Annotated in this window: 52 protein-coding genes (1 of these 52 only partly in view); 21 read left to right on the top strand and 31 right to left on the bottom strand. The window is 68.4% G+C overall.

Features of this window, described 5'->3' with window-relative positions; genetic code table 11:
• The 10 genes from flgJ to ACO6VK_RS13725 form a co-directional block, all read right to left on the bottom strand.
• A protein-coding gene (flgJ, locus tag ACO6VK_RS13770; protein WP_422508021.1) for a flagellar assembly peptidoglycan hydrolase FlgJ crosses the window boundary here: on the bottom strand, positions 1 to 467 show its 5' portion. The gene continues 757 nt to the left of window position 1, outside the view; 467 of the gene's 1,224 nt are visible here — the first part of the coding sequence; the start codon lies at positions 465 to 467; its stop codon lies off the left edge, out of view.
• 1 nt (position 468) lies between these two features.
• Positions 469 to 1,602, bottom strand: coding sequence for a flagellar basal body P-ring protein FlgI (locus ACO6VK_RS13765; RefSeq protein ID WP_422508019.1), 1,134 nt, complete (start codon positions 1,600 to 1,602; stop codon positions 469 to 471).
• A gap of 7 nt (positions 1,603 to 1,609) precedes the next feature.
• Positions 1,610 to 2,302, bottom strand: a complete 693-nt coding sequence (flgH, locus tag ACO6VK_RS13760) for a flagellar basal body L-ring protein FlgH (protein ID WP_422508017.1) — start codon at positions 2,300 to 2,302, stop codon at positions 1,610 to 1,612.
• 23 nt (positions 2,303 to 2,325) lie between these two features.
• Complete coding sequence (gene flgG, locus ACO6VK_RS13755; RefSeq protein WP_422508015.1) at positions 2,326 to 3,111, bottom strand: flagellar basal-body rod protein FlgG; 786 nt, start codon at positions 3,109 to 3,111, stop codon at positions 2,326 to 2,328.
• 105 nt (positions 3,112 to 3,216) lie between these two features.
• On the bottom strand, positions 3,217 to 3,969 hold the full coding sequence (locus tag ACO6VK_RS13750; protein WP_422508013.1) for a flagellar basal body rod protein FlgF: 753 nt from the start codon (positions 3,967 to 3,969) through the stop codon (positions 3,217 to 3,219).
• Positions 3,970 to 4,001: 32 nt separating this feature from the next.
• Complete coding sequence (gene flgE / locus ACO6VK_RS13745; protein WP_422508011.1) at positions 4,002 to 5,225, bottom strand: flagellar hook protein FlgE; 1,224 nt, start codon at positions 5,223 to 5,225, stop codon at positions 4,002 to 4,004.
• A 31-nt stretch (positions 5,226 to 5,256) separates the two neighbouring features.
• Positions 5,257 to 5,940 carry a flagellar hook capping FlgD N-terminal domain-containing protein gene (locus tag ACO6VK_RS13740; protein ID WP_422508009.1) on the bottom strand — a complete coding sequence of 228 codons (684 nt, stop codon included), beginning with the start codon at positions 5,938 to 5,940 and terminating at the stop codon, positions 5,257 to 5,259.
• 26 nt (positions 5,941 to 5,966) lie between these two features.
• Positions 5,967 to 6,374 carry a flagellar basal body rod protein FlgC gene (gene flgC / locus ACO6VK_RS13735; protein ID WP_411850948.1) on the bottom strand — a complete coding sequence of 136 codons (408 nt, stop codon included), beginning with the start codon at positions 6,372 to 6,374 and terminating at the stop codon, positions 5,967 to 5,969.
• Positions 6,375 to 6,377: 3 nt separating this feature from the next.
• Entirely contained in the window at positions 6,378 to 6,773 is a 396-nt protein-coding gene (gene flgB, locus ACO6VK_RS13730; protein WP_422508007.1) for a flagellar basal body rod protein FlgB, read from the bottom strand.
• A 225-nt stretch (positions 6,774 to 6,998) separates the two neighbouring features.
• Entirely contained in the window at positions 6,999 to 7,943 is a 945-nt protein-coding gene (locus ACO6VK_RS13725; protein ID WP_411850950.1) for a chemotaxis protein, read from the bottom strand.
• A 105-nt stretch (positions 7,944 to 8,048) separates the two neighbouring features.
• Between ACO6VK_RS13725 and flgA the strand changes: the two genes are divergently transcribed.
• The 4 genes from flgA (at position 8,049) to ACO6VK_RS13705 (ending at position 10,751) form a co-directional block, all read left to right on the top strand.
• Entirely contained in the window at positions 8,049 to 8,699 is a 651-nt protein-coding gene (gene flgA, locus ACO6VK_RS13720) for a flagellar basal body P-ring formation chaperone FlgA (protein ID WP_422508004.1), read from the top strand.
• 109 nt (positions 8,700 to 8,808) lie between these two features.
• Positions 8,809 to 9,111 carry a flagellar biosynthesis anti-sigma factor FlgM gene (gene flgM, locus ACO6VK_RS13715; RefSeq protein ID WP_422508002.1) on the top strand — a complete coding sequence of 101 codons (303 nt, stop codon included), beginning with the start codon at positions 8,809 to 8,811 and terminating at the stop codon, positions 9,109 to 9,111.
• Positions 9,108 to 9,446 carry a flagellar protein FlgN gene (locus ACO6VK_RS13710; RefSeq protein ID WP_422508000.1) on the top strand — a complete coding sequence of 113 codons (339 nt, stop codon included), beginning with the start codon at positions 9,108 to 9,110 and terminating at the stop codon, positions 9,444 to 9,446. The genes flgM and ACO6VK_RS13710 overlap by 4 nt, the downstream gene beginning before the upstream one ends.
• Before the next feature lie 81 nt (positions 9,447 to 9,527).
• Positions 9,528 to 10,751, top strand: coding sequence for an ATP-binding protein (locus tag ACO6VK_RS13705; RefSeq protein ID WP_422507998.1), 1,224 nt, complete (start codon positions 9,528 to 9,530; stop codon positions 10,749 to 10,751).
• 475 nt (positions 10,752 to 11,226) lie between these two features.
• Here ACO6VK_RS13705 and ACO6VK_RS13700 read toward each other — a convergent pair whose 3' ends face one another.
• Both ACO6VK_RS13700 and ACO6VK_RS13695 read right to left on the bottom strand, forming a co-directional pair.
• The gene (locus ACO6VK_RS13700; RefSeq protein WP_017354429.1) at positions 11,227 to 12,984 is read right to left on the bottom strand and encodes an EAL domain-containing protein; all 1,758 of its coding nucleotides are present in this window, start codon (positions 12,982 to 12,984) and stop codon (positions 11,227 to 11,229) included.
• 4 nt (positions 12,985 to 12,988) lie between these two features.
• A complete protein-coding gene (locus ACO6VK_RS13695) occupies positions 12,989 to 15,097 on the bottom strand; it encodes a PAS domain S-box protein (RefSeq protein ID WP_422507995.1) in 2,109 nt (702 codons plus the stop codon).
• Positions 15,098 to 15,278: 181 nt separating this feature from the next.
• Here ACO6VK_RS13695 and ACO6VK_RS13690 point away from each other — a divergent pair, with 181 nt between their 5' ends.
• Positions 15,279 to 18,071, top strand: a complete 2,793-nt coding sequence (locus ACO6VK_RS13690) for a bifunctional diguanylate cyclase/phosphodiesterase (protein ID WP_422507993.1) — start codon at positions 15,279 to 15,281, stop codon at positions 18,069 to 18,071.
• A gap of 327 nt (positions 18,072 to 18,398) precedes the next feature.
• Here the strand turns inward: ACO6VK_RS13690 and ACO6VK_RS13685 are convergent, their stop codons facing one another.
• The 7 genes from ACO6VK_RS13685 to ACO6VK_RS13655 form a co-directional block, all read right to left on the bottom strand.
• Complete coding sequence (locus tag ACO6VK_RS13685) at positions 18,399 to 19,541, bottom strand: winged helix-turn-helix domain-containing protein (RefSeq protein WP_422507991.1); 1,143 nt, start codon at positions 19,539 to 19,541, stop codon at positions 18,399 to 18,401.
• Positions 19,542 to 19,621: 80 nt separating this feature from the next.
• Entirely contained in the window at positions 19,622 to 19,915 is a 294-nt protein-coding gene (locus ACO6VK_RS13680) for a hypothetical protein (protein WP_422507989.1), read from the bottom strand.
• A 104-nt stretch (positions 19,916 to 20,019) separates the two neighbouring features.
• Positions 20,020 to 21,210 carry a methyl-accepting chemotaxis protein gene (locus ACO6VK_RS13675; RefSeq protein ID WP_422507987.1) on the bottom strand — a complete coding sequence of 397 codons (1,191 nt, stop codon included), beginning with the start codon at positions 21,208 to 21,210 and terminating at the stop codon, positions 20,020 to 20,022.
• 124 nt (positions 21,211 to 21,334) lie between these two features.
• The gene (gene hflD / locus ACO6VK_RS13670; protein WP_422507985.1) at positions 21,335 to 21,949 is read right to left on the bottom strand and encodes a high frequency lysogenization protein HflD; all 615 of its coding nucleotides are present in this window, start codon (positions 21,947 to 21,949) and stop codon (positions 21,335 to 21,337) included.
• Positions 21,946 to 23,085, bottom strand: coding sequence for a tRNA 2-thiouridine(34) synthase MnmA (gene mnmA / locus ACO6VK_RS13665; RefSeq protein WP_422507983.1), 1,140 nt, complete (start codon positions 23,083 to 23,085; stop codon positions 21,946 to 21,948). Before mnmA ends, hflD begins: the two co-directional genes overlap by 4 nt.
• Positions 23,082 to 23,543, bottom strand: a complete 462-nt coding sequence (locus ACO6VK_RS13660; RefSeq protein ID WP_422507981.1) for an NUDIX hydrolase — start codon at positions 23,541 to 23,543, stop codon at positions 23,082 to 23,084. Before ACO6VK_RS13660 ends, mnmA begins: the two co-directional genes overlap by 4 nt.
• Before the next feature lies 1 nt (position 23,544).
• Entirely contained in the window at positions 23,545 to 24,009 is a 465-nt protein-coding gene (locus tag ACO6VK_RS13655) for a hypothetical protein (protein ID WP_422507979.1), read from the bottom strand.
• Between the two features lie 95 nt (positions 24,010 to 24,104).
• On the opposite strand from ACO6VK_RS13655, the gene clpS reads away from it, so the two are divergent.
• Positions 24,105 to 24,437, top strand: coding sequence for an ATP-dependent Clp protease adapter ClpS (clpS, locus tag ACO6VK_RS13650; RefSeq protein WP_422507977.1), 333 nt, complete (start codon positions 24,105 to 24,107; stop codon positions 24,435 to 24,437).
• Between the two features lie 15 nt (positions 24,438 to 24,452).
• Here the strand turns inward: clpS and ACO6VK_RS13645 are convergent, their stop codons facing one another.
• A complete protein-coding gene (locus tag ACO6VK_RS13645; protein WP_422508102.1) occupies positions 24,453 to 25,268 on the bottom strand; it encodes an aminoglycoside phosphotransferase family protein in 816 nt (271 codons plus the stop codon).
• Positions 25,269 to 25,397: 129 nt separating this feature from the next.
• Here ACO6VK_RS13645 and clpA point away from each other — a divergent pair, with 129 nt between their 5' ends.
• Positions 25,398 to 27,680: an ATP-dependent Clp protease ATP-binding subunit ClpA gene (gene clpA / locus ACO6VK_RS13640; protein WP_422507975.1), complete on the top strand. Its 2,283-nt coding sequence runs from the start codon at positions 25,398 to 25,400 to the stop codon at positions 27,678 to 27,680.
• Between the two features lie 85 nt (positions 27,681 to 27,765).
• On the opposite strand, the gene ACO6VK_RS13635 is transcribed toward clpA, so the two are convergent.
• From ACO6VK_RS13635 to trxB, 5 genes are all read right to left on the bottom strand, one after another.
• Positions 27,766 to 28,134 (bottom strand): hypothetical protein, encoded by a 369-nt coding sequence (locus tag ACO6VK_RS13635; protein ID WP_422507973.1) that lies wholly within the window; start codon positions 28,132 to 28,134, stop codon positions 27,766 to 27,768.
• Positions 28,135 to 28,353: 219 nt separating this feature from the next.
• Positions 28,354 to 28,572 (bottom strand): translation initiation factor IF-1, encoded by a 219-nt coding sequence (gene infA, locus ACO6VK_RS13630; RefSeq protein ID WP_005409596.1) that lies wholly within the window; start codon positions 28,570 to 28,572, stop codon positions 28,354 to 28,356.
• Positions 28,573 to 28,690: 118 nt separating this feature from the next.
• The gene (aat, locus tag ACO6VK_RS13625; RefSeq protein WP_422507961.1) at positions 28,691 to 29,425 is read right to left on the bottom strand and encodes a leucyl/phenylalanyl-tRNA--protein transferase; all 735 of its coding nucleotides are present in this window, start codon (positions 29,423 to 29,425) and stop codon (positions 28,691 to 28,693) included.
• A complete protein-coding gene (locus ACO6VK_RS13620; RefSeq protein WP_422507959.1) occupies positions 29,422 to 30,549 on the bottom strand; it encodes a GNAT family N-acetyltransferase in 1,128 nt (375 codons plus the stop codon). Before ACO6VK_RS13620 ends, aat begins: the two co-directional genes overlap by 4 nt.
• A gap of 79 nt (positions 30,550 to 30,628) precedes the next feature.
• Positions 30,629 to 31,600, bottom strand: coding sequence for a thioredoxin-disulfide reductase (gene trxB, locus ACO6VK_RS13615; protein WP_422507957.1), 972 nt, complete (start codon positions 31,598 to 31,600; stop codon positions 30,629 to 30,631).
• 268 nt (positions 31,601 to 31,868) lie between these two features.
• On the opposite strand from trxB, the gene ACO6VK_RS13610 reads away from it, so the two are divergent.
• Both ACO6VK_RS13610 and ACO6VK_RS13605 read left to right on the top strand, forming a co-directional pair.
• Positions 31,869 to 34,229: a DNA translocase FtsK gene (locus ACO6VK_RS13610; RefSeq protein ID WP_422507955.1), complete on the top strand. Its 2,361-nt coding sequence runs from the start codon at positions 31,869 to 31,871 to the stop codon at positions 34,227 to 34,229.
• 42 nt (positions 34,230 to 34,271) lie between these two features.
• Positions 34,272 to 36,203, top strand: a complete 1,932-nt coding sequence (locus tag ACO6VK_RS13605) for a DUF3857 domain-containing protein (RefSeq protein WP_422507953.1) — start codon at positions 34,272 to 34,274, stop codon at positions 36,201 to 36,203.
• 9 nt (positions 36,204 to 36,212) lie between these two features.
• Here the strand turns inward: ACO6VK_RS13605 and ACO6VK_RS13600 are convergent, their stop codons facing one another.
• The gene (locus ACO6VK_RS13600; protein WP_422507951.1) at positions 36,213 to 36,455 is read right to left on the bottom strand and encodes a hypothetical protein; all 243 of its coding nucleotides are present in this window, start codon (positions 36,453 to 36,455) and stop codon (positions 36,213 to 36,215) included.
• Positions 36,456 to 36,735: 280 nt separating this feature from the next.
• On the opposite strand from ACO6VK_RS13600, the gene lolA reads away from it, so the two are divergent.
• The 4 genes from lolA to ACO6VK_RS13580 all read left to right on the top strand — a co-directional run bounded on the left by lolA (position 36,736) and on the right by ACO6VK_RS13580 (position 39,530).
• Positions 36,736 to 37,374, top strand: a complete 639-nt coding sequence (lolA, locus tag ACO6VK_RS13595) for an outer membrane lipoprotein chaperone LolA (protein WP_422507949.1) — start codon at positions 36,736 to 36,738, stop codon at positions 37,372 to 37,374.
• A 91-nt stretch (positions 37,375 to 37,465) separates the two neighbouring features.
• Entirely contained in the window at positions 37,466 to 38,770 is a 1,305-nt protein-coding gene (locus ACO6VK_RS13590) for a replication-associated recombination protein A (RefSeq protein ID WP_422507947.1), read from the top strand.
• Positions 38,771 to 38,775: 5 nt separating this feature from the next.
• Entirely contained in the window at positions 38,776 to 39,165 is a 390-nt protein-coding gene (gene crcB, locus ACO6VK_RS13585) for a fluoride efflux transporter CrcB (RefSeq protein ID WP_422508100.1), read from the top strand.
• Between the two features lie 92 nt (positions 39,166 to 39,257).
• Positions 39,258 to 39,530 carry a hypothetical protein gene (locus ACO6VK_RS13580; RefSeq protein WP_038688374.1) on the top strand — a complete coding sequence of 91 codons (273 nt, stop codon included), beginning with the start codon at positions 39,258 to 39,260 and terminating at the stop codon, positions 39,528 to 39,530.
• Here the strand turns inward: ACO6VK_RS13580 and ACO6VK_RS13575 are convergent.
• From ACO6VK_RS13575 to ACO6VK_RS13560, 4 genes are all read right to left on the bottom strand, one after another.
• Positions 39,475 to 41,832, bottom strand: coding sequence for an ATP-binding protein (locus tag ACO6VK_RS13575; protein ID WP_422507944.1), 2,358 nt, complete (start codon positions 41,830 to 41,832; stop codon positions 39,475 to 39,477). The genes ACO6VK_RS13580 and ACO6VK_RS13575 overlap by 56 nt on opposite strands.
• Before the next feature lie 8 nt (positions 41,833 to 41,840).
• Positions 41,841 to 42,467: a response regulator gene (locus tag ACO6VK_RS13570; protein WP_422507942.1), complete on the bottom strand. Its 627-nt coding sequence runs from the start codon at positions 42,465 to 42,467 to the stop codon at positions 41,841 to 41,843.
• 210 nt (positions 42,468 to 42,677) lie between these two features.
• Complete coding sequence (locus ACO6VK_RS13565) at positions 42,678 to 43,559, bottom strand: LysR family transcriptional regulator (protein WP_422508098.1); 882 nt, start codon at positions 43,557 to 43,559, stop codon at positions 42,678 to 42,680.
• A gap of 70 nt (positions 43,560 to 43,629) precedes the next feature.
• Entirely contained in the window at positions 43,630 to 44,610 is a 981-nt protein-coding gene (locus ACO6VK_RS13560) for a helix-turn-helix transcriptional regulator (protein ID WP_422507940.1), read from the bottom strand.
• A gap of 118 nt (positions 44,611 to 44,728) precedes the next feature.
• On the opposite strand from ACO6VK_RS13560, the gene ACO6VK_RS13555 reads away from it, so the two are divergent.
• From ACO6VK_RS13555 to ACO6VK_RS13545, 3 genes are all read left to right on the top strand, one after another.
• Positions 44,729 to 45,334 carry a glutathione S-transferase family protein gene (locus ACO6VK_RS13555; RefSeq protein ID WP_411850982.1) on the top strand — a complete coding sequence of 202 codons (606 nt, stop codon included), beginning with the start codon at positions 44,729 to 44,731 and terminating at the stop codon, positions 45,332 to 45,334.
• A 98-nt stretch (positions 45,335 to 45,432) separates the two neighbouring features.
• A complete protein-coding gene (locus ACO6VK_RS13550; protein ID WP_422507938.1) occupies positions 45,433 to 46,881 on the top strand; it encodes an amidohydrolase family protein in 1,449 nt (482 codons plus the stop codon).
• 203 nt (positions 46,882 to 47,084) lie between these two features.
• On the top strand, positions 47,085 to 47,273 hold the full coding sequence (locus tag ACO6VK_RS13545) for a hypothetical protein (protein ID WP_422507936.1): 189 nt from the start codon (positions 47,085 to 47,087) through the stop codon (positions 47,271 to 47,273).
• Positions 47,274 to 47,364: 91 nt separating this feature from the next.
• Here the strand turns inward: ACO6VK_RS13545 and ACO6VK_RS13540 are convergent, their stop codons facing one another.
• Positions 47,365 to 50,217 (bottom strand): autotransporter outer membrane beta-barrel domain-containing protein, encoded by a 2,853-nt coding sequence (locus tag ACO6VK_RS13540; protein ID WP_422507934.1) that lies wholly within the window; start codon positions 50,215 to 50,217, stop codon positions 47,365 to 47,367.
• An 83-nt stretch (positions 50,218 to 50,300) separates the two neighbouring features.
• Here ACO6VK_RS13540 and ACO6VK_RS13535 point away from each other — a divergent pair, with 83 nt between their 5' ends.
• The 5 genes from ACO6VK_RS13535 to ACO6VK_RS13515 all read left to right on the top strand — a co-directional run bounded on the left by ACO6VK_RS13535 (position 50,301) and on the right by ACO6VK_RS13515 (position 55,694).
• Positions 50,301 to 51,296 (top strand): alpha/beta hydrolase, encoded by a 996-nt coding sequence (locus ACO6VK_RS13535; protein ID WP_422507932.1) that lies wholly within the window; start codon positions 50,301 to 50,303, stop codon positions 51,294 to 51,296.
• A gap of 119 nt (positions 51,297 to 51,415) precedes the next feature.
• Entirely contained in the window at positions 51,416 to 52,798 is a 1,383-nt protein-coding gene (locus ACO6VK_RS13530) for an ATP-binding protein (RefSeq protein WP_422507930.1), read from the top strand.
• Positions 52,799 to 52,843: 45 nt separating this feature from the next.
• A complete protein-coding gene (locus tag ACO6VK_RS13525) occupies positions 52,844 to 53,887 on the top strand; it encodes a heme/hemin ABC transporter substrate-binding protein (protein ID WP_422507928.1) in 1,044 nt (347 codons plus the stop codon).
• Entirely contained in the window at positions 53,884 to 54,927 is a 1,044-nt protein-coding gene (locus ACO6VK_RS13520; RefSeq protein WP_422507926.1) for a FecCD family ABC transporter permease, read from the top strand. The genes ACO6VK_RS13525 and ACO6VK_RS13520 overlap by 4 nt, the downstream gene beginning before the upstream one ends.
• Positions 54,924 to 55,694 carry a heme ABC transporter ATP-binding protein gene (locus ACO6VK_RS13515; protein ID WP_422507924.1) on the top strand — a complete coding sequence of 257 codons (771 nt, stop codon included), beginning with the start codon at positions 54,924 to 54,926 and terminating at the stop codon, positions 55,692 to 55,694. Before ACO6VK_RS13520 ends, ACO6VK_RS13515 begins: the two co-directional genes overlap by 4 nt.
• Positions 55,695 to 55,923 lie beyond the last annotated feature (229 nt).

Here is a 55,923-nt window from a genome sequence, read left to right as displayed (position 1 = left end):
TCCAGGGCGCGTTCCATCGGCTGCAGCACGGCCGACGGCGCGGCGCCGCCGAGCTGTTGCAGCAGGTCCGCTTCATCCGGTGCGCCGGCCGGCGCTGCGTCGGCGGGCAGCACCATCGGTGCGGCCGCCGGTGCATTGAGGCGGTAGGCGCGCAGGGCCGCAGCAGGGTTCAACGCCGTATCCACCGGCTTGGCCGACTCACCCTCGGCGCCGCCGAGCTGGCGGGTGATCATCGCCGACAGGCCCAGGCCGCGCCCGCGGGTCATCGCCTCGGCGATTTTCTGGTCGTACATCTCGCGGAACATGGTGTTTTCGGCCGGGAACAGCGAATCGCCGAAGCTGGCATCGCGCATGCTCTTGACCAGCATCTGCGCGAACTGGCCTTCCAGCTGGCGGGCGACCTTGTCGACCTTGGCCGGGCTGTTGGCCTGGGCGGGGTTGAGTTCCAGTGCGGGCGTGATGCGCATGTCAGATCACCTCGAGTTCGGCGCTCAGCGCGCCGGCCTGCTTGAGGGCTTCCAGGATGGCGATCAGATCGCCGGGAGCGGCACCCACCGCGTTCACCGCATGCACGATCTCATCGAGCGTGGTGCCGCCGGTGAACTTGAACATGCGGCTGCCATCGTTGGTGGCGGTGATGGTGGATTGCGGGGTGGCCACGGTCTGCCCACCGGCGAAGGCATTGGGCTGGCTGACGTTGGTGTTCTCGTTGATGGTCACCGTGAGCGAGCCATGCGAAATGGCCGCTGCGCCCACGCGCACCTGGGCGCCGATCACCACGGTGCCGGTGCGCGAGTTGACCACCACCTTGGCCGGCGCGCTGCCCGGGGTGAGTTCCAGATTTTCGATGCGGGCCAGCAGGCCGATGCGCGCGCCCGGGTCGCTGGGCGACTGCACGGCCACGGTGACGCCATCGATGGCGCGCGCGGCGCCATCGCCGAAGGCGTTGTTCAACGCCGCCACCATGCGCGAGACGGTGGTGAAATCGTTCTTGTGCAGGTTCAAGGTGATGTCGCCGCCTGCGCTGAACACGTCCGGCAGCGCCCGCTCAACGGTTGCACCGTTGGGAATGCGGCCGACGCTGGGCACGTTGACCGACACGCGCGAGCCGTCCTTGCCCTGGGCGCCGAAGCCGCCCACCACCAGGTTGCCCTGGGCGATCGCATAGACCTGCCCATCGGCGCCGCGCAGCGGGGCCATCAGCAGCGAGCCGCCGCGCAGCGACACTGCGTTGCCGATCGAGGACACGGTGATGTCGATCGGCTGGCCGGGCTTGGCGAAGGGCGGCAGCTCGGCGTGGATCGCCACGGCGGCCACGTTCTTCAACTGCGGATTGACGTTGGCGGGGACATTGACGCCCAGTTCGCCGAGCAGGTTCTTCAGGCTCTGCACAGTGAAGGGGGCCTGGCTGGTGCGGTCGCCGCTGCCGTCCAGGCCAACCACCAGGCCGTAGCCGACCAGCGCGTTGCCGCGCACGCCGCCGACCTGGGCCAGGTCCTTGATGCGTTCGGCGGCAGCCGGGGCGACCACGGCGAACAGGGCCAGAAGCACCAGCGTGGCGCGGGCGGCGAGAGCGGGCAGGGAGGGGGAGGCAGGCTTCATGTCGGGCTCAGTACGGCGACAACGCCGAGTTGAAGAAACGGCTCAGCCAGCCCATCGCATTGGATTGGGCGACCGGGCCGCGGCCGCCGTAGACGATGCGGGCATCGGCAACGCGGCTGGAGGGAATGGTGTTGTCCGGGAAGATGTCCGCCGCGCGCACGATGCCCTGCACCTGGACCAGTTCATCGCCCTGGTTCAGACGCAGGTTCTTGGCGCCCTGCACGACCAGGTTGCCGTTGGGCAGGCGCTGCATCACCGTGACGGTCACGCTGCCCTGCAGCCGGTTGCTCTGCGCGCTGGTGCCCTTGCCGGTGAAATCACGCGAGCCGCTGGCGCTGGCGCTCAGGATGTCCTTGCCGCCGAGCGTGACCGGTGCGCCGAACAGCGTGGGCGTGCCGATGCTCAGTTCGGATTCCTTGCCGGTGCTGGTGTTGGCGGTGGTCTGCGCGGTGGTGCTTTCGGTCAGGGTGATGGTCAGCAGGTCGCCGACATCCCGCGCGCGCCGGTCCGAGTACAGCTGCAGGCCGGGGCCGGCGGCATAGATCGCCCCGGCGGTGGGATCGGCACTGGGTGCCACGACCGGCACGACCGGCGCCATCGCCGGATAGGGCCGGACATCGCCAGCGATGACGCAGCCGCCGAGCAGGGCAACCACGGAGCTGGCAAGCAACAGGCGAAGGGTAGGGCGCAGGGGCGACATGGCAGGGCTTCCGGTTCGGCCGATCAGACGTTCTGGTTGAGGTAACCGAGCATCGCGTCGGTGGTGGAGATCGCCTTGGCGTTCATTTCGTAGGCGCGCTGGGTTTCGATCATCGACACCAGCTCTTCGACCACGTTGACGTTGCTGCCTTCCAGCGCGCCCTGGACCACGGAGCCCAGGCCGTTCAGGCCGGGATTGCCGTTCTGGGCCGGGCCGGAGGCGGTGGTTTCCAGGAACAGGTTCTCGCCGCGGGCCTGCAGGCCGGCCGGATTGACGAAGTCGGTCAGGGTCAGCGCGCCGATTTCCACCGAGGCGGCGTCGTCGGCCATCTTCACGCTGATGGTGCCGTCGGTGCCGATGGTGAGCGACTGCGCGCCTTCGGGAATCTGGATGCCCGGCTGCACCGGGTAGCCGCTGTTGGTGACCAGTTCGCCATCCTGGTTGCGCTGGAACGAGCCATCGCGGGTGTAGGCCGACGACCCGTCGGGCATCTGCACTTCAAAGAAGCCGCGGCCGTTGACCATCACGTCCAGTGCGCGGCCGGTCTGCTGCTGGCTGCCCTGTTCGAAGTTCTTCGAGGTGGCCACCACGCGCACACCGGTACCGATCTGCAGGCCGGTGGGCAGCTGGGTCTGCGCGGAGGACGAGCCGCCGGGCTGACGCACCTGCTGGTACAACAGGTCCTCGAAGCTGGCGCGGTCCTGCTTGAACCCGGTGGTGTTGGTGTTGGCGAGGTTGTTGGAAACCACCGACATGCGCGTCTGCTGCGCATCCAGTCCGGTCTTGGCGATCCACAATGCCTGGTTCATGGGGGAAGTCCTGTGTCGTTGCGGGCGGCCACGAAGCGTGGCCCTTGCGTAGGCGGATGCATGGCGCGTGCCAGAACCGCGCCGGATTTACGTCACGTCGGGCAATCAGCTGCCCAGGCGCAACAGGCTGTTGGCACTGCGGGCGTTTTCGTCGCCGTGCTTGATCACTTTCACCTGCATTTCGTACTGCCGCTGCAGCTGGATCATCTGCACCAGCGCACCGGCGGCATCGACATTGCTGCCCTCCAGCTGGCCGCTTTCCAGCGACTTGCCCTGGGCCTGCACGAACGGCTGCTGCGGATCGGCGTTGCGCATCAGGCCGTCCAGCCCGCGTTCCAGGCGCGCATCGTCGGCCTGCACCACGCGGATGCGGCCGACGTTGGCCATCGTCTGCGGGCCTTCGCCCAGCGGGATGATCGAGATCGTGCCGTCGTTGCCGATCTCCATCGCCTGGTGCGGGGGAATCGCGATCGGGTTACCGTTCTCGTCCAGCACCGGATGGCCGCCGGCGGTCACCAGCTGGCCATTGGGGGTGATCGAGAGCGCCGCACCACGGGTATAGGCTTCGCCGCCACCGGCCGGGGCCTGCACCGCCAGCCAGTTGCCCGACTGCAGCGACAGGTCCAGCGGGTTGCCGGTGATGTTCTGCGCGCCCATGCGCCGGTTGAAGCCGGCGTCGACATGCAGGGCATCCACGCGCGAGGCGAAGCCGTTGCCCTTGACCGGGAAAGCCTCGGTATTGGCGAGCGCTTCCTTGAAACCGGGGGTATCGGTATTGGCCAGGTTGTGCGACAGCGTGCCTTGCGCCTGCAGGGAGGCGCGTGCACCGGTCATCGCGACGTAGAGAGCCTTGTCCATCGTTGTGTTCCCGTGATGCGGTCAGTGGCTCATCAACGGATGTTGATGATGGTCTGGGTGATCTGGTCCATCGTGGAGACCATCTGCGAGTTGGCCTGGAAGTTGCGCTGCGCGGTGATCATGTTCACCAGCTGCTCGGTCAGGTCGACCGTGGAGGCTTCCAGCGAACCGGCCTGGACCTTGCCGAGGTTGGAGGTGTCCGGAGCGCCGGTACGTGCGGTGCCGGAGTTGAACGTCTCCACCCACAGGTTGTTGCCCTTGGCTTCCAGGCCCTGCGCGTTGTTGAAGGTGGTCAGGGCGACCTGGCCCAGCGCCTTGTCGTCGCCGTTGGAGTAGCGGGCGTAGACCACGCCTTCCTCGGATACGGTGATCTCGTTGAGCTTGCCGGCCGCGTAGCCGTCCTGCTGGGTGTTGCGCAGCGCGAACTTCTCGCCGTACTGGGTGGACCCCATGACGTTGAGGGTCATGGTCAGGGTGCCGGCACCGGTGGTCGGGCTGAAGGCGGTCAGCGGGATCTTGCCGTTGGCCGGAACGGTCAGCGCGCCGGCGTCGGAGAAGGCCATCGGTGCCGGTGCGCCGACGCTCTGGCCGTCCACGTAGTTGTGCACTTCCCACGCGTTGGTGCCGGCGGTCTTGACGAAGTACGAGGTCTGGATGTGGCTCACGCCCAGCGAGTCGTACACGGTGATGCCGCCGGTGGAATGGCTGTAGCTGTTGGAATCGGCCGGGTCGAACGGGGTCACCGTCGGCTGCTTGGCGTTGGCCGGCAGGGTGAAGCTCACGTCCACCGCGCTGGTCTGCTTGGGCGGGCTGTCGGTGGTGAGCAGCTGCAGGTCGGTCAGGCGGCCGCCGTCGAAGCTGGTGCCGTCGGCATTGGGGGCGAACACCTGGAGGCGTGCACCCTGCGGGTTGACCACGTAGCCGGCCTGGTCGGTCTGGAAGTTGCCGGCGCGCGAGTACACGCGGGCACCGTTCATGGTCATGGTGAAGAAGCCCTCACCGGAGATGGCCATGTCCAGGCTGCGCCCGGTCTGTTCGTTGTTGCCCTGCGAGAACTGCTGGGCGACGTTGGTCAGGCGCACGCCCGAGCCGATGGCATTCTTGGACAGGCCATAGCTGGTGGCCGAGAACAGGTCGGCGAACTCGGCACGCGATTCCTTGAAGCCGGTGGTGTTGACGTTGGCGATGTTGTTGGCGGTGACGTTCAGGTCGGCATTGGCGGCGTTGATGCCGGACAACGAGATGTTGAAGCCCATGAGGTTCTCCTTGGATGCGGAAGCAGGTGGCTCAGCTGATGCGGAGCACGTAGTCGATCGGGGCCGTGCCCAGGCCCTTGAGGTTCAGGTACAGCCCGTCCGAGCCCACCGTGACGCTCTCCACCGGGGCTTCGACGTAGGTGTTGATCTTGGTTTTGGCACCCGCGCTGTCGGTATGCGACGCGGCGATGGTGTAGCTGCCGGCCGGCATGCGGTTGCCGTTGGCATCCTTGCCGTCCCAGTCGAAGGTGACTTCGCCGCCGGCCTTGGCTTCCACGCTCAGGGTGTTGACCTTCACGCCGTTGGCATCGGTGATGTCCACGGTGACGTAGCCGGCGCCCGGGGCGGCGACCATGCCACTGGTGCCGCCTTCGGCCTCCAGCTGCCACTTGGGCGAGGGCACCAGGACGTCGTGGCCGACCAGGGCGGCGCCACGCAGCACCTGGTCGCTGGACATGGCTTCCTGGAAGCCCTTGACCGTGGTGTTGAGGTCGTTGATGCCCTGCACCTGCGACAGCTGCGCCATTTGCGCGACCATCTGGGTGTTGTCCATCGGCTTGAGCGGATCCTGGTGCTGCAGCTGCTCGGTCATCAGGCGCAGGAAGTCGGCCTGGTCGAGCGTGTCCTTTTTCTTGGTTTTGTCGCTGTTGGGCGCGTTCAGGCCCAGCGCGGTGTAGATGTCGCTGTTCTGGCCGACGCCGCTGGTGCTGCTCATGACGGTATGTCCTGCAAAAGTGGGGGTCAGCGACCCATGGTCAGGGTGGCCAGTGCCAGTTCCTTGGCGGTGGTCAGCATCTCCACGCCGGCCTGGTAATTGCGCGAGGTGGAGATCAGGTTGACCATCTGCGCCACCGGATCGACGTCGGGCTGGTAGATGTAGCCATCGGCATCGGCCAGCGGATGGCCGGGCTCGTAGCGCTTGATGGGCGCCGCGTCGCTCTGGTTGATTTCCTTGACCTGGACAGTGGTGATGTTCGGGTCGGCCCGGCTGGTGACGGACTGGAAGATCGGCTCGAGCGGCTTGTAGACGGCATCGGCCGAGCCGGCGACGGTATCGGCGTTGGAGAGGTTGGAGGCGATGGTGCTCATGCGCACCGACTGGGCCTGCAGGGCCGAGCCGGCAATGTCGAAGATCGGCAGATTGCTCATGGCTTATTGGCCCGTGATGGCGGTGAGCATGGAGCGCACCTTGGATTCGACGAAGCTCAGCGACGCGCGGTATTCCAGCGCGGCGCGGCCGTAGGCGGCACGCTCGGCGTCCGGGTCGACGGTGTTGCCGTCGATGCTGGGCTGTACGCCCTCCTTGGCAATCTGGAAGGGGTTGAGGCCGCCGCCGATGGCGAAGTGCTGTTCGTTGGTGGTTTTCATGAGTCCGTTGGCATCCAGGCCCTGGGCGTGGCGCAGGGCGGCGTCGAAGTCGAGGTCCTGTGCCTTGTAGCCAGGGGTGTCGGCATTGCTCAGGTTGCTGGCGATCAGCTTCATCCGCTGCTCGCGCAACGGCATGGCCTGGGCATGGACCCCCAGATAGTCGGAAATCAGATTGGGCATGGCGCGCTCCCACGGGACGATGTGGGGGAGGCTGCAAGGGCCGTGCCAGAAGAGGGTGCGGGCGCCCGGACGCGGGCCGGAAACGCGCGAAACGCGTGGCGCTACAGGACGGTCATCGTGTCCAGACCACGACGAAAAGCCGGGCTATGCCCGGCTGCGCCATGAAAAGAGAGAATGCGGGTTGACCCGCCCCGCCGACAGACCGTCAACGGGCAGAAGGCCGCGTTACGCGGCCAGGGCGACCTTGCGCAACCGATCCAGCACGAAATCGGCCAGTTCGTGGGGGGAGTACTTGGCGACGAAGGCATTGGCGCCCACGCGTTCCACCATCGCGTTGTTGAATACGCCCGACAGGGATGTGTGCAGCAGCACGTACAGGCCGGCCAGGCCGGGGTGGCGCCGGATTTCCGTCGTCAGGGTGTAGCCGTCCATCGCCGGCATCTCGATGTCGGAGATCACCATTGCATAGCGCTCGGCGGGGTTCTCGCCGGCGGCATGGATCTGGATCAGATGGTCCAGCGCCTGCTTGCCGTCCGACAGCAGGGTCGCGCTGACCCCGAGCTGGTCCAGCACGCTCCGGATCTGCTGGCGGGCGACGCGCGAGTCGTCCACCACCAGTACCTGCATCGGCGGGGCATCGGCCGGCAGGGCCATCGACGGGTCCAGCACGGCTTCGCCGCGGACCTGGGCGATATCGGCCAGGACGCTTTCCACGTCGATCACCTGGATCAGCTCCCCCTGGAACCGGGTGACCGCGGTCAGGTAGCTGGATTCGGCGCCCAGTTCCGGTGGCGGATGGATGTCCTCCACCGCGATGTTGACGATCCGTTCCACGCCGCTGACCAGGAACCCCTGGATCGACCGGTTGAACTCGGTCACCACCAGGTAGCCCGGCGCGGTGTCGGCATCGGGTTCGCGTTCGGGGTGGCCGATGGCCAGACCCAGGTCCAGGACCGGTACCGACCGGCCGCGCACGTCGGCAACGCCGGCGAACTGGCTGGGCAGGCCGGGGACCTGGAACAGGGACGGGCGCCGCAGCACCTCCTGTACCTTGAACACGTTCACGCCAAAAAGCTGACGTCCGCCGAGCCGGAACAGCAGCAGGGCCAGACGATTGTGGCCGGCCAGTCGCGTACGCTGGTCGATGCGGTTGAGCAGGTCATGGGACATGGGCTTGGTATCGGCGCCAGCCGGCGCGACTTGAGCGCGGCGCGCCCTGCCGTCCGGCACGGGGCTTGCATCACCCTGCGCATGTCCGTTGCCCCTGGAGTCTGCATGCGTTCTGTCCTGGTCGTTCTGTCCCTGCTGCTGGCATTGCCGGCCGGGGCTGCCGCCGGTTGGCAGCCGGTGGAGAGCATCCGCGGTGCGGCGCTGTCGACCCTGCCGGCCGGTACCGAAGGCGAAACCACGCTGGACTCGGCGCTGCGCCTGCCGGCCTGCGGCCAGGCCCTGCGTGCCCAGCCGACCGGCACCAGCACGGTGGAGGTGAGCTGCCCGGACGCCGGCGGCTGGCGGCTGTTCGTGCCGGTCAAGGTGCGCCGCAACCAGCAGGTGCTGGTCCTCAACCGCGGGATCGCCGCTGGAGAAACACTGACGGCGGCCGATATCACGACTGCCCAGCGTGACGTGGCACGTATTGCCGGCGCCGCACTGGCCGACCCCCAGGTGGCGGTCGGGCGGGTAGCCCGCCGGACCCTCAGTGCCGGCAGCCTGCTGTCGGCCAATGACCTGGTCGCCCAGCGCCTGGTGCGCCGGGGCGACAGTGTCGCTCTGGTCTCGCGCCGGGGCGGCGTGGAGGTGCGGGTAGCCGGGCGCGCGATGGCCGATGCGGGCGAGCACGAGCGGGTGTCGGTGGAGAACCTGTCGTCACGCAAGATTGTTCAAGGTACCGTGGACGCCAGTGGCGACGTTTTAGTGACGCGCTGATCACAATGCTGACTACCCTCCGTTTTTGCTGCAAAACCCTGATATTTCCCCTAAAGGTGGCGGTCTCTGTGCCGTTATCCCTTGTGAACCGAACACCCAGGACATCTCCATGAGCCAGAAAATCGACGGCAACCTGCAGGCCACCGCCCATCTGCGCAGTGTCGCCCTCGGCACCAAGCCCAGCGCCGGCACCGATTCCCAGGCGCGCCCGGTGGAAGCCGTGGACAGCCTGCGCCTGACCGGCGAAGCGACCTCGCTGCAGGCCATGCAGCGCGAGCTGAGCACGGCCCCGGCGATCGACGCGGCCCGCGTGCAGGCCGTGCGCGAGTCGCTGCAGAACGGTACCTACACGATCAATCCTGATGCCATCGCCTCGCGGATGCTTGAGCTGGACCAGCAGCTGCAGGGATGAAGCTGGCGATGAGCGAGCCGTTGCAGCGCCTCAGCGATGCCTTGGACGTCGAACGCCTGGCCTTGGTCGAGCATGACGTCCACGCGCTGATCCAGGCGACCGGCGCCAAGCTGGAGGCGCTGCGTGCGCTCGAGGCGGCGCTGCCGGTCGGTCAGGCCGAGCGACTGCAGGAACTGGCCGAGCGCAATCGTGCCAACGGCGTGCTGCTGGCGCGCCGGCGCCGCGAGGTCAACTGGGCGTTGCGCCAGTTGGGCCGCAGCGAGGAGGCGTCGGCCTACGACGCCAAGGGCCAATCCAGCACGGTGCACACGCGGCGTCCGCTGGCCGTCGCCTGACCCGGCCCGGGCGAGCCTCGCCCGGCCAGCGTTTCCGGTTCGCGTATATTGGGCGCCTGTTTTCACCTGCCCGAAGTGACCGTGACCGCTGATATCTCTCTTGTCACCGCGCCGTTGCCCCCGCAGCCGGTCCTGCTCGCGCTGTTCGAGCACACCCGTGAAGGTGTGCTGCTGTTCCGTGAGGATGGCAGCGTGGCGGTGGCCAATGCCGCACTGCGCGACATCCTCGGCCAGGCCGAGCCCGACGCTGGCCTGAGCGCGACGCAGTGGCTGCGGCAGCGCCTGCCGCCGGACGCGCTGGAGCACGCCCGCCAGCATGGCCACTGGAATGGCAGCCTGCCGGTCGGCGAGCGCATGGTCATCGCCCACGTCTACCATCACGAGGCGGCCGGTGAGCGCCACTATCTGGCCCTGTTCCACCGCATCGAAGGCCAGGAAGACTACGAGCGCGAGCTGCAGCAGCGCCACGCCGAGCTGCGCCAGGCCTACCTTCGCTTGAACGGCACGCAGGAAAAGCTGCTGCAGTCGGAGAAGATGGCCTCCATCGGCCAGCTGGCGGCCGGTGTGGCGCACGAGATCAACAATCCGATCGGCTACGTGCACTCCAATCTGGGCAGCCTGCAGGAGTACCTGCGCAGTCTGTTCACGGTGATCGAGGCCTACGAGCGTGCGCTGCGTGCGCCCGACCCGAAGGCGTTGATCCCCGAAATCGACGACATCCGCAACCGGTTCGACATCGATTTCATCAGCCGCGATCTGCCGCAGCTGATGGCCGAGTCGCGCGAGGGCATCGAGCGGGTGACGCGGATCGTGCGCGACCTGAAGGACTTCTCGTATTCCGGCCGTGACGAGTCGTGGAAGCTGGTGGACCTGCACGCGGGCCTGGAATCGACGATCAACATCATCTGGAACGAGCTCAAGTACAAGGTCACGCTGCACCGCGAGTTCGGCCAGCTGCCATTGGTGGAGTGCCTGCCGTCCGAGCTCAACCAGGTGTACATGAACCTGCTGCTCAACGCCGGCCACGCGATCGCCGAACGCGGCACGATCACGGTGCGCACGGGCGTGGACGGCGACACGGTCTGGGTGGAGTTCGAGGACACCGGCGGCGGCATTTCGCCGGAGCTGCGCCAGCGCATCTTCGATCCGTTCTTCACCACCAAGCCGGTGGGCAGCGGCACCGGCCTGGGCCTGTCGATCTCCTACAGCATCATCAACAAGCACCACGGCCGCATCGACCTGGACAGCACCCCCGGCGAAGGCGCGCGCTTCCGCGTGGTGCTGCCGATCAAGCAGCCGCGCTGACCCCTGCGCGAACAGCCGGTGGCTGTCTGCCTGTCGCTGGCTGGGCCGACGGGGGCGGGCTTACGGGACACGCCGTAAATACATCCCTGTAGGCTCGTAGAAAACATCCATGTTTTCTACGGTCCCGTAAGCCCGCCCCCGCCGGCCCGTGACAGTGACCCGGTGGCCACGGGCAATCAAACGCGGGGTTCGTTGACCTTCATCCACACCGGCGCTGATCGTTCATGGCGGCCACGTGCCGACCGCCCGGAATGGGCCGACAGGGCATTTGATTTCCCGTGGCCGCCGACCCGGTGTCTGGGGGCTGACGGGTGTGGGTGTGCGGGACCGTAGAAAACATGGATGTTTTCTACGAGCCCCCAGGGATGGGTTCACGGCGTGTCCCGCACACCCACACCCGTCAGCCCCGCCAGCAACAGGCAGACCACCAGGCGCTGTTCGCGAAGAACCAACACCCAGGCAGCGCCCGGCCCCGCTATTCGTCTTCCGGCGCTGCAATCGCGACCGGCGGAGCGGTGTTGGCGCGGCGCTGCTCTTCGTGCGTGCGGAACGCCTGGTGGATGTGCTTGCGCAGCTCGTCGTCGTTCCACGGCTTGGTCAGGAAGCGGTAGATCGCGCCGCGGTTGATCGCGTCGGTGACGGTGTTGAGGTCGGTGTAGCCGGACAGCACCAGCCGGATCGTGTCCGGGTAGAGCATCTTCACCCGGCCCAGGAACTCGGTGCCGCTCATGTCGCTCATGCGCTGGTCGGACAGGATCACCTGCACGTCGTTGATCGCCAGCAGGTCGAAGGCATCGCGCACGTTGCCGGCCGCCAGAATCCGGTAGCCGTCGCGGCGGAACAGGCGTACCAGCGAGCGCAGCACGTTCTCTTCATCGTCCAGCAGCAGCAGCGTGCGGTCCGGGCGGGTTTCGGCGAAAGCTTCCGGGCGCAGGTAGCGGCGGCGCAGCGTCATCCCGGCCGCATCGGCCGACATCGGCTCGCCGAACAGGTAGCCCTGGAACACATCGCAGTCGTTGCGGCGCAGGAAGCCGAGCTGTGCCTGCGACTCCACGCCGTTGGCGATCACCGTCATGCCCAGCTGGTGGCCCATCGCGATGATCGCGCGGGCAATGGCGGCCTCACGGTTGCCGGCGGGCGCGCTCTTGATGAAGCTGCGGTCGATCTTCAGCTTGTCGACCGGGTAGCGCACCAGCGCGCTCAGACTGGAATCGCCCGTGCCGAAGTTGTCCAGGCTCAGGCTGATGCCTTCATTGCGCAGGTTGACCAGCGTTTCGTGCACGAAATTGACGTTGTTGGTCAGCGCGCTTTCGTTGATCTCCAGCGTCAGCATGTGCGCCGGCACGCCGGCCGTCTGCATCAGCGCCATCACCTCGGCAAAGAAGTTCGGGCGCAGCAGCTGCAGGGTGGACACGTTCACCGCGATGGTGAAATCGTCGAAGCCCTGGTCGCGCCACAGCCGCGCCTGCTTGAGCGCGCCTTCCAGCACCCACGTGCCGATCTGCACGATGATGCCCAGGCGCTCGGCGGTGCGCATGAAGCGTTCCGGCACCAGCATGCCCAGCGTCGGCGACTGCCAGCGCAGCAGCGCTTCCATGCCCACCACATGGCCGTCGCGGGCGCTGACCAGTGGCTGGTAGCGCAGCTTCAGCTCGCCGTTGGGAATGGCATCCACGATCTGCCGGGCGATGATGCTCTCGCTGTGGGCGCTCGACGGCGTGTCCACCGCGTGGATGCGCACCGCATTGCCGCCTTCGCGCGCAGCCTGGTAGAGCGCGTCCTCGGCGTGGTCGAGCAGGCGCGACGCGCCGCTGGCGTGCTCCGGGCACAGGCTCACGCCCAGCTTGCCGGTCATGAACAGCGTATACGGCAGCACCGACAGCGGCAGCTCCAGCTGCTGGCGGATTTCCTCGGCCAGGTCCTCGGGCAGCGGCACATCGGCGGTGCGCTGCACCGCGATCAGGAACTCATCGCTGCCATGCCGCCACAGTTTGCCGCGGCCGCGCAGGTGGTGTTGCAGGCGCTGGGCCACCAGCACCAGCGCCTGGTCGCCGACCTCGGCGCTCATGTTTTCGTTGACCGACGCGAAATGGTCGATGTCCACGTGCATCAGCATCAGCGGGGTGCCGCCGGAGGCGGCCTCGGCCACCATTGCCTGCAGCTCGGGGTTGCCGGCGCCAAGGCGGTCCGGGGCATCCTCGATGCTGACCAGGGGCAGGGAAGGGTTCCACATGGGCTCAGTGTTCCAGGATTTCAGCAGCCCCCACGCCGGTGGCGCGGTAGGGCAGGTACAGGTCGATCAGGGTGCCGGCGCCATGCGCCGACTCGATTTTCAGGGTGCCGCCGACGCTCTGCGCGCGTTCGCGCATCACAATCAGCCCCAGCCCACGCGGGCCGTCGGGGTCGAAGCCTTCGCCGTCGTCGCGGATCTGCAGGTGCAGGCCCTGGTCGTCCACGTCGCGCAGCTGCAGGCTGACCTGGCTGGCGCGTGCGTGGCGCAGCACGTTGGTCAGGCTCTCCTGGGCGATACGGAAGCAGGCCTGCTCGATGTCGCCGGCCGGGCGGCGCGGCAGCGACTGGATGTCCGGCAGCAGGTCGATGGCGGCCGAACGGAACAGCACGCCGGCCTGCCAGCGCAGGGCCGCTTCCAGCCCGAGCGCGTCCAGCTGCGGCGGGCGCAGCAGGGTGGACAGGTCGCGCAGCTTGCCCACCGTGGTGTCGGCCAGCTGGATGATCTGCACCAGGTCTTCGTCACGGCGCAGCGGGTCCGCCTCGTCCTGCGCCGCGTAGGCGGACAGCTTCATCGCGGTGATCGCCTGGCCGATGTCGTCGTGCAGGTCGCGCGAGATCGCGCGGCGTTCGTCTTCCTGCAGCGAGAACAGCCGGCCGGCCATCGCCTGCAGCTCGCGGTTGCTGGTTTCCAGCGCCGCGCGGATGCGTTCGGGTTCGCTCAGGTCGCGCACGATCAGCAGCTTGCAGTTGCGCCCGCCGTAACGCACATCACCCACCGCCAGACCGGCCTGGAAGTGCTGGCCGTCCAGCCGGCGCATGCCGATCACCTCGCCGGCGCCGGTGGACGGGACCGGGATCGGCGCGAACAGCTGCGCGCGCACGCGCGCCAGATCGGCGCTGGCCACCAGCACCGCCAGCGGCTCGCCGAGCAGGGTGTGGTTGGCATAGCCGAACTGCGCCGCGGCGCAGGCGTTGGCATACAGCACATGTTCGTCGGACAGGATCACCACGCCGTCGGGCAGTACCCGCACCAGCTCGCGGAACTGCTCCTCGCGTTCGCGCAGCAGGCGGCGCGACTGCTCGCGCTCGGTCACGTCCTGCAGCGTCCCCAGCACCCGCGGCCGGCCGGCGTCATCCACGCCGCTCTGCGCGCGCAGGTGCACCATCAGGGCGCGGCCGTCCATCGCCAGCAGGGGCAGCAGCACGTCGATCTGCACCGGCTCGCCGGAATTCATCTCGGCCAGCAGCTGCTCGCTCAGCGCCGCCGTTGCCGGGTCGGCCGGGACCAGCAGCTCCTCGAAACGGTGCCAGCGTCGCGCCTCGGGCGGGCGGCGTCCCAGCAGCCGGTACACCTGGTTCGAGTAGCGGCCCTGGCCGCTGGCCGGGTCGAGTTCCCAGGCGCCGATCCGGGCCATCTCGTGGGCCTCCTCGACGCGTGCCAGCGCCTGGTCGCGTCGCTGCAGCGCCTGGTCCTCGCGGGTGCGGTCGATGGCGATCAGCAGCCGGGCCTGGTGGCCGTCGTAGTCGATCGCACTGCTGCGCATCTCCATGCGCCGCAGGCTGCCGTCCTTCAGCTGCAGATCGGCGGTGACCACGCACAACTGCTCGGGCTGGTCGCGGATCTGGGCCAGCTTGTCGGTCAATGCGGCGTCCTGGTCGGGCGGCCACAGCGCATCCACCGGCAGCGCCATGAACTCCTCGCGGGTCCAGCCGAACAGGCTGCAGGCGGCCGGGTTCACGTCCAGGATCGCCAGCGTGGCCAGGTCGTACACCAGGATCGGCCCCGGGTTGCCCTGGAACATCTGGCGGTGACGGGTTTCCGACCCTTCCAGCAGCGCATGGGTGTGCAGCACATGCTGGGCAAGCGGGCGCAGCAGCAGGTAGATCAGCGCGCCACTGGCGATCACGAAGAACGCGCCCTTGAAGGTCTGCCAGCGTGCCGCGGTGTGCATGTCCCCGGCCAGTACCTGTACCGCCGCATCGCTGCACAGGATCCACACCAGCGCCAGCACCAGGTACATCCCCACCACCCGCCAGCGGTCGCGGCGCAGATCGCGCGCAAGCGGGCGTTCGGGCGGGGGCGACGGCGGGTGGCCGGAGGCGTCGACAGGCATGGGCGCGGCGGGAACCGGTGGCGAGGGCAGCGACCATCTTAGAGGGTGCGACAGGCTTTGAGGTGAGGGGGGAACGATGCGTTGTGCGGGTCCGTGTGCGGGTGGGCGCTCAATAATCGGCAAAACCCGCCGCTAACGATTGCGTTCCCGGTTGTCGGGTGCGTTTTCGGAGTCATACCGCGTGGACCAAGGGATCATCGCCAGTCTGCTGCAGCACCCGTTGGCCTCGGCACTGGTCATCCTCGACCGTGCCGGTCGCCCACTGGCGGCCAATCCGGCTGCGCGCGAGCATGGTCTGCCGGCAACCCTGGCCGCCTACGGCGAGCTGCTGGAAGACCTGCGGCTGCTCGCTGCCGACGGTGGCCTGGTGCCGTGTCAACTTCCCGGCGGGCCGCGCGGCCGGTTCGACGGCTGGATGCGTGCCGTCCACGACCCCGACGGACAGCTGCTGGCCTTCACCCTGAGCGTGCCCGAGCCGGTGGCCGCCTACGCGGGCAGCCGCTGGGAGCTGGCCCTGGAACATGCCGGGCATGGACTGTGGGACTGGGACCTGCCCAGCGACACCGTGACCCGTTCGCGGCGCTGGGATGGCGAGCCGATGGACGTCGAGCAGGGCCTCGGCGATACCGCCGGCACGCTGCTCGAGCACGTGCACCCCGATGACCAGCCGCAGGTCCGCGCCGCACTGGACGCGCATCTGCGCGGCGAGGGGGCGGTCTACAGCGCCCAGTTCCGCGTCCGCCACCCCAGCGGCGAGTGGCGCTGGATGCTGGACCGTGGTCGCGTGGTCAGCCGCACGGCCGACGGCCAGCCGCTGCGGATGGTAGGCACCCACACCGACATCCAGGCCCAGAAACAGATGGAGGCCCAGCTGCGCGAGCAGCAGGTGCACCTGCGCGAGGCCCAGCGCATTGCCAGCATGGGCAGCTGGTCATGGGACCCGGAGGCGCGCCAGTTCTGGTGGTCGCCGGAGTTCCGCGCCCTGGTGGGCGAGGGCGACGATCCGATGCCGGCCGGCCGCCACTGGCTGCGCCGGCTCGAACCGCGCTCGCGCGGCCAGCTGCGCAGCGCGTGGCGCCGCATGTGGCGCGATGGGCGTGCCACCACGCTGGAGCTGGAACTGCCGCGCCCGCGCGACGGCGCGCTGCACCTGCGTGTCTGGATGCAGCCCCTGGTCGGCCCGGATGGGCGCGTGCAGCGTCTGCTGGGCCAGGTCCAGAACATCACCGAGCAGCACCAGACCGACGCGCTGATCCGCTGGCGCACCGAACTGCTCAACCGCGTTTCGGCGCTGGGCCGGATCGGTGGCTGCGAGATCGAGGTGGCCACGCGCAGCATGCAGTGGACCGAGGAGTGCTACCGCATCCACGGCCTGCGCAAGGAGCCGATCAGCCTCGACCAGGCCCTGGCGCTGTACACCCAGGATTCGCGCGACGCCTTCGAGGCGGCCCTGGAGCGCATCGCCGGTGGCGGCCTGCCCGAGCAGCTGGACCTGTGCTTCTACCGCCAGTCCGGGCTGCGCATCTGGGTGCAGGTGCTGATCGAACTGGACCACCGCGACGGTCTGCCGACGCGCTTTGTGGTGTTGTTCCGTGACATCACCCGCGAGCGCGAAGCCAACGAGCGCATCGAGCTGCTGGCCCACTACGACCTGCTGACCGGCCTACCCAACCGCATGCTGCTGCGCGAGCAGACCGCCGATGCGATCGAGGAGGCCCGCGACCGCGGCGCACCGCTGGCGATGCTGTTCATCGACCTGGACGGCTTCAAGACCATCAACGACACCTTCGGCCACGCCACCGGCGATGCGCTGCTCAAGGCCGCCGCCGCGCGCCTGCACCAGAACCTGCGCAACAGCGATCTGTTCGGGCGCTTCAGTGGCGACGAGTTCATCGTGGTGCTGCGTGACCTGGCCGACCCGGAAGACGCCGGCCACGTCGCACGCAAACTGATTGCCTCGCTGGCCGAACCGCTGCATCGCGGCGAGACCACGCTCAAGGTGGGCGCCAGCGTCGGCATCGCGATGCTCGACGACGGCCGCAGCGACTTCGATTCACTGCTGCGCGCCGCCGACGCGGCGATGTATGCGGCCAAGGAAGCGGGGCGCAACACGTATCAGTACTACAGCCAGGACGCGCTGCTGCGGATCCAGCGCAAGCTGGAGATCGAGCATGCCCTGCTGGGTGCGATCGAGCGGGAGGAGTTCAGCCTGGCCTACCAGCCGCTGCTGCACGCCGACCACGGCGCACCGCCGGCGATCGAAGCGCTGCTGCGCTGGCATCGGCCCGGCATCGGTTACTGCAGCCCGGCCGAGTTCATCCCCATCGCCGAGAAGTGCGGGGAAATCGTACGGATCGGCGACTGGGTCCTTGCCGAAGCCTGTCGTCAGGCAGCGGCGTGGGACCAGGCCGGGCTGCAATTTGATCGGGTGGCGGTGAACGTTTCGGCCGTACAGCTGCGTGACCGCGGCTTCGCCGAGCGCGTGATCGACATCTGCCATGCGCACGGCTGGCCACCGCAGCGGCTGGAGCTGGAGCTGACCGAGTCGGCGTTGATCCGCGACACCGACGTGCTGCGCCATTGCTTCGACGTGCTCGAACGCCACGGCGTACCGCTGGCGGTGGACGACTTCGGCACCGGCTTCTCCAACCTGCATTACCTCAACCGGTTCCCGGTCGGCCGCCTGAAGATCGACCGCAGCTTCGTCCAGGGCATGCTGCACGACGCCGGCACTGCCGAGGTCACCCAGGCCATCGTGCATCTGGGCCACGCGCTGGGCATGAAGGTCGTTGCCGAAGGTGTGGAAACCGAGCAGGAAGAAGCGATGCTGCGCCGCCAGGGCTGCGACGAGATCCAGGGCTACCTGTACTCCCGCCCGCTCACCCCGCGCGACCTGGCCCAGTGGCTAAAGCAGGGCGGGGCGCAGATCCCCCCACGCGAGCGCCTGCAGGCTGCGCCGCACGCGGTGACCTGACACCCCTGCGCCGCGCCTCGCGCGACAGCCCCGTAGAGCCGGGCTCTGCCCGGCTGCCTTTCGTTCCGACGCTGCAAACCCCGCGCTTTGCGCGATAGTCCTGTAGAGCCGGGCTCTGCCCGGCTGCCGTTCGTTCCGACGCCGCAAACCCCCGCGCTTTGCGCGATAGCCGGGCAGAGCCCGGCTCTACATGGCTGCTTTCCGTTCCGATGCCGCAAACCCCCGCGCTTCGCGCGACAGCCGGGCAGAGCCCGGCTCTACGTGGCTGCTTTTCGTTCCGACGCTGCAAACCCCGCGCTTCGCGCGACAGCCGGGCAGAGCCCGGCTCTACGGGGCGGGGTGTGCGGGGTCATCCACCGTGTGGCAGCCGTTGAACGTGGCAAACCGCTGCAGTGCGTCGGCCAGGCGCGGCAGCACCGGCTCGCGGTCCGCGGTGGCCTCCCAGTGGGTGCTGATCACCTCAAGGCGTCCTTCCTTGCGGTGTGCCTTGCAGTCGATGCGCGCCACCAGGACATCTCCATGCAGAACCGGCAGGCAGAAGTAGCCGAATGCGCGCTTGTTCGCCGGGGTATAGCACTCGATCCGGTAGTCGAAACCGAACAGCGCGCTCAGACGATCGCGATGAATGATCAGGTTGTCGAACGGTGAGAGGATCGTGACCCGCGCGGGCAGGGCCGGGATGCGCGTCGCGGCAGCACTGTCCACGTAGACGTCCAGACCGCCGATCCCCTGCAGCCGCTGGACGACGCCGGCGTCAAGCCGCTCACGGACGACATCACGCACGGCCGCACGAAGCGTCTGGCCCGTACGAAGGTGCAGCACCTGCGCTGACGTCACCGCGCCATGTGCCCGCAGATGCGTGTCGAAGAGATGGGCGGCGTAGGCGTGAGTGCTGGGCACGCTGAGGTCGATGCCTTCCGGGAGGCAGCGCTCCGCCAGGTCGTAGCGCTTCTCGGCACCCCGACGCTCGCACACCATCAGCTCGCCGCGCATGAACAGCGTTTCGACGGCGCGACGGGCCGGGCCACCGCTCCACCAGCTGCCGCTGCGCGCGCCTCCCGTTTCCAGGTCACGCAGCCCGAGCGCGCCCTCCGAGCGGACTTTCGCCACGATCTCCTGCATCAGGCGCGTGTCGCCATTGCAGAAGTAGCGGCTCTCACCGTTGCGTATCGATGTCATCCGCGGCAGCGCGAAACGGTAGTCGCGCATGGGCAGGTAGGCCGCCGCGTGGAACCAGTACTCGAAGATCTTCTTCTCGCCGACCAGGCGGTTCAGGTCGGCCGGATCGTACGCCGGCACCCGGTTCCACAGCACGTGGTGGTGCGCCCGCTGTACCACCGACAGCGTGTCGATCTGGACGTAGCCGAGATGGGCGATGGCCTGGTGCGTGCCGTCGATACCGGTACCGAACCGTGCCTTCGCGCCCAGTCCCTGGGCATGCAGCGCCAACCGCTTCAGGCGGGTATTCATGCGGGATCGGTCCTGGCAGGAGCGCGAGGGGCAATCCCGCGCGTTGTGCACGATAGCCCACCCGCGCCCGGCGGTACGGGTCAGCGGGCGGCGTCGAGCGCGTCGCCGGTCAGGCCCAGGTCCCAGGCCAGGCTGGCATGCGCCGGATCGATGGCGTGCGGCGGGGCCGGCACGGGCATCGGCCGGGTGGCCAGTTCGGCCAGCTCCTGCTGCGCCAGCTGTTCCAGGCAGGCGATCAGGGCGCGGCCCTGCGGCGGTGCGATCGGCGCAGCCGGGGCAGGGGGTGTGGCGCTGGCCACGACCGTCTGAGCCAACGGCTCGGGGTCGAGGGGCGGCAGGGATGCAACGGCAGGCACGGACGTGTTCAACAGCATCGGACGATCATCTGCAACCAGGGCGGGTGATGCAAGCGCAACGGCCCCGGGAATGCCGGGGCCGTTGCAGGTGCCGGTATGGTGGCCGGCACGCGACATGTCGATCAGAACAGTTCGACCGCGCCAGCGGCCATGCTCTGCTGGGCCACCGCCTTGTGCGGCGGGCGTTCCCATTCGCTGCGCATTTCGCGCAGGCGGCTGCCGGTGCGCTGCAGGGCCGTGACGACTTCCTCGTCGATCACGCCGCCATTGCGATGCAGCAGTTCCTGCAGCGCCACGGCTTCGCGGTTGATCGCGGTCAGGCGGTCCAGGTGGGTGTGCACGCCACCCAGCGCCTGGGTTGCGATGTCCTCGAACTGCAGGGCGCGGACGGCTTCGGCCACGCTGCTGTCGATGGCACGGCCGCACTCGGAAATCTCGCGCATGCCGTCGCCGAGCGAGGCATTGATCTGGGCCACGTTGTCCAGCATCTGCGCCGCTTCGTGGCGGGCTTCGCGGGAACGGTCCATGTCACGCGAGGCCATGTGCGAAACGGTCTCGCGCACCTTGGCGATGGCGTCCTTGGAGCTGTGGGCCAGCTTGCGGATCTGCTCGTTGAAGGTGGTGGACCGCTCGGAGAGGTTGCGCACCTCGTCGGCGACCACGGCGAAGCCACGACCGGCTTCACCGGCACGGGCGGCTTCGATGGCGGCGTTCAGTGCCAGCAGGTTGGTCTGGTCGGCAATCGACTTGACGTCTTCCAGCAGGGCGAAGATGCCATCCAGGTGCTGCGCCATCTGGTCGATGTGCTGCACGGTGTTGCTGCTCTGGCCACTGACCTGCTCCAGCGCTTCCACCAGCTGTTCCATGCGGTGGCTGGCGTGCTGGGCGAAGCGGGCCACGTCGACGCCGGCGCCGCCGTCTTCACCGGCGCGGTCGACGATGCGGGCCAATGCCTGGCTCTGCTGGCGGGACTTGCGGTTCATCGCGTCGAAGCTGCCGCCCAGGCCGCTGACGGCGTGGCGGATCAGGTCGCGGGCACGCTCGACTTCGCCGCGCGAGCCCTCAACCTCGTTGACCACGAACGAGCGCAGCTCGGTCAGCAGTTGATCCTGCTCACGCAGGATGCGGGCGTGTTCCGGCGACCGTTGGGTCTGCGCCCGTGTGGTCCACCAGGCAAAGCCAAGCCAGCTGAGCGTCATCGTGGTCAGGATCGCCCAACGCAGGGCGGCCGGCCACTCGAAGCCGATGGCGAAAGGAAGCAGAAGGGTCAGGACCAGGGGGGCGGCCAGACGAATGAAGATGCGTGAGTACATGGACGTTCTCGGGAAGTGCACGGAGGATGTATCGGCCGTACCCCCGTTTGCTTTAGCCGCCACACGCACATTCATCCATGTGAGTGCGCGGCAGGTGACGACCGTTGGTCGTCACTCCCCTCCGTCAGCGCAGCTGACGGTCCACTGCGTCGATCATCGCCTTGCGCGAGAACAGGAAGTCCCAGTACTGGCCGCCGGTCTGGCGCCACAGGACCGCCGAGCGCACCGCCGCCAGCAGCAGCGCGCGGATCTCGGCCACCACGCCGGCCTGGCCGAGGTAGTGCGGGTTGCCCTGGACCATCACCCGCGGCTTCAGGTTGCTGATCGTGTCGGCATAGACCCCGCCCAGCGTGGCCAGCACATCCGGGTGGGCGCTGTCGCCGAGGGTCAGGGCCTGGCCCTGGGCGCGTTCGATGCCGGCGCTGACCTTCTCGACCACGTCGTGCTCACGCACGAACCGGCGCTCCAGCTGCAGCACCGCGAGTGCCAGACGGGGCAGCATTTCGTCCTGGCCCTTGCTGCTCAGATAGTTGTGCAGCAGGCGCAGGCCCGGGGCGACGTTGGCCGCGCTGCCGTAGATTTCCTGCGGGCTGTCGGCGTCGATACGGAACACGCTGTCCACCGCCGTGCGGACCACGGCCGCTTCGGAGTGGCCCGTTTCGGCGATGCGGCGCACCTGCTGCAGGGCCTGGGCAATGCCGGCCAGTGCGAGAACGCGGTCGTCGATGGAAAAACTCATGCAGCAGATACCTCGAAAGGAGAAGGGGTGGTGCGCAGGCGCTGCTCCAGCGGCGCATCGGTGGCGGCGATCACCGCGCCACCCAGGCAGACCTCATCGTCATACAACACCAGCGATTGACCAGGGGTGACGGCGCGCTGCGGGCGCACGAAGTGCACCTCCACGGTGCCATCGTCGCGCACCTGCACCGTGCACGGCTCGTCCGGCTGGCGGTAGCGGGTCTGCGCGGTGCAGTCGAACCGGCGGGCGGGCGGGGCGCCGGCAATCCAGTGCGCCACCTCCGAGTGCAGGCGGGTGGACTGCTGCCACGGGCTGTCGCGGTCCTGGTCGACGTACAGCACGTTGCTGGCCACATCCTTGCCGACCACATACCACGGCGCGGCCGGCCAGCCGCGCACGCCGCCGATGTTCAGGCCTTCGCGCTGGCCCAGGGTGAAATAGAAGACGCCGGGATGCTCGGCGATGACCACCCCGTCCGGGTCGCGGATCTCGCCGGTGCGGGCCGGCAGGTAGCGGCCCAGGAATTCGCGGAAGTCGCGCTCGCCGATGAAGCAGATCCCGGTGGAATCCTTCTTGGCGTGGGTGGGCAGGCGCGCGTCGCGGGCGATCCGGCGCAGGTCGTTCTTCTGCAGGTCGCCGATCGGGAACAGCGTGGCGGCCAGCTGTTCCTGCCCCAACTGGTGCAGGAAGTAGCTCTGGTCCTTGCTGCGGTCGGCGCCGCGCAGCAGCGCCCAGCGACCGCCGTGTCGGGCAATCCGGGCGTAGTGCCCGGTGGCGATGCGTTCGGCGCCCAGTTCGCGCGCCGCGTCCAGGAAGTGCTTGAACTTCACCTCGCGGTTGCACAGCACGTCCGGGTTGGGGGTGCGCCCGGCGGCGTACTCGGCCAGGAAGTGCTCGAACACGCCCTGCCAGTATTCGCCGGAGAAGTCGCGGAAGTGGAACGGGATGCCGAGCAGGCCGCAGACGGCCACCGCGTCGCGGCGGTCGTCCTCGGCGCGGCAGTCGCCGCTGCCGTCGTCGGCCCAGTTCTGCATGAACAGACCGGCCACCGGCTCGCCCTGCTGCACCAGCCGCCACGCGGCCACGGACGAATCCACGCCGCCGGAGACCCCGACCATGATCCGTGGCGCGCTCATGCGGTCACCTTCACGAGCGACAGGGGATGGCGCTGGCCGCCCAGATAGTCGGCCACCACCTCCCACACCAGCGGGCTGCGCAGGCGTGCCGGGTCGGCACGCAGCTCGGCCGGGGACAGCCACAGGGCACGCTCGATGCCGATGTCCAGCGGACGGGCCGGGTCATGCGCGACCGGCTCGGCGGCGTAGGCGAACCGCACGAACGGCGTGCCGTCCGGCGCGGTCCACTGGTAGGCCCCGACGAAGTGGGTCAGGCGCACCTGCCAGCCGGTCTCCTCCAGGGTTTCGCGGACCGCCGCCTCGGCCAGCGACTCGCCGGGCTCCAGGTGGCCGGCGGGCTGGTTGAGTACCGCCCGCCCGTCGATCCGCTCTTCCACCAGCAACAGGCGCCCGTCGCGGACCACGATCGTGGCCACGGTGACGTGGGGCGCCCAGCGCGGGACCGGCACGGCAGTCACCTCAGTAGTCGTCCTTCTTGGTGAGCTCTTTTTCCATCGCATCGGCGGTACGGATCGCCGCGTCGATGGCATCGCTCAGCGCGTCGGGCGAGGCCGTGGCGTCGACCTTGACTACGAACATGGCCAGCTCGCCCTGCTTGACCCAGCCGCCCATCTTGGCGTCCTGGGAGTCTTCGAGCAGGCGGTTGGCGACCGCGGCCGGGAACTGCTTGCCCGGGGAGGTGTAGCCGGGCGACCAGATCTCGCGGATCTTGTGGCTGCCGAACTCTTCCACGGCCGAGCGCACGTAGACCAGCTGGCTGCGGCCGTCTTCCACATCGAAGACCAGCTTGTAGTCGCCGTCCTCGTCCACCTCGTAGGTGTAGTCCAGCTTGTCCAGTGTGGCGCCGACGACCTTGTCGGGGTCGGCTGCGTGGGCACCGAAGGCGGTGACGGTGAGCAACAGCGCGGCTGCAGTCCTTTTCATGACATTCCTGTGAAAGCTGGGGTGGGAAGGTGCAGATTGTGAAGGGCCACGGGGGGCAACGTCCAATCCTGCGGGCGGGGCCCTATAATGGCCCGATGCCACGAGAGCCTTCCCACGAACCCCACCACGACCACGGCGTGCTGCTTGAGCCTGCACGGCCGGAAGTCGCACCGCCGCCGTTCTACCAGGTCATGCTGTTGAACGACGACTACACGCCCATGGATTTCGTGGTGACCGTGCTGCAGCACTTCTTCGCGATGGACCTGGACAAGGCCACGCAGGTGATGCTGCACGTCCATACCCGCGGCCGCGGGGTGTGCGGGGTGTTTACCCGTGAGGTCGCCGAGTCCAAGGTCGCCCAGGTCAATGAATTCTCGCGCATGAACCAGCATCCGCTGCTGTGCACGATGGAAAAGACCGGCGCCTGACCCACGGGCCCGCGCTCAGGCCTGCGCGAGCCGCTGCAGGGCCAGTTCCGCCACGGCCAGATCCACCGCCGCGTCGTCGCCATCGGCCAGGAACCACACTGCCGACAGGCCGGCGCTGGCCGCGATCCAGGCCAGCAGGCGGCGCCGCTCGATCCCGGCCAGGGCGCAGACCTGGGTGAGCCGGGCATCGAACACCGCCGGCCGCGTGGCCACGTGGATGTCCGGCCCGCACAGGTCCGGGTTGCAGAACAGCACCGTGTAGTCGAAGGCACGATCACCCAGCAGCCGCTTGGGGTCGATCGCCAGCCAGCCGCGCGGGCCGCCGTCGAGCACATTGTCGTGGTGCAGGTCGCCATGCAGCGGGCGCTGTTCGATCTGGGTGCCCAGCTGCTGGATCGCGAGTGATCTGCACTGTTCCAGCAATGGCGACAGTGGCAGCGATGGCGCCAGCAGGTCGGCAAACCAGGTCTGCAGCGTCACCAGGTCCGTCGGCGCCGGCCCGTGCCGGCCATGCAGCCGGGCCAGCACGTCGCACAGGATCGCCGTTGCGGCCGCGTCCTGTCCGTCCTGCGCCATTGCCCGCAGCGGGGTGCCCGGCACCGCACGCTCCATCAGCAGCGCGTCGTCCTGCCAGGCCAGTACCCGCACCGCGCCATGGCCATCCCACCAGCGCAGCAGGCGGTGGCCGTTCCGTTCCTCGGCACACGTGCTCATCTTCAACATCGCCGGGGTTCCGTCGGGGAGGCGGACCGGCCAGACACGGGCATGCGGGGTGGTGATGACGTCGCCATCACGAGCAAGCTGCCATTTCGTGAGCTGAAGTTCGGGCATCATGGGTCTCGCAGGCAGAGAAGGGCGTTCGGTGGAGTGCTAACGCCATCTGAACGCACCGATCCGCTAGGGTGATGGAAATCGTGAAGGTTGGCCGCATATTGTTCCCAACTGCCGCCGGAGTTGATCATGTTCAGTAAAGACCTCGAACACACCATCGGACAGTGCTACAAGCGCGCCCGTGAGGCCCGGCATGAGTTCATGACGGTGGAACACCTGCTTTTGGCACTGCTCGACAATCCTTCCGCCCAGGCCGTACTCAAGGCCTGCGGTGCCGATGCCGAGCGCCTGCGCCAGGAGCTTGAGCAGGCCATCGAGGCCTCGGTCTCGCGCCTGGCCGAAGACGATGGGCGCGACACCCAGCCCACCCTGGGCTTCCAGCGCGTGCTGCAACGCGCCGTGTACCACGTGCAGTCCTCGGGCAAGAAGGAGGTCACCGGTGCCAATGTGCTGGTCGCCATCTTCGGCGAGAAGGACTCGCACGCGGTCTATTACCTCAACCAGCAGGACGTCACCCGGCTGGATATCGTCAACTACCTCTCCCACGGCATTGCCAAGCTGGGTGAGGAGGGCGAAGTGCCGCCGTCGGCCGAGGGCGAGGGCCGGGCCGAAGGGGGCGAGGGTGAAGGCAAGGGCGATGCCCTGGCCGAATTTGCCAGCAACCTCAACGAACAGGCGCGCAACGGCAAGATCGATCCGCTGGTGGGTCGTGCCGATGAAATCGAGCGCACCATCCAGGTGCTGTGCCGCCGCCGCAAGAACAACCCGCTCTATGTGGGCGAGGCCGGCGTGGGCAAGACCGCCATCGCCGAAGGGCTGGCCAAGCGCATCGTGGAAGGGTCGGTGCCGGACGTACTGGCCGATGCCGTCATCTACTCGCTCGATCTGGGCGCGCTGGTGGCCGGCACCAAGTACCGCGGCGATTTCGAGAAGCGCCTGAAGGGCGTGCTGACCGCGATGAAGAAGCTGCCCAACGCGGTGCTGTTCATCGACGAGATCCACACCATCATCGGCGCCGGTTCGGCGTCCGGCGGCACGATGGACGCCTCCAACCTGATCAAGCCGGCACTGGCGTCGGGCGAGCTGCGCTGCATCGGCTCGACCACCTTCCAGGAGTACCGCGGCATCTTCGAGAAGGATCGTGCCCTGGCGCGTCGCTTCCAGAAGATCGACATCGTCGAGCCCACCGTCGGCGAAACCTACGAGATCCTGCAGGGGCTCAAGCCGAAGTACGAGGCGCACCACGGGGTGACCTACGCCGACGATGCGCTGCAGGCGGCGGTGGACCTGTCGGTCAAGCACATCGGCGACCGGCTGCTGCCGGACAAGGCGATCGACGTGATCGACGAAGCCGGTGCCCGCCAGCGCCTGATGCCCGAGGGGCAGCGCAAGGAGCTGATCGACATCGAGGAGATCGAGACGATCGTCGCCAAGATGGCGCGCATTCCGGCCAAGCAGGTCAGTGCCACCGACAAGGATGTGCTGCAGCACCTGGAGCGCAACCTCAAGATGGTGATCTTCGGGCAGGACCCGGCCATCGAGTCGCTGGCCTCGGCGATCAAGCTGGCCCGTTCGGGCCTGGGCAATCCGGAAAAGCCGATCGGCAACTTCCTGTTCGCTGGCCCCACCGGTGTGGGCAAGACCGAGGTGACCAAGCAGCTTGCGCTGCAGCTGGGCATCGAGCTGGTGCGCTTCGATATGAGCGAGTACATGGAGCCGCATTCGATCAGTCGCCTGATCGGTGCCCCTCCGGGCTATGTCGGCTTCGACCAGGGCGGCCTGCTCACCGAGAAGATCGTCAAGACCCCGCACTGCGTGCTGCTGCTGGACGAGGTGGAGAAGGCCCACCCGGACATCTTCAACATCCTGCTGCAGGTCATGGACCGCGGCGTGCTCACCGATACCAACGGACGCGAAGCCAACTTCAAGAACGTGGTGCTGGTGATGACCACCAATGCAGGTGCGGCCCAGGCTGCCCGGCGCTCGATCGGCTTCACCCGCCAGGACCACGCCACCGACGCGATGGAGGTCATCCGCAAGAGCTTCACGCCGGAGTTCCGCAACCGCCTGGATGCGATCGTGCAGTTCCAGCCGCTGGGCTTCGAGCACATCCTGCGCGTGGTGGACAAGTTCCTGATCGAGCTGGAAATGCTGCTGCAGGAAAAGCACGTCAGCCTGTCGGCCACGCCGACCGCGCGCGACTGGCTGGCCCACCACGGCTTCGATCCGCTGATGGGTGCCCGCCCGATGGCACGCGTGATCCAGGACAAGATCAAGCGTCCGCTCGCCGACGAACTGCTGTTTGGCAAGTTGATCAACGGCGGCAAGGTGAGCATCGACGTGCGCGACGACGAGCTGTTCATCGAAACCCAGGCCGAACCGGAGCGGCGCCTGCCGGCCACGGTGGAGTAAGGGTGGCATGACGACGGCCGCTGGCCGTCAGTGAGGACACGGAAGCCCCCGCTCTGCGGGGGCTTCTGCTTTTTGCCTGCCCGCCTCAGCGGCGGTTGCGGGCCTTGCGGGCGTAGCTCTCGGCCGAGATCGGCTCCAGCGAGGCGATCTCGCAGCTCTGGGTGCGGGTCTTCAGCACGCTGCCGGCGGCGCTGCACAGCTGGCCTTCCTGCCCGCGGGTCTCGAAGGTCAGCGTGGGGGAGATGGCGGCACTGTCGCAGCTGTTGCGGAAGTGCACGATGAAGTGCTGGTCGGCATTGCGCAGCAGGATGCTGCGGCTGGCGCCGGCGCGCACCAGTTGCTGGTCGGCCGACAGAGTGATGCAGTCCGCGGGGGCGGAGGCGGCGGGTTCGGCGGCCTGCGCCGGGGCGATGGCGGCAAGGGCGAGCAGGCAGGTGGCGATCAGGGTCTTCATGGCAGGGGCAGGGGTGGCGGTCCGGACTGGACCGACTGCCAGCTTCGGCCACTTCCGGCCAGGGCGAATCTGCAGCAAGGCAGGCTGACCGATGTCAGGGTGCGTACGGTCAGGGTGCCGCATGGCAGGGGGTGGCTGCCTGAATTGCGCCCACGCAAAAAGGCCAGCTCCTGGCTGGCCTTCTGGCGGGGCTTCTGTTGGGAAGCCGCCCCGAACCGCTTACTTCATGCGGTACGTGATGCGACCCTTGGTCAGGTCGTAGGGCGTCATTTCGACCTTGACACGGTCGCCCGTCAGGATGCGGATGTAGTTCTTGCGCATGCGGCCGGAGATGTGGGCGATGATTTCATGCCCATTTTCCAGTCGGACGCGGAAAGTGGTGTTCGGCAGCGTCTCGCTGACGGTGCCTTCGAACTCGATGGAGTCGTCTTTCGACATGTAGTCCTGTGCAGTTCTGTAAACGGCCGAGCTGGCCTTAAGAGCGGGCATTTTACGCGCTCTTCCCCTTGGATGCAAAGTTTGTGTTAATCACCCCGCACCAGGCGCCCTGGCGGCACTACACCAGAGAAGACGCCGCCAACACCCCAAACCGTTCGGTCCAGCACCCGGGCGGCTCCGCAACAGTCACCTGGTCGCGCACCACCTCCAGAAACCGCGCGCGCGGCCAATGCTCGGCCCCCATGCGCAGCAGGTGGTCGTTCTCCACCTGCGCGTCGATCAGCGGCCAGCCCCACCGTGCCAGCTGATGGGCAAGCCCGGCCAGGGCCACTTTGGAGCCGCCACTGGCCGCGCTGAACATGCTTTCGCCAAAGAACATCCGGCCGATGGCCACACCGTAAATGCCGCCGACCAGCTGTTCGCCGTCGAACACCTCGACCGAATGCGCGTGGCCCAGCCGATGCAGGGCCACGTAGGCCTCCTGCATGGCGGCGGTGATCCAGGTGCCGTCCTGGCCCGGGCGCGGGCTGGCCGCGCAGGCGGCGATCACCTCGGCGAAGCAGGTGTCGGCACGCACCACCCAACCACTGCCGCGCACGCTGCGGCGGAACCGGCTGGACAGCTGTACGCCCCCGGTGCGGAACACCATGCGCGGGTCCGGCGACCACCACAGCAGGGGCTGGCCGTCGGAGAACCACGGAAACACGCCGCTGGCATAGGCGTTGAGCAGGCGTACCGGATGCAGATCGCCACCGATGGCCAGCAGGCCATCCGGCTCGCGCAGGGCGGTCTCGGCCGGCGGGAACGGGGCGTCCGGGCGCGGGTCCAGCTGCCAGGGCAGGCGCCGGCTCATGCGTCGGGCGCCTTGAACGGGCTGTGTGCGGCCAGCGTGCGCGCATAGCCATCGACCTCGGCGCGCTCGTGCGCGCACCAGTCGGCCAGCGCGGCGGCAAAGGCCGGCTCGGCGATCCAGTGGTGGCTGTAGACGCGCCGGGGCAGAAAGCCGCGCGCGAGTTTGTGCTCGCCCTGCGCGCCGGGCTCGAAACGGGCCACGCCCTCACGCAGGCAGTACTCGATGCCCTGGTAGTAGCAGGTTTCAAAATGCAGGCCGGGCAGGGTGGCCCCGCCCCAGTAGCGGCCATACAGCGTGTCCGCGCCACGCAGGCACAGGGCGCCGGCAATGGGGGTGTCCTCGTGCAGGGCCAGGAAGATCACCAGCCGGCGCGGCATCGTCCGGGCCAGGTGGCGCAGGAATGGCAGCGTCAACGCCGGCGAGTTGCCGTACTCGGCGAAGGTCTGCAGGTAGAAGCCGTGCATGGCCTGCAGGTCGTCTTCGCTGGCCTCGTCGCCGTGCACGATGCGATACGTGACGCCCGTGCGGGCCAGTTTGGCGCGCTCCTGGCGGATGTTCTTGCGGTGCTTGTGGTCCATTGCCGCGAGGAACTCCTCGAAGCGGTGCCAGTGGCCGGGGTTGTGCCACTGGAACTGGACGTCCTCACGGCGCATCCAGTCGGCGCCGAACACGGCGTTCTCCGCGTCGGGATGAAAGTTGAGGTGCGCCGAGGACCAGCCCCTGCGTCCCACCTCGGTAATCAGCGCCTCCAGCAGGGCGGTGCGGCGGGCATCGTCCTGCGCCAACAGGCGCGGCCCGGTCACCGGCGAGTACGGCACCGCGCCCAGCCACTTGGGAAAGTAGTCACGCCCGTGCTGCGCGTACGCATGCGCCCAGGCGTGGTCGAACACGAACTCGCCGTGCGAGTTGTCCTTGAGGTAGCCGGGGATCGCCCCGACCAGGGTATCGCCCTCCCACAGGGTGAAATGGCGCGGACGCCAGCCCCACTCCGGGCGCAGGCAGCCATGCGCCTCCAGCCCGTGCAGAAACGCGTGGGAGACGAACGGGTTGCGCCCATCGTGCAGTGCATCCCAGGCGGCCGGGGAAACATCGGACAGACGGTGCAGGAAGCGGGGGTCGGGCATGGTCAGAGGATAGGGTACAAAAAAGGCCGACGGAGGTTCCGTCGGCCTCGTGGGGTGGCCCGGGATGCGGCGTTGCCGATCAGCCCAGGTCGCCCTTCGCATCCAGGTAGCGCTCGGCGTCCAGTGCGGCCATGCAGCCGAAGCCGGCCGAGGTGATCGCCTGGCGGTAGTGCTGGTCGGCGACGTCGCCGGCGGCGAACACGCCTTCCACCGAGGTCTGCGTGGCATTGCCGCCCAGGCCCGAGCGGATGTCCAGGTAGCCGTTGTTCATGCTCAGCTGGCCGTCGAACAGGCTGGTGTTGGGATGGTGGCCGATCGCCACGAAGAAGCCGTGGGCGTCGATGTCGCGGGTGCTGCCGTCCAGCGTGGACTTCACGCGCACGCCGGTGACGCCGGCATCGTTGCCCAGCACTTCGTCGACCTGGTGGTGCCACACGGTCTCGATCTTGCCGGCGGCCACCTTGGCGAACAGCTTGTCCTGCATGATCTTCTCCGCCTTGAGGGTGTCGCGGCGGTGGACCAGGTAGACCTTGCGGGCGATGTTGGACAGGTACAGCGCCTCTTCCACGGCGGTATTGCCGCCACCGACCACGACCACGTCCTGGTCGCGGTAGAAGAAGCCGTCGCAGGTGGCGCAGGCCGACACGCCGCGGCCCTTGAAGGCCTCTTCGCTGGGAATGCCCAGGTACTTGGCGGTGGCGCCGGTGGCGATGATCAACGCGTCGCAGGTGTACTCGGCGCTGTCGCCGGTCAGCTTGAACGGACGCTGGGACAGGTCGGCGGTATGGATGTGGTCGAAGATCACCTCGGTTTCGAAGCGCTCGGCATGCGCCTGCATGCGCGCCATCAGGTCCGGACCCATCAGGCCATGCGCGTCGCCCGGCCAGTTGTCCACTTCCGTGGTGGTCATCAGCTGGCCGCCCTGCTGCAGCCCGGTGATCACCACCGGCTTGAGGTTGGCGCGGGCGGCGTAGACGGCGGCCGTCCAGCCGGCGGGGCCGGAGCCGAGGATGACGAGCTTCTGGTGGCGGGAGGGCGTGGAATTGCTCATGTAGACTCGCGTTGAGGTGATGGGACGGTACGCGGGCGGTGATTGCCTGGCGTCCGTGGCACGCCATAGAGTGGCGGCAGGGGCGGGGCGATTCAAGGCGGCCGATGGAACGGCGCGGGCCAGTGGAGGTGTCCTCCTTGCCCTGCGCCGGGGTTTTGACGGTCTGGAGGCCGTTCCGAGGTGCCGGCCCTGGGTCTGCACCTATCGACAGGGCGGTGAGTCGTTTATTATCAAGCACTAACAGTGCATTCCCAAGGTCTGGTCTAAGGTGGCGAAACAGGTCCCGGAACGATCCAAGTCTCCCGACAACAAGGCGCCGTCGCGCAAGGCCGCGAGCGCGGACAATCCGCGCCGGCAGCGTTTGTGGCGGGATCTTGGCGTGATCGCCGTGGCGCCGGCCCTGCTGTATCTGGTGGCCAGTCTGTTCACCTATTCGGCGACCGATCCGGGCTGGTCGCATACCGGCAGCGTGGTCGCGCCGGTGCACAACATGGGCGGCCGGGTCGGCGCCTGGGTGGCCGATGTGCTGCTGCAGCTGTTCGGCTACATCGCTTTCGTGCTGCCGGTCGTGTTGGGCGCGCTGGCGTGGATCGCCATGTTCGGGCTCAAGCGCGAAGGCAAGGGCGAGCATGACCTGGACCCGGCGCTGCGCCTGATCGGCCTGGTCGGCTTTCTGATCGCCGGCACCGGCTTCATGCACCTGCGGCTGTACAACCAGGTGGACGTGGCCAGCGCAGGCGGCATTCTCGGCAAGCTGGTCGGCACCTCCCTGACCGTCGGGTTCGGCGAGCTGGGCGCAAACCTGTTCGTGCTGGTGCTGCTGCTGGCCTCGATCACGCTGGCCACCGGTCTGTCCTGGTTCACCGTGATGGAGAAGATCGGCCGCGCCGTGCTGGCGCTGCCGCCGCTGCTCAACCGCAAGAAAGAGCAGGCCACCGAGTGGCAGCAGACCCGTGCGCTGCGCGAGGAGCGCCAGGAAGTGCGCAAGGTCGATGCCGAGGTGCGCGCCAAGCGTGAGCCGGTCAAGATCGAGCCGCGCCCCGAGCCGGTGCTGGAGAAGAGCGACCGCGCCAAGCGCGAAACCCAGATCCCGATGTTCCGCGGCGTCAACGGCGATGGGTCGGACGTGCCGCCGCTGGCGCTGCTGGACGACCCCAAGCCGCAGCCCAAGGGTTACGACGAGGAAACGCTGGAGACCCTGTCGCGCCAGATCGAGTTCAAGCTCAAGGACTTCCGCATCGAGGCCCAGGTGGTGGGTGCCTATCCGGGCCCGGTGATCACCCGCTTCGAGATCGAGCCGGCGCCGGGCATCAAGGTCAGCCAGATCAGCTCGCTGGACAAGGACATCGCCCGCGGCCTGTCGGTGAAGTCGGTGCGTGTGGTCGATGTGATTCCGGGCAAGTCGGTGGTGGGGCTGGAAATCCCCAACGTGACCCGCGAAATGATCTACCTGTCCGAACTGCTGCGCTCCAAGGAGTACGACAAGTCGGCCAGCGTGCTGACCCTGGCGCTGGGCAAGGACATTGCCGGCCGCCCGACCGTGGCCGACCTGGCGCGCATGCCGCACCTGCTGGTGGCCGGCACCACCGGCTCGGGCAAGTCGGTGGCGGTCAACGCGATGGTGCTGAGCCTGCTGTACAAGGCCTCGCCGAAAGACCTGCGGATGCTGATGATCGACCCGAAGATGCTCGAACTGAGTGTCTACCAGGGCATCCCGCACCTGCTGGCGCCGGTGGTGACCGACATGAAGGAGGCCGCCAACGGCCTGCGCTGGTGCGTGGCCGAAATGGAACGCCGCTACAAACTGATGAGCGCGGTGGGCGTGCGCAACCTGGCCGGCTTCAACAAGAAGGTCAAGGATGCCCAGGACGCCGGGCAGCCGATGATGGACCCGCTGTTCAAGCCCAACCCCGAGCTCGGCGAAGCGCCGCGACCGCTGGAGACGCTGCCCTTCATCGTCATCTTCATCGACGAATTCGCCGACATGATGATGATCGTCGGCAAGAAGGTCGAAGAACTGATCGCGCGTCTGGCGCAGAAGGCGCGTGCCGCCGGCATCCACCTGATCCTGGCCACGCAGCGCCCGTCGGTGGACGTGATCACCGGCCTGATCAAGGCCAACATCCCGACCCGTATCGGTTTCCAGGTCAGCTCGAAGATCGACTCACGCACCATCCTGGACCAGTCCGGTGCGGAAACCCTGCTCGGCCACGGCGACATGCTGTACCTGCCGCCGGGCACGGCGTTGCCGGACCGCGTCCACGGCGCCTTCGTCTCCGACGAGGAAGTGCATCGCGTGGTGGAGCACCTCAAGGCCAGCGGGCCGGCCGACTACATCAGCGGCGTGCTCGACGAAGTGCAGATGATGGGCGATGGCGTGGTGGTGGGCCCGGGCGGCCTGCCCGAGGCCAGTGGCGGTGCCGGCGACGAGTCCGACCCGCTGTATGACGAAGCCCTGCGGATCGTCACCGAAACCCGCCGCGCCTCGATTTCCGGCGTGCAGCGTCGACTGAAGATCGGCTACAACCGTGCCGCCCGCCTGATCGAGGCGATGGAAGCGGCCGGTGTGGTCAGCCCGCCCGAGCACAATGGCGACCGCAGCGTGCTGGCGCCGCCCCCTCCGAAGTAACCGCAGCACGGCGTCTGCCGGTCGCCGCGAAAGGATTCCGTCATGACGAGCATGTCGTGGGCAACGCTGGGCCTGCTGCTGGCGCTGTCGTTCCCGGTCGCGGCCGGGACGACGCCGGCGGCCGGGGCGCCGGTGGCCGGCCAGGATGCCGAGGCCACCACCAACTTCAGCTTCGTGCGGTACCGCGCCGATTACGAGGTGCGTGCCGATGCGGGCAGCACCCAGACCGAGGCGTACGAGATCCTGCTCAAGACCAAGGCGGCGGTCGAGCAGTTCAGCCAGGTGCGCCTGAGCTACAGCGAGAAGATGGAAACGCTGGACGTGCTGGAGGCCTATACGCTCACCGCCGACGGCCAGCGCCGCGATGTGCCCGCCGACCGCATCTACACCCAGGAAAGCTACTCCAGCGCAGCGGCGGCGATGTACGCCGACCGCAAGGTGCGGGTGGTGGTGTTCCCCAACCTGGCCCCCGGCACGCGCGTGGTCTACCGCACCCGGCGCGTGCAGAACACGCCGTATTTCCCGGGCTACTTCGGCCTGTGGGAGACCTTCAGTGTGTTTACCCAGTATGACGATGCCCAGGTCACCCTGACGGCGCCGGCCGCACTGCCGATGCAGGTGCGCCAGCGCGGCGTGCAGGGCAGCCAGGCCCCGCGCATCCGCGACGGCGTCGCACACTGGGCATGGCGTTACCGGCGCGCCGAGGCGCTGCAGGCGCAGAACTGGACGGCGGCGGCATGGGAGTTCAGTCCCAGCATCATGGCCAGCACTTACCAGGACTGGGCGCAGGTGGGGCGGTCCTACCAGGTGAAGGGCGGCGAGGCGGCGAAGGTCACCCCGGGGATCCAGGCGCTGGCCGACCAGCTCACGGCCGGCATCGATGACCGGCGCGAGCAGGCCGCGGCGCTCTATCGCTGGGTGGCGCAGAACATCCGCTACGTGGCGGTCTATCTGGGCAACGGTGGGCTGGAGCCGAATCCGGCGCAGAGCATCCTCGACAACCACTACGGCGACTGCAAGGACCACGTGGTGATCCTCGAAGCGCTGCTGGCCGCGCGCGGCATCGACAGCACCCCGGTGCTGATCGGCGCGGGCGGCGGGCCGAGTCTGCCGGAGATTCCGCTGCTCGGCCGCTTCAATCACGCCATCACCTACGTGCCCGAGTTCGACCTGTACCTGGACTCGACCACGCCGTACGCGCGCTTCGGGCAGTTGCCGGAAGGCGACCTCGGCGCGCCGGTGCTGCATACCCGCCAGGCGGCGCTGGCGCGCACGCCGGACAACGACGCCCGCCGCAACGGCCTGGCGTTGTCGGTGGCGTTCCAATTCGACCGCAGCGGCAACCTGGTCGGGCAGACGCAGCAGGTGCCCGGCGAGGTGGCCGAGATCGGCATGCGCGGGTCGTTCGCACGGCTCAACGCACAGAACCGCACGCGGGTGGAAGAGTCGATCATGGCCTCGTCCGGCTTTGATGGCAGCGGGTCGCTGACCCTGCTGGGCGATCCGCAGGATCTGACCCGGCCGTTCAACTACCGCTACGACTTCAAGGCCGAGGACTACGTGGATTTCAGCGTGGTGGGCGGCATGAAGCTGCCCGATGCCCCAGGCGCCGAGTCGTTCCGGGATCTGTATGCCAATACGTCCGCGGTGCAGAACGCCACGCCGTTCTACTGCAACGACAGCCTGCGCGAGGAAACCTACCGGCTGGTGTTTCCGGACGGGGTGCCGATCGTGGCGATCCCGCGCAGCCAGCAGTTCGGCAATGCGGCGGGTGAGTACCAGGTGGACTGGTCACGCGAGGGCCAGGTCATCCGTGTGCACCACCGGCTGCACCAGCGTGCGGTGCGGGGTGCCGATGCGCTCTGCCAGCCGGCGGACTATCCGGCGTTCCGCGCGCTGTACCAGCAGGTCCGGCGCGGCTTCCGCGGGCAGGTGGTGTACGGCGACCTCGGCACGGTGCAGGCCTCGCCCTGAGCAGGCGGATCAGGCGTTGGCATGGGTCGCGCGCTGGATCGTGGCGACATTGAGCTGGTCGGCGATGCGGGCCATGCACTGGTCCAGCGCGTGGCGGTAGAGCGCCGGTTCGGACGGATCGGTGCGCGCCAGCATGTCGATCGCGATGTCCTCCCACGCCGCGCGGATGATGTGGATGTCCGGGCACCCGGCCAGCAGCAGGCGAAGGGCGTGGTCCAGTCCGGTGATGTGGCCCCGGAGGGCGTGGAGCATGCGCTCCTGGGCGTCAAGTCGATCGAGAATGCTTTGCACTGCGGGGACGGATGTCTGTGGGTGTGCGGCTGCACGGGGCAGGGCGCAGCAGGGAAGGCAGGGTGAGGGGCGATCCGCGTGCCGTCCATGCAACATGTTGCGGTGCAGCAATCCGCAGGCGACGTGGTGGCCTGTGGAAGGAGACGCCACGGGCGGCGCAGCGCATAATGGCCGCCTGATCGCCCATTCAGGATTGAATGGGCACACTGGCTCCATCCCATTCCTACGTCCGGATACCCGCATGCACACCACGCTCCGTCGCTACCTCGTCGCCGCCACCCTGGTCTGCGCCAGCGTAGGCTCGGCCACTGCATGGGCGGGTGCCCGCGACGAGCTCAACCGGTTCACCCAGGGCCTGAAGGGGCTGGATGGCCAGTTCAGCCAGCAGGTGTTCGACAGCAAGGGCAAGGTCAAGGAAACCACCAGTGGCCGTGTCGCTCTGTCGGCCCCGCGTCTGTTCCGCTGGGAGTACATCAAGCCGCACGCACAGCTGATCGTGGCCGATGGCAAGAAGGTCTGGGTGTATGAGCCGGACCTGGAACAGGCCACGGTGCGTGCGCAGGGCCAGGAAGAGCAGAACAGCCCGCTGACCGCCCTGATCAATCCGGCCCTGCTGGACCGCCAGTACGACGTCAGCGAAGAAGCGGCCGCACGCGATGGCCTGCAGTGGTTGTCGCTGACCCCCAAGCGCGAGACCGACACTGCCTTCCAGTACGCCGCGCTCGGCTTCAACGCCCAGGGCCTGGCGCGGATGGAAGTGGTGGATGCGGTGGGCCAGCGCACGGTGATCAGCTTCACCGGCTGGAAGCGCAACCCGGGCTTCGCGGCCGGCACCTTCAGCTTCACGCCTGCCAAGGGCACCGACGTCATCGGCGAGTGAGGGTATCCGGCCCGCCACGGTAGAATGGGGCGTGGCCAGAAACCGAACGACATTCAATGGGCCCGATCTGCTGACCGTGGATCGGGACAACATGCGTCCGCTCGCCGAGCGGATGCGCCCCCAGACACTGGACGAAATGGTCGGGCAGAAGCGTCTGCTCGCGCCGGGCAGCGCGCTGCGCCGGGCGGTTGAGTCCGGGCACGTGCACTCGATGATCCTGTGGGGGCCGCCGGGGTGCGGCAAAACCACGCTGGCGCTGCTGCTGGCGCACTATGCCGACGCCGAGTTCCGGGCGATCTCGGCGGTGCTGTCCGGGTTGCCGGAGGTGCGCCAGGTGCTGGCCGAGGCTGCGCAGCGGTTCGCCGACGGCCGCCGCACCGTGCTCTTCGTCGACGAGGTGCACCGCTTCAACAAGGCCCAGCAGGATGCGTTCCTGCCGCACATCGAGCGCGGCACCATCGTGTTCGTGGGGGCCACCACCGAAAACCCCTCGTTCGAACTGAACTCGGCGCTGCTCTCGCGGTGCCGCGTGCATGTGCTTGAGGCGGTGTCGCCGGCCGACATCGTCGAGGCGCTCGAGCGCGCCCTGCGCGACGATCAGCGTGGCCTCGGCGGGGAGGCGGTGGACGTATCGCCCGACGCCCTGCTGGAGATCGCCACGGCCGCCGATGGCGATGTCCGCCGCGCGCTGACCCTGCTGGAAATCGCGGCCGAACTGGCCGGCGGCGACGGCGGTCGGATCACGCCGGAGATGCTGCTGCAGGTGCTGGCCGACCGCACCCGGCGCTTCGACAAGGGCGGCGAGCAGTTCTACGACCAGATCTCGGCACTGCACAAGTCGGTGCGCAGCTCCAACCCCGATGCCGCCCTGTACTGGCTGACGCGGATGCTGGACGGTGGCTGTGATCCGTCCTACCTGGCACGCCGCCTGACCCGTATGGCGATCGAGGACATCGGCCTGGCCGACCCGCGCGCGCAGTCGATGGCGCTGGAAGCCTGGGATATCTACGAGCGCCTGGGCAGCCCGGAAGGGGAACTGGCCTTCGCGCAGCTGGTGCTGTACCTGGCCAGCACCGCCAAGTCGAACGCCGGCTATGCGGCCTTCAACCGCGCCCGGCAGGAAGTGCGGGACACCGGCACCCAGGAAGTGCCCCTGCATCTGCGCAACGCGCCGACCAAGCTGATGAAGGAGCTGGGCTACGGCAAGACCTACCAGTACGACCACGATGCCGAGGGCGGTATCGCCCTGGACCAGACCGGGTTCCCCGACGCGATGGGCGAACGGGTGTACTACGAGCCGGTGCCGCGCGGGCTGGAAATCAAGCTCAAGGAAAAGCTTGACCGCCTGCGCGCCGCGCGGGCCGAGGCGCGCGCGGCGAAGGACGCCGGGCGGTGAGCGGCATGGCCGTCTGGTGGCAGCAGCTGGGGCTGGTGATGGCGGGCGGCGCCCTGGGCGCCGCGCTGCGCTTTCTGATCGGCGATGCGATGCTGCGGCAGTTCGGCACCGGCTTTCCGTGGGGCACGCTGACGGTCAACCTGGTGGGCGCGTTCGTGGCCGGCTACGTGCTGATCTGGCTGCAGAGTCGCGGCAGCGCGGCGGTGTACTGGCGTGCGTTCCTGATCGTGGGCATCGTCGGCGGTCTGACCACGTTCTCCTCGATGATGCTCGAAAGCCTGGTCTTCGTCCGCGCCGACCGCGGTCCGATGGTGCCGCTGTACCTCGGCATCAGTCTGGCCGGCGGCATGCTGCTGGTGTGGGCGGGCGCGCGCGTGGCCGAGGCATGGCGTTGACGTCGGCCGGATGCAAAAAAAGCGCGCGAAACGCTGGATTAAAGTGATGTCTCACGATATCGTGCGCGCCCCCGTTCGCATCCTCGTCCGTCATGCGCGATGAACAAGACCCCGGCACCCTGGAGCTGATGCTGCCGCGCAAGCGCGGCCGTCCGCCCACGTTCGGCTACGCCATGACCGATGCCCAGCGCGCGGCGCGCTACCGTGCACGCCGCGCCGGCCAGGCCGATCACGCCGATGTGCGCAGCTGCAGCGACATGGTGCTGCTGGACAAGATCCGCGCGGCGATCAGCAGCAAGGACCCGGAACTCACCGGATTTCTTGTACATGTGCTGTGGCAACGGTACCCGCTGCAGCTGAAGTGATCGCACTCTCCGCCAGCGCGGCGATGCGTGGCTGCAGGTAGCCGCACAGCCGCGCCGACTCGGCCCACAACGCCGGGTCATCCGCATCCAGTTCGTGCAGATCGTTGGCGACATCGGCGAGGTCAGGATGCCCCAGGATGCGCAGCACACCGGCGAGCCGATGGGCGCGGTAGCGAAGTACCGGCAGCGTGCGAGTTTCCATCGCCTGGGCCAGCGACGCCGCATCCTCCTCCATCGATGTGGCATAACGCGCCAGCAGCAGGGTCTGTGGTTGCAGGCAGGCCGGCCCGGGGGTGTGGCTGTCGGGCAGCTGCAGCGCCGCCAGCAGGTCGGCGGTATGCAGGGGCTTGCACAGCACGGCGTCCATGCCGGCGTCCTGGCAGCGCGTGGTGTGGCGGGAGGAGCGCGCGGCCGAGAAGGCCACGATCCGGCACGGTGCACGGTCCAGGCGGCGCTCGAGGTCACGCATCGTGGTGGCGACGTGGTAGCCGCTGAGGTCGGCCAGGCCGCAATCCAGCAGCACGGCGGCGAACGGCGTGATCGCGAACGCGGCCAGGGCGGCTGTGCCTTCGCCCACTGAGGTGACGCGGGCGCCGAGCGCGGCCAGCTGCTCGGCCACGACCGCGCGGTTGATGGCGTGGTCCTCCACCAGCAGCAGCGTGCGCATCGCCAGCGGCAACGACAGGTCCGGTGCCGGGGCGGTGGCGGGGCCGCCGGCGGCGTCGCTGGCCAGCGCCACCGGCAGCACGACGTCGAAACGGCTGCCCTGGCCCGGTTCGCTGTGCGCCAGGATTTCGCCGCCGAGCGCGCGGGCGAGGTCGCGGCAGATCGACAGCCCCAGGCCGGCGCCGCCGCTCGCCTGCGCGTCCGGATCGTGGGCCTGGGTGAATGCCTCGAACACGCGCGGCAACCGGTCCGGCGCGATGCCGATGCCGGTGTCACTCACACTCAGGCGCAGCTGCATGCCGGCGCCCGATGACTGCAGCACCAGCGCCACCACCACGCGGCCGTGCTGGGTGAACTTCAGCGCGTTGCCCAGCAGGTTGTTCAGGAGCTGGCGAACGCTGCCGGCATCCACCATCAGCGTGGGCAGGGGGTCGGGCGTTACATTCAGTACCAGGGTCAACCCCTTCTGCTCGGCGAGCGGGCGCACCGACATCACGCACTGCCGCGCCAGGGCCTGCGTGTCATGGCTGCCTACGGAAGGCTGGAATCGCCCGCTGCGCATGCGCGAGTAGTCCAGGGCATGTCCCAGCAGGCTGCGCAGGCCGGCGCCCGCGGCATGGGCGGCATCCACCAGGTGCCGCTGCGTCTGGTCCAGCCGCGACTGCCCCAGCAGGTCGATCGTGCTGACCAGTGCCTGGCTGGCATTGCGTACTTCGTGGCTCATCACGCCGATGAAGCGCGCCTGGCGGCGTTGCGAGCGCAGCGCGGCACGCTGGGCGACATGCAGCCAGAGGGTGGCGGCGGCGAGGATGAGCACGGCGCAGACGATGCTGATCAGCGCCCAGCGAAAGTGGTGCAGCACCGCCGTCGAGGTCGGCGGCATCATATGGGTGGCCTGCGACCAGTGATGCAGCAGCTGGGTGTGCTGTTCAAGCGTGATGGCGGCCATCGCCAGTTCGATGCGTCGCTTGATGTCCCGGTTCCGCTCGTGGATCAGCAGGTGCAGGCTCGCCGGCACCGTCTCCGGCAGGAGCTGCAGCGTCATGCTGCCGGCGTAGTCGCGGCGCACGATCGGATGGGTTGTCGCATCCAGGCCCATGCTCGCATCCACGGCACCGGCCTCCACCGCCGCCAACGCCGCGCGCAGGTCGGGCAGGGGAACCAGCTGGACGTTGGGGCGGTGCCGGCGCATCCATGCCTCGTGCCGGCCGCCCTTTACCAGGCTGATCCGCTGTGTGGTCATCTCCTCCAGCGTGGCCGGCACGGTGATGCCGCGCCGGACGGCCAGTACCGCGCGTCCGCGGTAGTACGAACTGGACAGCAGCAGGCCGCTGCACGGGTGCTCGTCGAGCGGGCCCACCAGCAGCATCACATCGGTCGTGCCATCGCAGATGGACTGCACGGCACTGTTGAAATCCGGCTGCTGGCGTTCGATGAAGCGCAGGCCGGTATGGGTGGCGACCAGTTGCGCATACCCGTCGGCCAGATTGGCGTCCCTGGCCGGCGCATCCGGCGCGGAGAGGATGTTGCGCTGAGCCGGATCCACCGCCACGTTCACGTCGCGCGGGCCGTCGGTGGAGGTGTCGGCCGCATCGCGCGAGCATCCTGCCGCCAGCAGCAGGAGCCAGCAGGCCAACGCCGGCTTCACAGGTTGCCCAGCTGGTGCCGCAGGGTGTAGAGGTCGCCGTCGCTGCGCAGGCCCAGTTTGCGGAACGCAGCGTGCTTCTGGGTGCTGATGGTCTTGATGCTGCGGTGGCGCTTGAGCGCGATCTCCGACACCGTCATGCCGGTCATGCACAGCTGCAGCACCTCGCGCTCGGCGTTGGACAGGTGGCTCTCGTCCGGTTCGTCGCCATACTCGGGCGGTATGTAGGTGTCGCCCTGCGCGATCTGCACGATCGCGCGGGCAAGCTCGTCCAGGCGGTCGTTCTTGGTCACCACGCCATTGGCCCCGGCGTGAAGTGCGCTGCTGATGATCACCCGGTTGACGTGCGCCGAGAACATCAGCACGCCCATCCGTGGATGGCGTTGACGGATCTGCCGGACCACCGCCAGTCCCTCCACGTCGGTGGCCGACAGCGCGTAGTCGACGATGGCGATGTCCACATGCTGGCTCGCCAGCGTGGCCAGCAATGCGCTGCTGTGCCCGTGGCTCCCGACAACCGAGAACCGCCAGTCGTTGGACAGGTGGATGCGGGTGCCGTGGCGGACGACATCGTGATCGTCCAGCAGGGCGATCTTCAGTGTGGCGCCGGCGGGGTGTCCGTTCATGCGATCAGGATGTCGTTGGACAAGGGAGTCGCGCGATCTGGGAGGTGACACATTCTCCCTTTTCCGCCCGATCCCCGAGACGCCTGATGGTGACTTTAGGACGATTCCTATGTGCTAAAGGGGGTGTTGGTCACTGTCCAGGTGCTTGCGCCTTGTGCAGGAAGCACTTCGCATCTGCACCCATCGGGACGATGCAGATGCGTGATCGCGTCAGCGTGACGGGCGTTCCAGAAGCCTGGCCAGGCGGCTCGCCAGTTCCAGCACCAGCGGGTCGGCGGTGGCCCGGTGCAGCATCGCGATTTCGATGGTGTCCACCGTGCGCAGTCCCTGGCGGGCGCCCAGCGGGGTGTGCTCACGGGTGACCGCGCGGGCCGGCAGCAGGCTGATCCCCATGCCGTCGGCCACCGCGCCCTGGATGCCGCCAAGGCTTGAGCTGGTGAAGGCGATGCGCCAGCGGCGCCCCAGTGCCTCGATCGCGTCGATCAGCTCGTCACGGTAAAGACCGCGCGGCGGAAAGGTCACCAGCGGCACCGGATCCTGCTGGAAACAGGGGCTGCGGGCACTGTCCACCCAGCGCATCGTCTCGGGCCAGCAGGCGTTGGCGGCGCGGGCATGCCGGCGCTGCTTGACCAGCACCAGGTCCAGTTCGCCGTGGTCGTAGCCGTTGGCCAGATCGCGGCTCAGGCCGCTGGTCACCTCCAGCTTCACCTGCGGGTGCCGGCGGTTGAACGCCCCCAGCAGCTGGGTGACGCGGGCGTTGACGAAATCCTCGGGCACGCCGAGGCGGACGGTGACCGCCACCGTTGCGCCCGCCAGCGCCTCAACGAGCTGCTCATTGAGCGCGAGCATCTGTCGCGCATGTGCGAGCAGGGTCTGGCCGGCGTCGGTGGGGTGAACATCGCGATTGGCCCGGATCAACAGCGCATGCCCGGCCATGTCTTCCAGCCGGCGGATCTTCTGGCTGACGGTTGACTGCGTGGAGTGCAGGCGCGCGGCGGCCGTGGTGAAACTGCCGCAATCGGCGACCGTGACCATCGCCCTCAGCAGATCCAGGTCGAACAGCGTTCGATTCGGTTTCGCACTGGCGGGCATGGTGGCATCCATCTTCGGCATGGGCCTGCGTTCTAGCATGGGGGCTGGCTGCCGGCAAATGGCGGCACCGCTAGCGGTTGGCGTCTGTGCCGGTGCCCGCCAGGCTGCGCGCCACGCGCGCGCCCGCCTCGCGCAGGCGCTCGCGCAACGCAGGTGGCCCGACCACCTCGAACTCCAGCTCCAGGGCGAGCAGCCAATACACCACCGCCCCCATCGGATGGGCGGCGCAGCGCAGCAGGCAGCGCTGCGCATCCACCGCCTCGAGGGTGCCGGCCGACGCTGGGATGCACTGCCGCATGGCTTCCAGCGGCGCATGCAGGATCACCTCCGCGCCGTCGCCGCGGCCACCCAGCGACAGCGCGCGGTCGACGAAGGCGCGCAGATCGCCACCCTCGGGACCGGGGCGCGGCCGGAAGTGCGCGCCGATGACGGGCGTGGAGGTAATGCGGTCGATGCGGAAGGTGCGCCAGTCCGTACGGGCGGTGTCCCACGCCGCCAGATACCAGCGGCGTTCGGCGTTGACCACGCCGTGCGGCTCGACGCAGCGATGGCTGGGCTGGCCCTTCTGGTCGGCATAGTCGAAATGCACGTGCAGCTGGTCACGGCACGCGCCGGCCAGGGTGGCGAGCAGGGCGGCATCCACCAGCGGGCCACGCTGGTCCAGCGGCAGGATGGTGGCGCGCAGCGCGTCCAGTCGCCGGCGCAGCCGCGGCGGCATCACCTGTTCCAGTTTGACCAGCGCGGTGATCGCGGTCTGCTCGATGCCGCTGATGGTGCCGGTCACGGCGGTGCGCAGGGCCAGTGCCGCAGCGAGGGCCTCTTCATCGTCGAGCAGGACCGGCGGAAGCGCGCGGCCGGCGCGGAACGCGTAACCGCCGGCGACCCCGCTGCTGGCCTGGATCGGGTAGCCAAGTGCGCGCAGGCGGTCGATGTCGCGGCGCAGGGTGCGCGGGTGCACCGTCATGACCTCGGCCAGGCCGGCGCCGGTCCAGTGCGGGCGGGATTGCAGCAGCGCGAGCAGGCGCAGCAGGCGGGCGGACGTGGTGAGCATGGGGGCAGGGTGCCGCTTATCGAGGACAGAAGCTGTCCGCAATGGTGGCTAGCCTGTGTTGGCGGTGCAAGCCCTTCGGTGGCGCACCTTCCACCCTTCCCTGACCCAGGAGTTTTCCATGTCCCTTGTCTTCTATTGGCACCCCATGTCCAGCGCCACCCCAGTGGCCTGCGCGCTGGCCGAGCTGGAGGTCCCGCACGACCGCGTGCGCATCGACATCCGCAACGGCGAGCAGCGCACGCCGGAGTATCTGGCGATCAATCCCAACGGCAAGGTGCCGTGCCTGGTGGTGGACGGCACCCCGATCTTCGAGGGGCTGGCCATCCACCTGTGGCTGGGCGCGCGCTTCGGTGTGGCCAAGGGGTTGTGGCCGGCCGAGGACACGCCGGAGCGCCTGCAGGCGATGTCCTGGTGCGCATGGGCCTACGTGACCTACATGGCGACCCTCCACGGGCTGCGGCTGGCGACGATGGATGGCCCGCTGCGCAGTGCCGACCACGCGGCCGCAGCACTGCAGGATGCGCGGCACCTGCTCGACATCCTCGACGCGCGCCTGGCGGCGCAGCCGTGGATGCTCGGCCCGGCCTACTCGCTGGTGGACCTGGTGGTGGCCCAGGTGGTCGGCTACGGCACGTACGAGGGCGCTTCGGTGGACGCGCATCCGCATGTGCAGGCCTGGCTGGCGCAGGTGCAGGCGCGCCCGGCGATGCAGGGCGAGGCATGAGCCCAGTGGGTCGCTGAATATGCAGCAGTGCAAAATTTAACTGGTGAATGGTCTCCCCGGCGCTTTAAGGTGCCGGGGAGTCTTCTTTTCCGGTTGCCATGAACGCCACTTTCCGCCTTGCCCTGCCTGTCCTGCTCACGCTGTCCGCGCCCGCCATCGCGGCCGAACATGCCGACCTGATGATCCAGCACGCCACCATCGTGGACGTCGAACACGGCCGCACGATTCCCGGCCAGACGGTGGTGGTGCGCGGTGAGGACATCGTCGCGGTCGGCGAAGACCGTGCCATCGCCAAGGCCTGGACGGCATCGCGCCGGGTCGAGGGCAGGGGGCGCTACCTGATTCCCGGCCTGTGGGACATGCATGTCCATTTCGGTGGCGGTCCGGCGCTGATCGAGGAGAACAAGGCGCTGCTGCCGCTGTATATCGCGCACGGCATCACCACCGTGCGTGACGCCTCCGGCGATCTGCCGGAACAGGTGCTGGCGTGGCGCGGGCAGATCCGCCGTGGCGAACTGGCGGGCCCGCAGCTGTTCACCTCGGGGGCCAAGATCGAAGGCATCAAGCCGGTCTGGAAGGGCACCATCGAGGTGGGCAGCCAGGCCGATCTTGATGCCGCGTTCGTGCGGCTCAAGCGCGACCAGGTCGATTTCGTGAAGATCACCGACAGCACGCTCACCCCGGACCTGTTCCTCGCCGCCGTGCGCGGCGCGCGTGCCAACGGACTGCGTGCATCGGGCCATATCCCGATGGCGCTGACCGTGCAGCAGGCGGTGCATGCCGGGATCAGCTCGATCGAGCACCTCGACTATGCGTACAAGGCAGGGGTCAAGGACGAAGCGGCCATCGCGGCCGACTTCGCCGCCAAGCGCATCGATCGTGCGGAAGCCAACCGACGGCTCGACGCCGGCTTTGATCGCGATACCGCGATGGCGGCGTATCGCGGCTTCGCGGCCAAGGGCGTGTACGTCACCCCGACGCTCAACGGCGGGCGCATTCTTGATTTCCTCGATCAGGACGATCACGCGCACGATCCTTACCTGGCCTACATCGGTCCGAAGCTGCAGGCCACCTACGCCTGGCGCGTGGAGCGTGCGGCCAAGGCAACGCCGGCGCAGATCGAGGCGCGGCATCGCGAGTACCACCAGGTGGCCGCCGTGCTGCCGATGCTGCAGCAGGCGGGCGTGACCGTCATGGCCGGTACCGATGCCGGCTTCCTCAACTCGTTCAACTACCCGGGCATCGGGCTGCACGAGGAACTGGCGCTGTTCGTCAAGGAAGGGTTGACCCCGACGCAGGCGCTCTCCGCGGCCACCCGCGCCGGCCCGGCGTGGTTTGGCACGCTGGACCGCTACGGCAGCGTGGGTGAAGGCAAGGCTGCCGACCTGGTGCTGCTGGCGCGCAATCCGCTCGACGACATCACCGCCACGCGCGCGATCGACACCGTGGTGCTGCGTGGGCAGGTGTACGACCGCAAGGCGCTCGATGCACTGCTGGCGCAGGTGCGCGGCAAGGTGGCTGCGTGGCAGGCCGAGGCGGTGCAGTAACGCGGCGCCTACGCCCCTCGTGTTGCGGCACCGTGACGTTTCCGCACTGGGGCGTGAACGTGCACGCACGCTGTTCTGAATTGTTTACGCACATGTGGGCAGCGTCTACGTCGCGATGCCGCAACGCACATGCAGGTAACGCAGGCCAACCTAGGGTGGATTCACCGGCATCACACGCGATGCCGGGCACCGGAGGCAGCATCATGGCAAACCAGCAGAATCCGCAGCAGAACCAGCAGAACCCGCAGGAGCAGAAGCGCCCGCAGGAGCAGCAGGGCCAGCAGAGCCAGCAGGATCGCGACGCACCGGGCAAGGGCCAGCAGCAACAGGAGCAGGCCGACCAGAAGCGCGAGCGCGGCGGTCAGCAGGGTGGGCAGGACGCCGAAGAATAAGCGCCCGTTGCAGCAGGCAATCCGCGATGTCCGGCCCACGTGGCCGGGGCGGATGCCGCCCGGAGCGCGTGCGCGCTGCGGGCGGCCACAATCACCACGCCGCCCGCAGGCCAATCTGCGCGGCGGCATCGCGATAGCCGTTGTTGCCCCGCTGAACCCGCAGGTCGCCCCAGGCCAGCCAGCGTTGGCCGAGCTGCAGCTGCGCGCCGGCCTGCGCTTCGTAGCGGCTGTCGGGAAGATCGGCATCGAGACGCTCGGCATTGAAGCGCAGCGCTTCGGCGCGGGAACTGTGCAGCCAGTTCACCGCGAGGAACGGCTGGACCCGGTTGCCCGCTCCCATCCGATTGCCGAACAGGCGTAGCCCCACGCGCGTCTGGAGGCCGCCGGCGGTATCGTCTTCGACGAGGGTGCCGTTGGCTTCCTGCACGCGATCACTGGTGATATCGGTGTAGACCAGCTGCACCTGCGGCTGCAGGTAAACCTCGCCCTCATCGGAGCCGTGCAGGCGCCACGCGTAGCCTGCTTCCAACGATGCGCTGCGGCTGCGGGCGTCGTAGGTTTCCTTCGTCAGGCTGTCGCCCTGCACCTCGTTGTCGAAGCGCGCGTACTGGGCCCAGGCATCCACGTACGCGCCACGACTGCTGTCGCTGTCCTGCACCCAGCCCACATACAGGCCGGCCGCGTCGCCGCGGACCTTGCCGCGGGTGCGGTAGCCGGACAGCAGCGAGCGCGCCTCGGTTCGTGCCTGGCCGGTGGCCAGCATCAGCCCGAGCTGGCCACGCCCGCCCTGGCCCCACCGCCACAGGTCGGTGCCCAGGTGCACTGCATCGGTGTGGGTGGTGGTATCCACCTGGCCGGCGATGGTGGCCTGCAGCTGATCGCGCGTGGCCCGGATCCAGGTGCCGTTGCTTTCGCCATCCAGCCCCGGGGCGCCGCGGTCATGGCGGCGCAGCTGGAACATCTGCACAGCCGCTGCCTGGTTGGCCAGGTAGGCGCCCGGTTCGGGGCGGAGCACCGGAACGGGGTCGGCGGGGTCAGGGTCAATGGGTTCGACCGGATCAACCGGCTCGACAGGATCAACCGGGATTACCGGGATGACCGGATCAACGGGGTCAACCGGGTCAACCGGGTCAACCGGATCGACTGGATCGACTGGATCAACTGGATCAACTGGATCAACCGGATCAACGGGATCAACGGGATCAACGGGATCAACCGGATCAACGGGATCGACCGGATCGACCGGATCAACCGGATCAACCGGATCAACCGGTATCACCGGCACACAACCCGGCGCATCCGGGTTGATGTCGCAGGGATTGCCGGAGTACGTCGAGCGCAGGTACCAGTTGCCATTGGTCGGCGCGGCATCGGTGCCCTTGTGCAGGAAGTACTCGTACATGCCACCGACGGCACGCCCCTGCAGGACGAACTGGCCATTGGACGCACCTTCGACCCGTACCAGGCGGATGCCGTTGACGGTCTGGGCGCCGGCGCCGTTGATGTTGGTCACGGCGACCTGCGTGGTGCCGCCCGTCGCACCGGTCACGCGCAACGCGGATGTGTCGGCCGCATCGTCGGCAAGCACGGTGTTGAAGTGCAGCGTGCCACCCTGGCCGATGTAGTTGCCGGCAACGGTGAGGTGTGCGAACTGGCCCGTTCCGCCCAGCAGGATGTGGCTGCCCGCGCCCAGGGTGAGGTTGCCCGTATTGCTGTCCCCGCTGAGGGTCCAGCGGCCGCCCTGGTCAACGATGACGTCTGCCGCCCCCCGCACGCGGCCCGTCAGCTGCAGCGCGTCGAGAAAGCGCAGGGTGGTGTCGCCGGCGGCGGCATCCAGGACAAAATCGCCCGACAGCGTGCTGGTGCGGGCGGTAAAGTCGAGCGTTGCATTGGCGGCCACTTCGACCAGGTTGCCGTTGCCACCCAGCAGTGTTGCGCCGTTCTGGACCGTGATGCGTGCAAGTTCCGGCGTCAGGTTGGGGTTGACCCGGATGGCGCTGCCCGTCTGTCCCTGCACGGTGCTGCCATCGACGAGCACGTACCACTCATCGGGCGTGGAATTGATGGGCTGGTTGGTCGCCGTGACCGTCATCAGCAGGCCGTTGGTGCCGCCGATGACCTTGGAGCCCGCGCGGAACTCGGCGGAGCCTGCAATGGCGCGTGCGCCATTGATGCCGCCGGTCAGCGTGCTGCCCTGCGCGGTGACGATGCCCCCGGCGGCGAACTGCACTGCGCCGGTGGCCCCCCTGATCTGGCTGTCGATGAGGGTGAGGACACTTCGGGGGTCGCTGGCAGGGCCGTTCCCCAGCCCGTGGGTGATGGTGGCATAGCCGCTGGAACCGGCACCCAGGGCGGTGGTGTCGATGACCGAGTTCCGGACCGTCACCGTCGCATGGTAAGAGGCGACTCTGCCACGGGCAGTGGCCCCATCGAGCGTGACAATCGCGCCGCTGCCGCGCTGCGTTTGGTCTGCGCCGCTGCCGCGCCGCGTTTGGACTGCACCTATGCGTGCGCCGAGAACGTTGAGGGTGCCATACACGCTGAAGTCACGCAGTTCATTCGGGCTGCCGGGTCTCACCGTAAGGGTTCGGTCAGGCTGCACCTCCACCGCCTGCGCGGCGGCGGACTGCGCAAACAGCAGGCCGGCGGCGATGGCAGCGGCAAGGCACGTGAAGCGCTGGAGGGGGCGGGTGTTCCGGCCGACGGTGCGCGGGGCGGAAAGCGGGTGCGCGAATGACATGACGGGCTCCTGATGGACAAGAACGACCGATGCATAGTTCGGAGAGTTGTTCCGTTTCGCTGCCAGCCGCGCCTCGGGACTCTGCCGCTCCGCGTCATCTCGACGCATGAAGGGGTGAGCTCCCGGGCCCCCCGGGTGGACGCGCGCAGTAGTGCGCCTGCAGATGTGATGTTGGGGTGAATGCGGGGTGTCGAGCGCATGCAAACTGCCGCGTTGCCAGTGATACCCATTCGCATTTGCGTTACACTCGTGTGATGAAGATCCGCTCCATACCCTTGAATGCTCCGGTGTTTCCCTGGTTGCGCGTGGCCGGGATCGTGGTCGCGCTGGGCGTGTCCTTCTCGACGCCCGTTGCCGCGCAGCAGCGCAACCCGCTGCAGAAGGTGGGCTCGACCGTGCTCGACGAGCCTGCGCAGGGCTATCGCTTCGAACGTTTCGTGATCGACAGTCCCGATCATGCGCGTCGCTGGCGGGTCAACCTGGGCGTGCCGACCAAGGCCGCCTCGGTGCCGGCACCGGTGCTCTACATGCTCGACGGCAACGCAGCAGCGATGGTCTTCGACCAGGGCATGCTGAGCGAACTGGCCGCTGGCAAGGCGCCCGTGCTGGTGTTCATCGGCTACGACAACGACCTGCGTATCGACTCCCCGTCGCGCACCCTGGATTACACGGCCTGGGTCGATACGGCCGACGACGAGAACGGCGTCGCGCAGTCCAGTGGTGGCGGGGCGGCGGCGTTCTATCAGGTGATCGCACAGCGCATCAAACCCGAGGTGCAGCGCCGCACGCGCATCGATACGACGCAGCAGTCGCTGTGGGGCCATTCGCTGGGCGGCCTGTTCGTGCTCAGCACGCTGTACACGCATCCGACCGCATTCCAGCACTACATCAGTGCCAGCCCCTCGCTGTGGTGGAGCCAAGGCGCGCCGCAGGGGGCGATGGAGCAGCAGTTCCTCGACACCTACCGCGGCACCCCGGCGCAGCTCACCCTGATGCTGGGCGGCGACGAGCGCAGCGGCAACCGCGGCGTACGCGATCTGACCAACCCCCGCGTGGTGGCGCACCTGCGCCGCATCGCCGGAGCCACGCCGGACGCTGCCTACCAGTTGAGTGGACGCCTCGCCAAGGTGCCTGGCCTGCAGGTGAGCTATCGCGAGTTCGCCGGCCTGGGCCACGGCCCGATGCTGCCGGCGTCGCTGACGGCCACGCTCACCGCGCTGTACGGCATCGCCGACCGCAGCGCGACACCTGCGACGACGCCAACGACGAACACCGACGATTGATTTTTCCCTACCCAGGCAGACCCGTGGCCCCGTGCCACCGCCGCAACGGTTCGCGGCCACGCCGAGGCAATCCCTGTGACAACGCGCCGGATGCGCGCCCCCAACAGAAGGTTTCTGCCATGTACAAACTCAACTCCCTGCCGCGCCTGGCCACGCTGGCTCTTGCGCTGTCGATGGCTACCAGCAGCGCATTCGCGCAGCCGGTGTTCGACACCCCCGCCAACGGCTTCCGCGGCCAGGTCAGCAGCCGCGGCGAGAACGTGGTGCCGGGTACCCAGGCCGAAGTGACCGGCCGCCAGTTCGTGCCGGGCCAGCAGGTGACGCTGCTGCGCGGCGACACCGTGCTCAACGCGACGCCGTACGTGGTCGATGCGCAGGGCAACTTCAAGGCAACCGTCGCCATTCCGGCCGACGCGGTGCCCGGCCAGCACCCGGTGGTGGTGCGCGCCAGCCAGCCGGCTGCGGCCGCCGTGCTGTCGCTGCGGGTGTCGCCGAACCTGCCGCTGAGCGGCCAGCAGGCCTTCAATCAGGCCTCGGCAAAGCTGGTGCAGGGGCTGTACCAGAGCGCCTACAGCCCGGCGAGCAACGCCGTGTTCGTCACCTCGGCGGTCGGTCGCCCGCCGGTGACCCAGTCGCAGCTGCTCAAGGTGGACCCGAAGAGCCTGAAGGTGATCAAGGCGATTACCCCGGCGCAGGTGCCCGACGCCAAGGGCGGCAGCGTGTTCGCCGTGTATGGCGTGGGCGTGGACGATGCCAATGGCAACGTGTGGGTGACCAACACCCGCCAGGACACCGTGGCCGTGTACCGGCAGTCGGATCTGGGCCTGGTGCACCAGTTCCCGGTCGGCACCGTGCCGCACGCGCGCGACGTGGTCGTGGACGCCAAGCGCGGCAAGGTGATCGCCTCGGCCACCGGCGAAGACCATCTGTCGGTGTTCGATGCGAAAACCTTCAAGGCGCTGGAGCCGATCACGCTGGCGTCCGGCGTGGACGACGAGAAGTTCGTGCCGATGAGCCTGGTGCTCGATGAGGCCAGCGGCAAGCTGTTCACCGTGAGCATCGGCACGCCGGAAGCGGCCGTGATCGATGTGGCCAGCGGCAAGGTCGACAAGGTCATCGCGCTCGGCAATTCGATCAGCGCCTCCGGTGTTGCCTACGATGCGAAAAACGATCGCCTGTTCGTGGCCTCGCAGGGCACCGACAACCTGCTGATCGTCGATGTGGCCAGTGGCAAGGTGCTGCATGACGTGCCGGTGGGTGCAGGCGCGCTCAACGTGGCCTTCGAGCCGGTCTCCGGCCTGGCGTATGTGACCAATCGCGGTGCCGGCACGGTGACCGTGGTCAACGGCGACGGAAAGATCGTCGGCAACCTCGACGGCGGCACCTTCCCCAACCATGTGCGTGCGGATGGCAAGGGCAACGTCTTTGCCGTGAACAAGTCGCGTGGCGTCGAAGACCCCAAGGGCGACCGCATCACCCGCCTGGCGCTGCGCCAGCCGTAAGTACCGTGCAGGGCGGCCAATGGCCGCCCTGCCAGAGGAGCAACGATGAAGACGATGGGTTCCGTGCGGCTGCTGCCGCTTGCGCTGGCCGTGGCATTGACGGCCTGTGGTGGAACGGCGACGCCGCCGGCGGCGAGCACGGCCGACGCGGCGCCCTCGGCGACGGCGGCCGACGATGCCGGCGCCTTGCCGGCGGGCTGGAAGCGTGTGGATGGCGGGGCGCTGCCGACCCTGGTCGGGCAGGCTGCCGTATTGCCCGCCACGGTGCAGTCCGATGACGGTGCCGCAGTCACGGTCGATGACACCGGCAGGATCATTGTGGGCGGCGATGACGTGATCGCCGTGCTCGATGCGCTGGGACTGGGCAAGCAGGTGTTTGCGGCACCAAAGAACACCACCACGGCCAGTGGTCGCGCCGCGCCGCACCAGTTCCTGTTCAACCGCACCACCGGTGTGGAGGGCGTGCTGAGCCTGCAGGGCTCGCTGTTCCTGGGCAACAGCCTGCGCCGCCATACCGAACTGGCGCAGAAGCTGCGTGCGGTCGGCGAGCCGGCAGTGGTGGTCGACGACCTGCAGGCCGCGCCGGACAAGGTGCGCAAGATTGCCGCCGCCGTCGGTCTGGCCGACGCGGGTGTGCAGTTGGCCCGCGAGGTACAACAGCAGCTGGATGAAGCCGCCGCCATCGGCACGGCCAGCGGCCGCGCCGCGCGGGTGATCCATGTCTCGGCGACCGGTGCCGGTGGCGCACCGACCGTGGCCGGTGCGGACAGCGCGTCGGCCAAGCTGATCGCACTGGCCGGTGGGGTCAACATCGGCACCGAAGCCGGCGTGGCGAACTACTCGGCATTGAGCAATGAAGGCGTGGTCGCGGCGGCACCGGAGGTGATTCTGGTGACCGAGCACGATCTGGCGCTGTTCGGCGGGGCAGAGGGCCTGTGGAAGGCCTATCCCACGCTCAGGCAGACCCCGGCCGGGCAGGCCAACCGCGTCTGGGTGATGCCCGACGTGCAGCTCAAGTACGCGAGCGTCGGGTCCGGCGTAGGCGCGCTTGCGCTGGCCAAGGCGCTGGCGGCGCTGCCGCCGGCATGAGTCCTGCCGATCGCCGTCGTCGCCGCGGCCGAGGCATGCTGCTGCTGGCTGCGGCGGCGCTGCTGCTGGCCGTGCTCGCCTCGTTCGCGGTGGGGCCGTTGCGCTTGCCGCCGCTGGAGGTGCTGCAGGCGATCGGCGTGAAGCTGGGGCTGCTGGACCCGCACTCGGTCAGCGCCCGTGATCTCGCGGTGGTCTGGCAACTGCGCATTCCGCGCGCGTTGCTGGGCGCGATGGTCGGCGCTGCACTGGCGATGGCCGGTGCCAGCCTGCAGGGCCTGTTCGGCAACCCGCTGGCCGATCCGGGCATCGTGGGTGTCAGCCAGGGCGCGGCGCTGGGGGCGGTGGCCGCCATCGTGCTGGGCGCGGCCGGGGCGGCGGGGTGGATCGTGCCCGTGGCCGCCTTTGTCGGCGGCGCGCTGGCCATCGGCCTGACCTACGCGCTGGCTCGGCCGGGCAAGGGCAGTGGCAATGCCACGCTGTTGCTGGTGGGTATCGCGATGGCGGCGTTCTGTTCGGCACTGATCGGTTTCCTTACCTACATCGCCAGCGAGAGCGAGCTGCAGTCGCTGGTGTTCTGGCAGATGGGCTCACTGGCGCGCGCGAGCTGGGCCGACGTGGTGGCGGTGGTGCCGTTCTTCGCGATCGGTGCGCTGGCGCTGCAGCGCCTGGCGACCCCGCTGGACATGCTGGCCCTCGGTGAGCGCCAGGCGCAGCACCTGGGGCTGGACGTGGCGCGCACGCGGCGGCGCCTGGTGGCCTTCAGCGCACTGCTGGTGGGCGCGGCGGTGGCCTTCGCCGGCTCGGTGAGCTTTGTTGGCCTGGTCGTGCCGCACGTGGCGCGGATGCTGGTCGGCCCCGGGCATCGCTGGCTGTTGCCGGTGTCGGGCATCCTCGGCGCGGTGCTGATCGTCATTGCCGATACCGCCGCGCGCACGCTTGATCCGCCGGCGGAGATACCGCTTGGCCTGTTCTCGGCCGCGCTGGGCGCGCCGTTCTTCCTGTGGCTGGTGCTGCAGCAGCGCCGCAAGGACACGCCATGAGCGTGCTGCTGCAGATGCGCGGGGTGATCGTGCGCCGCCAGCAGCGCGAGATCCTGCACGGCATCGCGCTGGATTTCGTGCCTGGCACGGTGACCGCGCTGGTGGGGCCGAACGGCGCAGGCAAGTCGACGTTGCTGGCGGTGGCGGCGGGGGATCTGCGGCCCGACGTCGGCGAGGTGCTGCTGCAGGGGCGTCCGTTGCCGGGCTATACCGCTGGCGCGCTCGCGCGCGAGCGTGCGGTGATGCCGCAGGAGCACGGCGTGCGGTTCGCCTTCAGCGTGGAGGAGGTGGTGGCGATGGGGCGGTTGCCGCATCCGCCCGATCCGGTGGTGGACGATGCGCAGGTGGAGCAGGCGCTCGATGCGGCCGAACTGCAGGCACTGCGCCTACGCGAGGTGCAGCAGTTGTCCGGCGGCGAATCGGCGCGCACCACCTTTGCGCGTGTCCTGGCCCAGCAGACGCCGTTGCTGCTGCTGGACGAACCTACTGCGGCACTGGATCTGCGCCATCAGGAGCGCACGCTGCGCAGCGTGCGCGCCCTGGCCGATGCCGGCGCCTGCGTGATCGTGGTGCTGCACGACCTGAACCTCGCGGCCGGCCATGCCGACCGCATCGTGCTGCTGGAGCAGGGCAGGGTGGCCGCCGACGGCACCCCGGCCGAGGTGCTCACCGAAGACACGCTCGGCCGCGTGTACCAGCAGCCGGTCATCGTGCTGCAGCACCCGCAGCGCGGCGTGCCGCTGGTGGTAGTAGCCGACCCCACGTAACCGCGCAGAGCAGCCGACCAACGGTCGGCTCTACCGGCGTCAGCCTACCGTAGAGCCGGGCTCTGCCCGGCTGCGGCCACCGACGCACCATCACCGTCCAAGGCAGCCGACCAACGGTCGGCTCTACCCGCGCGGCGTCAACATTCCCGTAGAGCCGGGCTCTGCCCGGCTGTGGCCACCGACGCACCCTCACCGTCCAATGCAGCCGACCAAAGGTCGGCTCTAACCG

The organism is Stenotrophomonas sp. GZD-301 (assembly GCF_049310345.1).
GTDB lineage: Bacteria > Pseudomonadota > Gammaproteobacteria > Xanthomonadales > Xanthomonadaceae > Stenotrophomonas.
Note: the sequence above shows the minus strand (reverse complement) of the source record. Positions and strands in the feature narration are given on the sequence as shown.

Bases quoted from the DNA above. Each gene is read 5' to 3' on its own strand.
- ACO6VK_RS13765 (WP_422508019.1), bottom strand. From the start codon at position 1,602: ATGAAGCCTGCCTCCCCCTCCCTGCCCGCTCTCGCCGCCCGCGCCACG.
- flgH (WP_422508017.1), bottom strand. From the start codon at position 2,302: ATGTCGCCCCTGCGCCCTACCCTTCGCCTGTTGCTTGCCAGCTCCGTG.
- flgG (WP_422508015.1), bottom strand. From the start codon at position 3,111: ATGAACCAGGCATTGTGGATCGCCAAGACCGGACTGGATGCGCAGCAG.
- ACO6VK_RS13750 (WP_422508013.1), bottom strand. From the start codon at position 3,969: ATGGACAAGGCTCTCTACGTCGCGATGACCGGTGCACGCGCCTCCCTG.
- flgE (WP_422508011.1), bottom strand. From the start codon at position 5,225: ATGGGCTTCAACATCTCGTTGTCCGGCATCAACGCCGCCAATGCCGAC.
- ACO6VK_RS13740 (WP_422508009.1), bottom strand. From the start codon at position 5,940: ATGAGCAGCACCAGCGGCGTCGGCCAGAACAGCGACATCTACACCGCG.
- flgC (WP_411850948.1), bottom strand. From the start codon at position 6,374: ATGAGCAATCTGCCGATCTTCGACATTGCCGGCTCGGCCCTGCAGGCC.
- flgB (WP_422508007.1), bottom strand. From the start codon at position 6,773: ATGCCCAATCTGATTTCCGACTATCTGGGGGTCCATGCCCAGGCCATG.
- ACO6VK_RS13725 (WP_411850950.1), bottom strand. From the start codon at position 7,943: ATGTCCCATGACCTGCTCAACCGCATCGACCAGCGTACGCGACTGGCC.
- flgA (WP_422508004.1), top strand. From the start codon at position 8,049: ATGCGTTCTGTCCTGGTCGTTCTGTCCCTGCTGCTGGCATTGCCGGCC.
- flgM (WP_422508002.1), top strand. From the start codon at position 8,809: ATGAGCCAGAAAATCGACGGCAACCTGCAGGCCACCGCCCATCTGCGC.
- ACO6VK_RS13710 (WP_422508000.1), top strand. From the start codon at position 9,108: ATGAAGCTGGCGATGAGCGAGCCGTTGCAGCGCCTCAGCGATGCCTTG.
- ACO6VK_RS13700 (WP_017354429.1), bottom strand. From the start codon at position 12,984: ATGTGGAACCCTTCCCTGCCCCTGGTCAGCATCGAGGATGCCCCGGAC.
- ACO6VK_RS13695 (WP_422507995.1), bottom strand. From the start codon at position 15,097: ATGCCTGTCGACGCCTCCGGCCACCCGCCGTCGCCCCCGCCCGAACGC.
- ACO6VK_RS13685 (WP_422507991.1), bottom strand. From the start codon at position 19,541: ATGAATACCCGCCTGAAGCGGTTGGCGCTGCATGCCCAGGGACTGGGC.
- ACO6VK_RS13680 (WP_422507989.1), bottom strand. From the start codon at position 19,915: ATGCTGTTGAACACGTCCGTGCCTGCCGTTGCATCCCTGCCGCCCCTC.
- ACO6VK_RS13675 (WP_422507987.1), bottom strand. From the start codon at position 21,210: ATGTACTCACGCATCTTCATTCGTCTGGCCGCCCCCCTGGTCCTGACC.
- hflD (WP_422507985.1), bottom strand. From the start codon at position 21,949: ATGAGTTTTTCCATCGACGACCGCGTTCTCGCACTGGCCGGCATTGCC.
- mnmA (WP_422507983.1), bottom strand. From the start codon at position 23,085: ATGAGCGCGCCACGGATCATGGTCGGGGTCTCCGGCGGCGTGGATTCG.
- ACO6VK_RS13655 (WP_422507979.1), bottom strand. From the start codon at position 24,009: ATGAAAAGGACTGCAGCCGCGCTGTTGCTCACCGTCACCGCCTTCGGT.
- clpS (WP_422507977.1), top strand. From the start codon at position 24,105: ATGCCACGAGAGCCTTCCCACGAACCCCACCACGACCACGGCGTGCTG.
- ACO6VK_RS13645 (WP_422508102.1), bottom strand. From the start codon at position 25,268: ATGCCCGAACTTCAGCTCACGAAATGGCAGCTTGCTCGTGATGGCGAC.
- clpA (WP_422507975.1), top strand. From the start codon at position 25,398: ATGTTCAGTAAAGACCTCGAACACACCATCGGACAGTGCTACAAGCGC.
- ACO6VK_RS13635 (WP_422507973.1), bottom strand. From the start codon at position 28,134: ATGAAGACCCTGATCGCCACCTGCCTGCTCGCCCTTGCCGCCATCGCC.
- infA (WP_005409596.1), bottom strand. From the start codon at position 28,572: ATGTCGAAAGACGACTCCATCGAGTTCGAAGGCACCGTCAGCGAGACG.
- aat (WP_422507961.1), bottom strand. From the start codon at position 29,425: ATGAGCCGGCGCCTGCCCTGGCAGCTGGACCCGCGCCCGGACGCCCCG.
- ACO6VK_RS13620 (WP_422507959.1), bottom strand. From the start codon at position 30,549: ATGCCCGACCCCCGCTTCCTGCACCGTCTGTCCGATGTTTCCCCGGCC.
- trxB (WP_422507957.1), bottom strand. From the start codon at position 31,600: ATGAGCAATTCCACGCCCTCCCGCCACCAGAAGCTCGTCATCCTCGGC.
- ACO6VK_RS13605 (WP_422507953.1), top strand. From the start codon at position 34,272: ATGACGAGCATGTCGTGGGCAACGCTGGGCCTGCTGCTGGCGCTGTCG.
- ACO6VK_RS13600 (WP_422507951.1), bottom strand. From the start codon at position 36,455: ATGCTCCACGCCCTCCGGGGCCACATCACCGGACTGGACCACGCCCTT.
- lolA (WP_422507949.1), top strand. From the start codon at position 36,736: ATGCACACCACGCTCCGTCGCTACCTCGTCGCCGCCACCCTGGTCTGC.
- ACO6VK_RS13590 (WP_422507947.1), top strand. From the start codon at position 37,466: ATGCGTCCGCTCGCCGAGCGGATGCGCCCCCAGACACTGGACGAAATG.
- crcB (WP_422508100.1), top strand. From the start codon at position 38,776: ATGGCCGTCTGGTGGCAGCAGCTGGGGCTGGTGATGGCGGGCGGCGCC.
- ACO6VK_RS13580 (WP_038688374.1), top strand. From the start codon at position 39,258: ATGCGCGATGAACAAGACCCCGGCACCCTGGAGCTGATGCTGCCGCGC.
- ACO6VK_RS13570 (WP_422507942.1), bottom strand. From the start codon at position 42,467: ATGAACGGACACCCCGCCGGCGCCACACTGAAGATCGCCCTGCTGGAC.
- ACO6VK_RS13565 (WP_422508098.1), bottom strand. From the start codon at position 43,559: ATGCCCGCCAGTGCGAAACCGAATCGAACGCTGTTCGACCTGGATCTG.
- ACO6VK_RS13560 (WP_422507940.1), bottom strand. From the start codon at position 44,610: ATGCTCACCACGTCCGCCCGCCTGCTGCGCCTGCTCGCGCTGCTGCAA.
- ACO6VK_RS13555 (WP_411850982.1), top strand. From the start codon at position 44,729: ATGTCCCTTGTCTTCTATTGGCACCCCATGTCCAGCGCCACCCCAGTG.
- ACO6VK_RS13550 (WP_422507938.1), top strand. From the start codon at position 45,433: ATGAACGCCACTTTCCGCCTTGCCCTGCCTGTCCTGCTCACGCTGTCC.
- ACO6VK_RS13545 (WP_422507936.1), top strand. From the start codon at position 47,085: ATGGCAAACCAGCAGAATCCGCAGCAGAACCAGCAGAACCCGCAGGAG.
- ACO6VK_RS13530 (WP_422507930.1), top strand. From the start codon at position 51,416: ATGTACAAACTCAACTCCCTGCCGCGCCTGGCCACGCTGGCTCTTGCG.
- ACO6VK_RS13525 (WP_422507928.1), top strand. From the start codon at position 52,844: ATGAAGACGATGGGTTCCGTGCGGCTGCTGCCGCTTGCGCTGGCCGTG.
- ACO6VK_RS13520 (WP_422507926.1), top strand. From the start codon at position 53,884: ATGAGTCCTGCCGATCGCCGTCGTCGCCGCGGCCGAGGCATGCTGCTG.
- ACO6VK_RS13515 (WP_422507924.1), top strand. From the start codon at position 54,924: ATGAGCGTGCTGCTGCAGATGCGCGGGGTGATCGTGCGCCGCCAGCAG.